Origin of the sequence: Anoxybacillus sp. FSL W8-0382, assembly GCF_038003845.1 — a bacterium.
GTDB lineage: Bacteria > Bacillota > Bacilli > Bacillales > Anoxybacillaceae > Anoxybacillus > Anoxybacillus flavithermus_G.
In genome coordinates this window covers 2,235,703-2,293,373 of record NZ_JBBOPX010000001.1, presented here as the reverse complement: position 1 = coordinate 2,293,373, position 57,671 = coordinate 2,235,703, and the positions used below count along the sequence as shown (strand labels likewise).

Here is a 57,671-nt window from a genome sequence, read left to right as displayed (position 1 = left end):
GGCGAGAAAATGCTCGCCGCCTCATTTTACTTCATGTGGTGGTTGTTCCGTTTGTACATCACGCGCTTCTTCAATATTCGTGGCGCGATGGCATGAATATACATAGCCTCCCGCCATGCCTTCATTGATCATACGATCGATGTCCCATTCATAATTATCGCGTTCTTTCATCATACATGCCCCCTTATTCATTATTTTGTATGAACGGAAAAAAAGTATACATCATTCACGTTGTGCGCACATATATTCATAACGAGAGGTGAAAATGATGATTGTTCAGCTTTTACATGCATTGACGAATTACGATTTAGATGAAGAGGAAGAAGCGCTTATTCGTTATTTATATGTACTGCACATCGGAAAAGAATGGGATAGAGAAAAGAAAGAGAAAAAAGATGATTGGCGACAACAATTTGAGAAAATGAACATATATAAAGAAGCATGGTGTGCATCAGAACATGCGACAGAACGAGAAGTATTCCGGTTGTTGTTATGTAAATGTTTGAAACAGTTGCATAAGCAGTTATCGCACATTTGCGCTCATAGCGGACAAGCCCTATAATGAATGGTTAGAATAGCTTATTGGCAGAAGGGAGATCGTTATGGGGCTTTTTCTTTATTTATTATTTATGATCGTGGTTGGAGCATTTATTGGGGGAATGACAAATTCCCTTGCGATTAAAATGCTTTTTCGACCGTATCGTCCGATATATATTGCAGGAAAAAGACTACCATTCACACCTGGACTTATTCCGAAACGGAGAGAGGAATTAGCGGAACAACTTGGACGTATGGTTGTGGAACATTTATTAACAGCGGAAGGGTTGCGTCGAAAATTAAACGACCCATCGTTCGTTCAAGATATGACGAACTACGTGCAAGAAGAAGTAGAAAAATGGCTACAATCAGATCGAACTGTTGAACAATGGCTGAAGCAATTCGGGATGCCAGATCCGAAACAAACGGCAGAAACATGGATAGAAACGAAATATAAAACGTTCATGTCGCAATATCGTCAACGTTCGCTTCATGAAATCATTCCAATTGAGGTATTACAAAAAATAGATCATGCTATTCCTTCGATTGTCGATCGCTTATTGCTCCGTTTGCGCACGTATGTTGAGAGTGAGCAAGGAGAACGTCAAATTGAGCATATGATCAATGAATTTTTACAAAGCCGAGGCATGTTTGGCAATATGCTTCAAATGTTTCTTGGCAACGTTAGTTTGGCGGAAAAAATTCGCCCGGAAATCGTGAAATTTTTACAAAGTGAAGGAGCAAAACAGCTGCTTGTGCAACTATTCATAAACGAATGGGAAAAAGTGAAGGAGATGCGTATACATGAGGTGGAGCAAATAATCGATCAAGAAAAAATCGTCGTATGGGTGAAACGTCTCACCGCATTCATTGTACAAGAGCCGCTCCAAAAACCGCTTGGTGCACTCGTTGCACCTTATGTGCGGCATTCATTACCGACGCTCGTTCGCTTCCTTTTACAATTTGCTTCCGAACGCATCGAACGATGGATGAAACAGCTTCATTTGCAAGATATCGTTCGTGAAGAAGTCGCATCGTTTTCTGTTGAACGGCTAGAAGAAATGATTTTAACAATTTCGCGCCGTGAATTTAAAATGATTACGTATTTAGGGGCTTTGCTAGGTGGGATCATCGGGCTCATTCAAGGTTGTATCACGTTTTTCGTTCAAATGTAGACATACAGCGGCCGCTTCGATCATAGGGTAAAAAGAAAAGGAAAATGAGAGGAGTGTGCCGCATGGACGTCCTTCAAGCCATTCACGAGCTTTCAATAGCGATTCGTACAAGTGAGCCATTTGCCGAGCTTCGCCGCGCCTACGAGCAAGTGCAGCGCGATCCGACAGCGCATCAGTTATTCACGAAATTTCGTGCGCTACAAAAACAGCTCCAACAAAAACAAATGAGCGGATTCCCGGTCAGCGATGCAGATGTCGAATTGTTGCAACAACATTTACATATTATTGAAATGAATGAAAACATTGCGCGGCTCATTCATGCCGAAGAACGTTTAAACGAGTTGTTTGCCAAAGCGATGAATGCGATGATTCAGCCAATTGACGAACTATATGACGGACACTCATAAAAATGGGTGTTCTTTTTTTTCCCCCCTTGTCATACGTATGAATGAAGCCAAGACATCGAGGGGGGACGTTCATGTATAAATTACTTGCGCTAAATATTGACGGAACATTATTAAAATCGAATGGCAAGTTGGAGAAAAAAACGAAAGAAGCGATCGATTTTGTGAAGAAAAAAGATGTGTATGTGACTTTGATGACGTCAAGAAACTTTTTATCAGCGAAAAAAGTAGCGAAGGCGTTGAAGCTAGATTCGTATTTAGTGACGTTTCGAGGGGCGCTTGTTGCAAAGTCGTTAGAAGAAAGGCTACACGCCTCTGTCATTCCAGCGCAAAAAACGTTCGATATTGTACACGTGCTTGAGCATTTCAATTGCAACGTACGCTTGCTTCACGAACGGTATTCGATCGGAAATCGAAAAAAAATAAAAAACAACATGATTGCGAAGACAATTTTAGGAGATCCATTTTTTTATCCGGCACAATTTGTTGACTCGTTAAGTGACGTGTTGCGCGACGATCCGATTGATGTAATGAAAATCGATGTGTTTTACTCGAAAGAAGATGAATGTGATGAAATTGTTGAAACGATCACACATGCATTTCCAGACGTTTCTCTCAGCGTGAGCGATGGAAAAATTGAATTGTTGCCAACAAACGTTTCAAAACTAAATGGGTTAATTCGGCTTGGAAACGAGCTCGGCATTTCGTTAAAAGAAATGGTCGTCATCGGTGACCATTTGGACGATATGCCAGCCATTGAAGCGGCCGGTCTTGGCGTTGCGATGGGAAATGCTTCAAAAGAAGTCAAAGCTGTTGCTGACTGGGTGACGCGTTCAAACGACCAACTTGGTGTCGCATATATGATTAAAGAACATTTTCGGAAACAACATCGTCCTCAGTTTTTACGTCAAATTCGCACAATCGAGAAAAAATAATTTCCGTTTCTTGACGAGCTTTTCGCTTCTTCTGTACACTTAAATGAGTTTAATACTTCGAAGCGAAAGGTGATTTCATTGCGTATTCATATTTGCGGACTTGAGCCGGTGGATCGTTTTCAACGTTCCCTTGAGGTCATTACCGGTTTATTTTTTGAAGAGGCAACGCTCTCTTTTATGGCGACAGAAGAAGCGGAAGTACGTGTGACGATGGATATACAACAAGGAGACCGCCTTGTTGTTAGTGGTACGTTGCAACATGAACACGGTCGCACGTATGAGGCTTATCACGCACGATCGTGGAAGACAGAAGAAGAAAAAGGACGCATGAAACAAGTGAAACATGCGGTTTCCTATATATATTTATCTCTTATGCAGCAATATACAGACTTTGTGCAACAATGGGGTATTTTAACAGGTGTTCGTCCAGTGAAATTATTGCATCAAAAATTGCGCTCTGGCTTAACGAGAGAAGAAGCACATCGCGAGTTGCGCGAAGATTATTTAGTGACGGATGAAAAAATTCAGCTTATGCAACAAATTGTTGATCGTCAGTTGACAGTTGTTCCAGATCTTTAAGATTTATCGAACGAAGTAAGCATTTATATTGGCATTCCGTTTTGTCCGACGAAATGCGCGTATTGTACATTCCCAGCCTACGCGATTCAAGGAAAACAAGGATCTGTTGATTCCTTTTTATTCGGATTGCATTACGAAATGGAACAAATCGGGAAATTTTTAAAAGAGCGCAACATTCCGATTACGACTATTTATTACGGTGGCGGCACGCCAACAAGCATTACGGCAGAGGAAATGGATGCACTATATGCGCACATGTATCGTGTGTTTCCAAACGTTGAACGCGTACGTGAAATTACAGTTGAAGCTGGAAGACCAGATACAATTACACCGGAGAAGCTTGCGGTGTTAAAAAAATGGAACATCGACCGCATTAGCATTAATCCGCAATCATATATTCAAGAAACGTTGCGAGCAATTGGGCGTCATCATACGGTGGAAGAGACGATTGAGAAATTTCATCTTGCCCGCGAGGCAGGGATGAACAATATTAATATGGATTTAATTATCGGCTTGCCAGGAGAAGGTGTTGAACAGTTTTGTTATACGCTTGAGCAAACGGAAAAGCTCATGCCGGAGTCGTTGACGGTGCATACGTTGTCGTTTAAGCGTGCGTCGGAAATGACGAAAAATAAGGAAAAGTATAAAGTAGCGGATCGTGATGAAATTAATGAAATGATGAAACGTGCGGAACGATGGACGAAAGAAAAAGGGTATGTGCCGTATTATTTATATCGCCAAAAAAATATTCTCGGCAATTTAGAAAACGTCGGTTACGCTTTACCGGGTCAAGAAAGCATTTATAACATTATGATTATGGAAGAGCAACAGTCGATCATCGGGCTGGGATGTGGAGCGTCAAGCAAATTCGTGCATCCAAAAACAAAAGCGATTACGCATTTTGCCAATCCGAAAGAGCCGAAAGCGTATAATGAAAATTACGAACATTACACAAACGAAAAATTAAAAATGATGGCACAATTATTTTAGCCCCGAGATGATCGGGGCTTTATCGATGAAATAAAATCAATTTGCCGCTCGATGTTGTACAGCGATGCGTTTTATGTTCAAATTGTTTTTCTTTTAATTTTTGCTCGCCGATTCGTTTTGCTTCTTCATCATTTGCGGCAGTAAATGTTTCATCAAGCAGTTTTTCTCCTGTTTTTTCAAAGACAGTAAGCGTATATGTCTTCATCTTCCCCACCCCTTTCCTTTGCATGTATTCGCTCATTCACGCTTATTTCCTTCTTTATACGTCTATTTTTCTAGTTGTTTGCATATGTGTAAAGTAAGACAAGCTTAAAGGAGGATGCACATGCTTATTACATTGCTTCTTGCAGGCATTATCATTAGCGGATATATGGCGATTCGCACAGCAAGAGAAGAAAGGAAAATAGATGAAAAGCTGTTAGAAAAAGAAGGAGAAGTGTATATGGAGCGCATTCGGCAAGCGCGCGAGCAACGTCAGAAGGCCTTGGAATAAACAAGGTCTTTTATTTTTTTAAAAAATTCACAAAAATTTTTCTTCATTTTTTTATGTTTCATGTTAGGATATATATTATTACATATATGAGGGGGAGAAAGTCGTGAAGCGAGCGTACAATTTTAACGCAGGACCATCTGCTTTGCCGCTTGCTGTGTTAGAGCGAGCGCAAAAAGAATTGCTCAACTTTCAACAAACAGGTATGTCTATTATGGAGTTAAGCCATCGAAGCAAAGAATATGATGCGGTGCATGAGCGCGCAGAAACGTTGTTGCGCAAACTGATGAACATTCCTGATACGCATGATGTGCTTTTTTTACAAGGAGGAGCTAGTTTGCAATTTTCGATGGTGCCGATGAACTTGTTAAAAGAAGGGGAAGTCGGTAACTATGTGTTAACAGACTCATGGTCGGATAAAGCGATGAAAGAAGCGAAAAAAGTAGGGGCAACGCACGTGGCAGCTTCGTCGAAAGAAGAACAATATACATATATTCCGACGAATATCGAATTGTCTGAACGCGCTGCGTATTTGCACATTACATCAAACAACACGATTGCAGGGACACAATGGCGTGAATTTCCTAATGTAGCTGTCGATTTAATTGCAGATATGTCGAGCGATATTTTAAGCCGCAATATTGATGTAAGCCGTTTTGCTCTTATTTATGCGGGGGCGCAGAAAAATTTAGGCCCTTCAGGCGTGACGGTTGTCATCATTCGGAAAGATTTGCTCGCAAAAGGAGACGATCATTTGCCGACAATGTTAAACTATCGCACATATAGCGAAAGCCGTTCGTTATATAACACGCCACCAACGTTTGCGATTTATATGTTATCGCTCGTTCTTGAATGGGTAGAGGAACAAGGTGGTGTTCAAGCGATTGAAAAGAAAAATGCGGAAAAAGCTGCGATATTGTACCGTTGTATTGATGAAAGTGAAGGTTTTTACAAAGGGCATGCAAAAAAAGAAAGCCGCTCGCATATGAACGTAACGTTTACGTTGCCGAATGAGGAGCTTACAAAGAAGTTTTTAGCGGAAGCGAAAGAAAAAGGATTGATTGGATTAGCTGGTCATCGATCTGTCGGTGGATGCCGGGCATCTATTTATAACGCAGTAGATATGGAAGCGTGTGAAGTACTTGTACAGTTTATGGAAACGTTCCGAAAAAATATTTTTTGAAAATTTTTATTTTACCTTGGCACTTTAAAGTGCTTTAATGTTATTAAACTTGTTTACAAGCTGAGAAGAGAAAAGAATGAGATGAGGAGAGATGAGAAATGAATACGAGAACGTTAGTATTGTTGTCGCTTTTTGTAGGCATTGGCGCAGTGTTGCATACGGTTATTCCGGGGTTTTTCTTCGGGATGAAGCCAGATATGATGTTGACGATGATGTTTTTAGGCATTATGCTTTTTCCGAACAAAACAGCCGTTAGTTTATTAGCTATTGCCACAGGCATTATTTCTGGAGTGACAACGAGTTTCCCAGGAGGGTTTATCCCGAACATCGTTGATAAAGTTGTGACGGCTGCGATCTTTTTCGGCTTGTTTACGTTACTAAAGGCGAAAGCGACGCCAATAAAGGCGGCATTGCTTACGGCTGTGGGCACGTTCATTTCCGGTGCGACGTTTTTAGCTGTTGCGCTAATCATTGTTGGGTTGCCGGGAGGAGCAACGTTTGGCGGGCTGTTTATCGCTGTTGTCATTCCGACAGCGTTTGTCAATACGATTGCAATGATCGTCATTTATCCGATCGTACAGTCGCTCATGAGACGAACATATACAGTTCCGCAACAATAATAAAAAGAACCCGATCGTTTCTGGTCGGGTTTTCCTTATATCGTTCTTACTGTATACGCATGAGCAAAAGAGTGACAGCGATAAAAAAAATAGCAAGACTTCCGAACACGCTTATGCGTTGCTTTAACACTTTTTTTGGGGGATACATGCGTGCTCTATTCAACATAGAAAACGTGGCAATCGTCAAATATAAAAAAATGAACCCAATCGTCGCCATCGCGATGATCATGTTTGTTCCTCCTAATTTGAAAAGTTATATATTTCAATTTATTAAAAAATTTTAATATTTAACACTTTATTATTTATTGTTTTACTGGCATAATAAAAGATAAAAAGAAGGAAATACGAAAAAGGTAACTATTCACTCCGATAGTAGTATGTAAAGAAGCGCAACACAAATAGGGCATCCCCGTAATAGAAAATGCCCTAAGTGGTAGAAAGAACGCGATCAAGCGTGTCACCCGTCAACAGAAGACATAACGAATCCCACACGTTTTTTTCGTGTTTCGTCAGTGTGGAAACGATGCTTCTTGTGATACAAAAAGACTGGGCGAATGTTTCTACGCGAAACGTACCCGAAATGTTCTCTTTGACTTTAACCATGCGAAGATCGCGTTCGGCTTGGTTGTTGTCAAAGGGAACATGTACTTCACGTAAGAAACGCAACGCTTCTTCCTTTCGTTTCTGAAGCCGTCGAACAAAAGCGAGTGCTTTTTTCGGAAGAGGTGTCATCGTTTCCAATCGATGTTGTGCTCTTTCTAGGATGCGATCATACACTCGTTCCCACCGTCTCGCTTCTTCTTCGGAAAGTGCACCGTGATGGGCTTCGACGGCTTGCTTGGCGGCTAACAGAAACGTGGTCATGCGCATCGCCCACGTATGCCCTTGTTCGATGAATCCTTTTAACTCACGCAAATGGTGGGCATGACAAAGGGCATGGGTGGCATGTGTGTATTTCGGATACGTACCGAACCCATCGTGCATCATCGTCCCTTTGTATTGTGGAAGAATCCCGATCTCATCCGTTGCTTTCTTTCCACGAGAAGCGTGAGAAGCCAAGTATGTATATCTCGATGTACACGCGACATGCACCCATGCGAGTTTCCCATTGATGCGCAAACTCGTTTCATCGACATGCAGGATGTTGGATTCAAGTAAGGCGTCTTCGATGATGTCCATATTTGATTCCAGCGCTTCGCGTCCTCGTTTCACCATATTGGCAAGGGTTCCTGTACTAATCGAGTGTTGATATAACGCTTCGATTGTATCACTTAAACGCTTGTACGGGATCAATTGGATATGATGTAAATAAACAACGAGCGCAGTAAGGCGTGGACCGTATTGCACATGATTCGTGACATGGGATGGGAATTCGGCTTGTTGCACGCATCGACAATGCGGACACGATTTCACTTCACGTTCATGTTGTGTCACCTCGATCGCCACAGGAGGGACATCAAACACTTGACGGATATCGACTTTGAACGGTTTGACGTCACGCAAAGAAACCCCACATCCTTGACACGTATGCACACGGTGGACGACACGATGATGTGGATGTTCCACTTGACGGAGCGTCGTTCCTTGATGTCCTTCTTGTCCGCCTGGCTTGTTGCCAGATGGTTGACGAGAAGAACGTGTGTTGGCAAAACGGTCAGAAGATGGGGGCAAATGGCTATTGGAGCTGTTTTTTTTCGTGCGTGCTTCCAGCTCTTGAACACGGTACTTCAGTTGTTCATTTTCTTTGCGTAGCTGTTTGTTTTCTTTCAACAGTTGCTCAATGACTTGTTGTTGGTGAGTAATGAGCTGCTTTTGTTGTTGGACTTTGCTGATTAAGCTTTCAACTGTAAATACAGCTTGTTGTACCGTCAACATGCGATTCACCTCCTTGTCTATCAATATTCACATCATAGACAGGAAAAGCAAAAAATATTCAGCTCACTTTATGATGTGGCTGAATAGTTACCGAAAAAGTGGGTGGAGAGATGAAAAGCACGGGACGACATTATTCTGTTAAAGAGGCGATGTTATTTAGTCAAAGGGTTGCCCAGTTAAGTAAAGCGTTATGGAAATCAATCGAAAAAGATTGGCAACAATGGATTAAACCGTTTGATTTAAACATTAACGAGCATCATATTTTGTGGATTGCCTACCATTTGAAAGGGGCTTCCATTTCTGAAATCGCCAAGTTTGGTGTCATGCACGTATCGACGGCATTTAACTTTTCAAAAAAATTAGAGGAACGTGGCTTGTTGTCGTTTTCGAAAAAAGAAGACGATAAACGAAATACGTACATTGAACTGACGGAAAAAGGAGAAGAAGTTTTATTAAAATTAACTGTAGATGAGCAAAATCACTAACATAAATTTACATCGAAACAAAAAAGGAGACATGAACCCGATTCCTTGATTAGAATAGATGTGCTACCAAACCATTCACAAGGAGGTTCATGTCTCATGAATAGATTAGCACATCATCAAGGAATTCACAAGTTTTTCACGATGTTGGGGTTGGCCCTTTATTTTTCAAAACCCGTTATGAAGCATCTCGTTCATATCGTGGATGCGATGATCACGAAGGGATTTTCGGGAACATTGACCGATCTTCATCATGGGAGCTTTCATCCGAACCACCGCACGACACTCAGCCATTTTTTCACGAAAAGCCCATGGGAGGAAGAGGCGCTGCTTCATAAACTCCAGCAGTGGATCCTTCGTCGTGTCGAACGCATCGCCAAACAGGAGAATCAACCCTTGTTTGTTTCGATCGATGATACGATTTGCCAAAAAACCAAGCCTTCGTCACGGGCAACACACGCGATTCAGGGATGTGATTGGCACTACTCTCACTCAGAGAAAAAATCGATTTGGGGCCATTCTCTTGTTTGGTTCATGGTTCATACTGCAACCCAGGCGTTTCCCTTTGCCTTCCGCCTCTACGACAAGACGGCGGGAAAAAGCAAAGGGGAACTCGCAATCGAGATGCTTTCTTCGTTGGATGTACGCCGTCCCGTTTATGTGCTGATGGATTCGTGGTATCCATCGAAAGCGCTCGTGGAAGCTTGTCTGAAAAAAGGATTCCACGTCATCGCGATGCTCAAGACGAACCGGATTCTCTATCCGAACGGCGTTGCCGTCCAAGCGAAGCAGTTGGCCCGCTCCATCGAACCGAATGACACTCACCTCGTCACGGTGGGAGAAGAGCATTATCGCGTCTATCGTTACGAAGGAGCGCTCAACGGTCTCGACCATGCGGTGGTGCTGCTCGCTTGGAAAGCCAATCAGCCGATGACATCGGAACATCTTCACTGCGTCTTGAGCACCGACCGGGAGCTAAGCGATGAAGACATCTTGCGCCACTATGCCCAACGCTGGTCGATCGAATGCTTTTTTCGACAAGCGAAAGACCAGCTGAAGCTCGATGGGTACCGTGTTCGTCAGGTTCGAGCGGTGAAACGCTACTGGATCTTGGTGCAGCTTGCTTACGTGTACAGCCTATTCGAGTCGAACAGCGATTTTTCTGATGGGCTCGATCTCTTGCGCAAGAGAAAAGGACATAGCCTCGTGGAGTTCATTTACTGTGCAGCGAAACAAAATATTCCCATTGATACCGTGAAAAAACAGCTCCATGTGGCATAAGGGTTACCCTGTTTGTTTCTTTTTACATGGTAATTATTGTTATGAAAATTGCTCATCTACAGTAAAATTAATGGAGTCGTACGATCCAAAACGGACGTCTGTGCTCCAAGGCATTCAACCTTTATATGAATTGTATGGTAAATTTCCAGAAATGTTAGAAGTGATGTGTATGATCCGAAATGTGTACGGGGACGATTTTATGGAAATTTTCGAACGTTCTTTTCAAAACATCGAGCAAGAGTTTGTTGAAGAAAGCGGGAAGTTAAAAAAGAAAGATGAGCAGCAAAAAGAAGTAGCTTCATTCGTTGAGCGTATGTAATAAACGTTGAAACTCTGTCATAAGCGGAACGAATAGCTGTTGTTGTTTTAACGCATCAATCGTCTCAGCAAGGGGAAGGTTCGGATGAAGCGCATTCGCAAACTGTGTAAAAAGCGAGGTGAAGATGACGAAACCTTCCTCTTTTTGTTGTTTATATTGCTCGCTTAGTTGTTCGCACAGGCGCAATATGCTTTCCACTTCTTCTTTTGTTAAGCCATAACGGATGACGAGCGCGTAAAACGGCTTTTTTTCCGGTGCGATCATGTCTAACATGAGCGAACAGTAATACTCCAGCTTTTCAATACGTTGTTCAATGCTCATCTTTCGAAACTCCTTTAGCGTACTTATGTGTATTATTTTACAGGAATTGTTGCATAAATGAAATGTCCATTATTGATTTATCGAAAAAATCGTTGTAAAGTAGGGGAGTAAATACATAAAAACAGGAGGGGACTCGTTTGGCGCTTTATTTTATACCCCTTGCGACAGTTATTCTTTTTATCATTAATCAGCTAACAAATACGCTTTGTATTCAAAAAGAAATTCCAGAAGAGAAACAGCCAAAAGTATTTCGTACCATTAATGTCCTTATTACCATTTTACTTATTTCTTCCTACGTCGAAGTGTTGTTTGCGTAAAGAAGCTGACAGTGTCCCTGTCAGCTTCTTTCATTTAGTATAACCAAGCGGCACCAACGATAATTAATAAAATAAACAACACAACGATTAACGCAAACCCGTTTGCATAACCTGCTCCTGCACCCATAGACGACACCTCCTTTCGTATATGAAGGCGTTGCGACGCTTTGACAATGTATTGTATGTCAAAAGGAGCAAAAAGGTATGGGCGCAGCTTGCTTTATTTTAGCTTTCGGAAAAAATATGGTATAGTATGTTTTGTGTATATTTAAAGATAGGAGTTGTGAGAACATGAAAAAATGGACAGTTGCCATGTCGACGGCAGCGATGCTTGCGCTTTCGGCTTGCAATAACGGATCAGAAGTTGTTGTTGAAACGAAGGAAGGCAACATTACAAAGGAAGAATTGTACAACGAAATGAAAGAACGTTACGGCAAAGACGTGTTACGCGATCTCGTACATGAGAAAGTGTTAAGTAAAAAGTTTAAAGTAACGGATGAAGAGCTAAATAACGAGATCGAAAATTTAAAAGAAATGTACGGTACGCAATATGATTTAGCGGTGCAGCAAAATGGCGAAGAAGCGATTCGCGATATGGTAAAGCTTGATTTGTTGCGCCAGAAAGCAGCGATGGAAGACATGAAAGTAACCGATGAAGAATTGAAAAAATACTACAATGAATATAAGCCGAAAGTGAAAGCAAGCCACATTTTAGTCGACGATGAAAAAACAGCAAAAGAAATTAAAGCAAAGTTAGAAAAAGGTGAAGACTTTGCGAAATTAGCAAAAGAATATTCAAAAGATACAGGTTCAGCACAAAATGGCGGCGATTTAGGCTGGTTTGGTCCTGGAAAAATGGTGGAAGAGTTTGAAAAGGCAGCGTATGCGTTAAAAGTCGGTGAAATTAGTGATCCAGTGAAAACACAATTTGGCTACCATATCATTAAAGTAACGGATAAAGAAGAGAAAAAGTCATTTGACGAAATGAAAGAAGAAATTGAATTCGAAGTGAAAAAAAGCAAACTCGATACATCGAAAGTACAATCGAAGCTTGATGAGCTGATGAAAGAAGCAAATGTCGACATTAAAGACAAATCGTTAAAAGACGCATTAAAAAGCGAGTAATAATGACGAAAGAAGGTGTCCGCGCGGGACACCTTCTTTTCATAAAGCTTGTTTGATTTGTGCAGCGATGTGTTGTAACTCATCAAACGTATAGTTGCTTTGATTGGATTTCCACACAGCTCCAAATCCGTCTCCTTTACTGTACCGCGGAATGATATGCATATGATAATGGAAAACGGTTTGGCCTGCAATTTCTCCGTTGTTGTTTAAAATATTGATGCCTTCTGGGGAAAACTGTTCACGAATCGCGTTGGCGATTGTAGGAACAACTTCAAATACACGTTGCGCAAGTTCAGGTGTTAGCTCGTAAATGTTTTCTTTATGTATTTTCGGTACAACGAGCGTATGCCCCTTTGTCACTTGACTAATGTCTAAAAAGGCGATGACATGTTCATTTTCAAATACTTTTGCACAAGGAATGTCGCCGTTTATAATTTTACAAAAAATACAGTCGCTCATGTTGATGCCACCTTTCTTTCCATTTTGTCTTTATTTTACCACACGATCGTCGTTTCGAAAAACGGAAAGAGCAGGATGCGTATCGCATCCTGCCCATTGAAGAGGGATCTTTATGATTACGTGTCTTTTGGGAACACCTCATTTACGAGTAGAATCAGTTACGCGTTTGTGAGTGCGACATTGTTCAAGATGACCATCCCCTTTTCAAGGGAGTGCTTTCGTTGTTACAGGCTAGCTAATGTGCGGCCCGTAGACACCTCATTTCATCATGTTCTTGAACTTGCTTTGTTGCTCACTGCGACTTGCTACTTGTTTGTCCCTCTTCGCTACTTATCATAACCCGTTTTTCTTTTTATTATTCATTTGTTAAAATAAAAAATAATGACGGAAGAAAGGAAAGCGATGATGGCACTATTACAAGTTCAGCATATATTCGGGGGCTATACGAACAAAGATATTTTAGATGACGTATCGTTTACCGTGCAAAAAGGGGAAGTTGTCGCGCTGATCGGGTTAAATGGAGCAGGAAAAAGTACGACAATTAAACATATTATCGGATTGATGCAACCGCGTAAAGGAACAATTACAATAAACGGTATGACGTTTCAAGATGATCCACAAGCATATCGCACACAATTTACATACATTCCGGAAATGCCTGCGCTATACGAAGAATTGACGCTTGAAGAACATTTACGTCTCACCGCCATGGCGTATGGTGTGACGGATCGAGCATACGAACAGCGCGTGCCACAGTTGTTGAAGGCGTTTCGGCTTGAGAAAAAGTTAAGTTCGTTTCCTGCATTTTTTTCAAAAGGAATGAAACAAAAAGTAATGATTATGTGCGCTTTTTTAGTCGATGTACCGCTTTATATTATTGATGAACCATTTGTTGGATTAGATCCGCTCGCCATTCAAGCGCTACTTCAGCTTATTGAGGAAAGAAAAAAGGAGGGAGCGGGTGTGCTGTTGTCGACGCACATTTTAGCGACAGCCGAGCGGTATTGTGATTCGTTTATCATTTTACATGATGGGCAAGTGAAAGCAAGCGGATCATTGCCAATGCTTCAAGAGCAGTTACATATGCCTCATGCTACGCTTGATGATATATATATCGAATTAACGAAGGAAGAGACGAACGATGATTGATGGACAGCAGTTATGGAAAAAGCGGATGATTGCTCATCTCGCCGAGGTGAGACGGTACGGTCGTTATATGTTCAACGATCATTTGTTGCTTGTCTTATTTATCGGAATCGGGGCAAGTGCGGTATTTTATAAGCGAGCAGTTGATGAACTGGTGTCTTTTCCTTATGCTGTTGTTGCTTCGCTTCTGCTCGCTTTTGCGGTGACGCAAGGTGGAGTGCGGACGTTTGTTAAAGAAGCAGATGCGGTATTTTTTCTTCCGATCGAGCGACGGCTTCGTCCGTATTTTTGGCGTGCTGCGGTGTACAGCTTCTTTCTGCATTTGTACGTTTCGTTTATTGTATTTGTCGTCCTTTTGCCTTTGCATTTTCAATTTTCATCGCAGCCGTTGTTTATCGTCTTGTTGACGATTGTGTTTTTAACAGGATGGAATATGTTCGTTCAATGGCAAGAGGAGGCACGAATTGGGCGAGATCATTTTCATACGTTTGTTCGCTTTTTAACGAATGCAGCGTTTTTTTATTTTTTATTTCTCCAACAATATGTGTGGATGTTTGTCCCTTTGCTGTTTATGGTTATCCTTGCGCGATACGTGGAGCGAAAAGGACGCAAAAATGGGCTTCAATGGGAGCAATTGCTTGCTGATGAACGGCGACGAATGCAAGCGTTTTATCGGCTCGCCCACGCGTTTGTTGATGTTCCTCACATGAAACATACGGTGAAAAAACGAACGTCACTTCGTTTCCTTTTCCGTTTGTTCGATCGTTGGCATATGCGACCGTATACGTATTTGTATGTACGTACATTTTTCCGTGCGGGCGATTATTTCGGTTTGTTCGTTCGCTTGACTGTGATCGGTAGCGTCTTTATTTTTACATTGCCTCGCGGTGTGGAGTGGTTTGCTCTTTTATGTTCGTATGCAACAGCGGTACAATTGCTTTCGCTTCGCTTGCACCATCGCGGGCATCCGCTTCTCTCCCTTTATCCGATCTCGTCTGTTGAGGCGCACCGATCGTTTATGAGTGTGTTATTGACTATTGGGGTGAATCAAGCGTTTATTTTTGGTATGGTTGCATATATCGCTCATGGCGTTTTCACTATGTTATCGACGTTTTTCATTGTTTTCATATGCTACGGTGTGGTTATGTTCTATGTCGGAAAAAAAGGAGCGGCTTGAACCGCTTCTTTTACTTTTCCGTATATTGAATGGCTGCAAGACCGAGTGTTTTCGCTGCAATAAGCATCGCACGTTCATCAAAGTCAAATTTCGGATGATGATGCGGATAAGCGATTGTTGTTGTTTCGGCTTTTGCCCCTGTAAAGAAAAACGTTCCTTTTACACGTTGTAAATAATAGGCGAAATCTTCTCCGCCCATATGCGGAGGAATTTCGACGACGTCGGTGACTTCATCTATTTCATGGGCGATAGAGGCGAGAAATTTCGTTTCTTCTTCATGGTTCACAACAGGCGGATAACCGCGGGTGTACGTGTATTCATACGTACAACCGTTGGCGATGCATGTACCTTTAACAATTTGCTCAATTTCTTGTTCAATATCGTCACGTACTTGCTCAGAAAATGTTCGCACTGTTCCGATTAATGTGGCGCGATCGGCGATGACGTTAAATGCGTTGTCGGAAACGAAAGAGCCGATAGAGACGACAGCAGGTTCAAGCGGATTGACGCGACGGCTAACGATTTGCTGCAAATGTAGTACGAGTTGCGAGGCGGTAACGATTGCATCTTTTGTTTTGTGCGGCTCTGCTCCGTGACCGCCAGAACCTCGGATGACGACTTGGAATCGGTCTGCCGCTGCCATAATCGGTCCTGTCCGATATTGAATGACACCTGTTGGCGCTGTCGCCCATATATGTGTGCCGAAAATGGCATCTACTCCTTCTAAACAGCCGTCTTCAATCATCGCCTTTGCCCCGCCTGGCGCGTATTCTTCTGCATGTTGATGGATGCAAACAATCGTACCTCTCCAATGTTCACGTAATTCATATAGCGCTTTGGCAAGAACGAGAAGCGTGGCCGTATGCCCATCGTGTCCACATGCGTGCATGACACCTGGGACGGTTGATTTATATGGTACATCTTTTTCATCTTGAATCGGAAGGGCGTCAAAATCCGCCCGAAGCGCTACTGTTTTTCCGCCTTGTTGGCCATGAATAGTTGCGACGATCCCGTTTCCTCCAACATTTGTTCGCACAGGAATGCCAAGTTGTTTATAGTAATTGGCAATATATGCGGCTGTTTTATACTCTTGAAACGATAGTTCGGGATGTTGATGCAAATAACGGCGAATCGTAACCATTTCGTCGTAATATTCACGAAGCTTAGCAAATAGTAATGTTTTCACGTGAACCGCTCCTTCTGTTTTTGTAACTATTCACCCCGATAGTAGTATGTAAAGGAGCGCAACACAAATAAGGCATCCCCGTAATAGAAAATGCCCTAAGTGGTAGAAAGAACACGATCGAGCGTTTCGCCTGTCAACAGAAGACATAACGAATCCCACACGTTTTTTTCGTGTTTCGTCAGTGTGGAAATGATGCTTCTTGTGATGCAAAAAGACTGGGCGAATGTTTCTTCGCGAAATGTACCCGAAATGTTCTCTTTCACTTTGACCATGCGAAGATCGCGTTCGGCTTGGTTGTTGTCAAAGGGAACATGCACTTCACGTAAGAAACGCAACACTTCTTCCTTTCGTTTCTGAAGCCGTCGAACAAAAGCGAGTGCTTTTTTCGGAAGAGGCGTCTTCGCTTCCAATCGGTGTTGTGCTCTTTCTAGGATGCGATCATACACTCGTTCCCACCGTCTCGCTTCTTCTTCGGAAAGTGCACCGTGATGGGCTTCGACGGCTTGCTTGGCGGCTAACAGAAACGTGGTCATGCGCATCGCCCACGTATGCCCTTGTTCGATGAAGCCCTTCAATTCACGCAAATGATGGGCGTGACAAAGGGCATGAGTGGCTTGTGTGTATTTCGGATACGTACCGAACCCATCGTGCATCATCGTCCCTTGATACCGCGGAAGAATCCCGATGTCATCGGTCGCTTTCTTTCCACGAGAAGCGTGAGGAGCCAAGTACGTATATTTCGATGTGCACGCGACATGCACCCATGCGAGTTTCCCCTTGATGCGCAAACTCGTTTCATCGACATGCAGGATGTTGGATTCAAGTAAGGCGTCTTCGATGATGTCCATATTTGATTCCAGCGCTTCACGTCCTCGTTTCACCATATTGGCAAGGGTTCCTGTACTGATTGAGTGTTGATATAATGCTTCGATTGTATCACTCAAACGTTTGTAAGGGATCAATTGGATATGATGCAAATATACAGCGAGCGCTGTGAGCCGTGGACCGTATTGCACATGATTCGTGACGTGGGATGGGAATTCGGCTTGTTGCACGCATCGACAATGCGGACACGATTTCACTTCACGTTCATGTTGTGTCACCTCGATCGTCACAGGAGGGAGATCAAACACTTGACGGATATCGACTTTGAACGGTTTGACTTCACGCAAAGAAGCCCCACATCCTTGACACGTATGCACACGGTGGACGACACGATGATGTGGATGTTCCACTTGACGGAGCGTCGTTCCTTGATGTCCTTCTTGTCCGCCTGGCTTGTTGCCAGATGGTTGACGAGAAGAACGTGTGTTGGCAAAACGGTCAGAAGATGGGGGCAAATGGCTATTGGAGCTGTTTTTTTTCGTGCGTGCTTCCAGCTCTTGAACACGGTACTTCAGTTGTTCATTTTCTTTGCGTAGTTGTTTGTTTTCGTGACGCAAATGTTCATTTTCTTGAACGAGTTGATGAATGAGCTGTTTTTGTTGTTGAACTTTGCCGATTAAGCTCTCAACTGTAAATACAGCTTGTTGTACCGTCAACATGCGATTCACCTCCTTGTCTATCAGTATTCACATCATAGACAAGGAAAGAAGAAAATATTCAGCTCACTTTATGATGTGGCTGAATAGTTACCTGTTTTTTTCCATTATACCATCGTTGACAAATGATCGAAAACGGGTTAATATACCCATATACGTATTTAGGAGGAGCATATATGGGTACATGGATTAATGTCGTTCTCATCATTTTGCTTATTTATTTTGTTGCGGCAAAAATATTAGCGAAAAATGGATTTGAGCGCGTCGTGAACGTGCGCGGCGGCATGAACGCTTGGAATGGATAAGGCTGACGATGTGTCAGCCTTCTTTTACAACTGCATATGTTGTCACATAGGATGGACGCGGAAAAATGGACCGTTGTTGATCGATTGCTTTTTCTGTGCCACGTTTTTCATGCGCTTTTTCGTAAGCTTTAGACTGTTGCCAACGACGAAAGGCACTTTCATTTTCCCACATCGTCATAATGACGTATGTATCGCTTTTTAACGGACGTAACACGCGAATGGCGACAAATCCAGGCTCTTTTTCAATTAAGCGCGCCCGTTGTTGAAAACGATGTTCAAATAACGGTCTTCCTTCATCAGTAACAGGAATATTATTGCAAACAACAAATGATCCACCTAATGGGCCAACCGCATCAAGTACTTCGTATGGACGCGGCTCGTGAAAGACGCTTGTTCCTTCTGTTTCGTGAATAAGCATACCATTGTCTTCATCGTATACAAGCAACATACGCTCATTTGCATATTGGCTACGCAATCGTTGCAAATAGTCGATTGTGCCATTTGTCATAAATACGTACACCGATATCATCCCCTTCCTTTTCTTGTTCATATTTTACCACTTTCTTTTCTTCTTGGCGATTTCATGAACGTTGCGTAATATTACTACCCAGACGGTGAAAAAATCGGTATAGTTGTGTTAGTGGAAACAAATCAGCCGTTTCGTTATATAAGCGATTACATAACATGAAAGGATGGACATGATGATTAAAAACGATACATTTTTACGTGCCTGTCGCGGAGAAGCGACGGAATACGTTCCTGTTTGGTATATGAGACAAGCAGGGCGTTCGCAACCGGAATACCGCGCGTTGAAAGAAAAATATTCGCTTTTTGAAATTACACACCAACCAGAGCTATGCGCCTATGTGACGCGTTTGCCTGTTGAACAATATAACGTCGATGCGGCCATTTTATATAAAGATATTATGTCACCGCTCCCAGCGATCGGTGTCGATGTCGATATTAAAGCGGGTATCGGACCAGTCATCGACAACCCGATTCGTTCGCTTGCGGATGTGGAGCGCCTTGGAGAAATTGATCCAGAGAGCGATGTGCCGTATGTGCTTGAAACGATTCGTCTATTGACGAAAGAGCAACTGACTGTTCCGCTCATTGGTTTTGCTGGTGCACCGTTTACTTTAGCAAGCTATATGATTGAAGGTGGGCCTTCGAAAAACTATAATAAAACGAAAGCGTTTATGTATGCGGAACCGAAAGCATGGTTTGCCCTTATGGATAAGCTAGCGGATATGACAATTCGTTACGTGAAAGCGCAAATTCGTGCCGGCGCAAGCGCTATTCAAATTTTTGATTCTTGGGTTGGTGCAGTCAATGTTTCTGATTATCGTCAATTTATTAAACCGACGATGGAGCGTATTTTTGCAGCGCTTCGTGACGAAAACGTTCCGCTTATTATGTTCGGTGTCGGAGCAAGCCATTTAGCGAAAGAGTGGCATGACTTACCGCTTGATGTCGTCGGTTTAGATTGGCGCTTATCGATTCGTGAAGCGCGCGAGATGGGACTGACAAAAGCACTGCAAGGCAATTTAGATCCAGCCGTATTGCTTGCCCCATGGGAAGTTATCGAAGCGCGCGTCAAACAAATTTTAGACGAAGGCATGGCGCATGAAGGTGGGTACGTATTTAACCTAGGGCACGGCATTTTCCCACAAATCAAGCCAGAAACGTTAAAACGACTTACAGCGTTTATCCACGATTATTCAGCAAAAAGAAAAGGATGAATAAACGATGTCAAAAAAAGTAATGGGATTGCTTGTCATGGCGTATGGCACGCCGTATAAAGAGGAAGATTTAGAGCGATATTACACGCACATTCGTCATGGTCGCAAACCGTCAGAAGAGATGCTAGCCGATCTTCGCGAGCGTTACGAAGCGATCGGGGGCATCTCACCGCTTGCAGCTATTACAAAACAACAGGCGGAAAAACTTGCCGAGCGACTTAATGAAGTACAAGATGAGATTGAATTTCGCATGTATTTAGGATTAAAGCATATTGAGCCGTTCGTTGAAGATGCCGTTCAGCAAATGCATGAAGATGGGATAAAAGAAGCGGTTTCGATCGTATTAGCGCCGCATTTTTCGACATTTAGTGTCAAATCATATAACGGACGAGCAAAAGAAGAGGCGGCCCGTTTAGGTGGACCGAAGTTGACGTGTGTGGAAAGTTGGTATACTGAACCGAAATTTATTCAATATTGGGCAGAACGGGTAAAAGAAACGTATGCTTCGATGTCTGAACGAGAGCGGGAAAAAGCGGTGTTGATCGTTTCCGCCCACAGCTTGCCTGAAAAAATTATCGCAATGGGAGATCCGTATCCAAAACAACTACAAGAAACAGCCGATTTCATTGCGAAAGAAGCAAGTGTTTCGGAATACGTCATTGGTTGGCAAAGTGCAGGCAATACGCCAGAGCCTTGGCTAGGTCCTGATGTGCAAGATTTAACGCGACAACTATATGAAGAAAAAGGGTACGAGGCATTCGTATACGTTCCAGCAGGATTTGTGTCCGATCATTTAGAAGTGTTGTACGATAACGACATTGAATGTAAACAAGTAACAGATGAACTTGGCGTCAGTTACTATCGCCCGCCGATGCCAAACGCCCATCCACAGTTTATTGACGCCCTTGCAACTGTTGTTTTAAATCATTTACGTAAAGAAGGCGAGTCATTATGAAAAAGAAAGTCGTCATTATTGGCGGTGGGATGACGGGACTTGCGGCAGCGTATTACTTGCAAAAAGAAGCGCGCGAAAAACAGCTGCCCATTTCGTGTGAATTAATTGAAGCGAGTCATCGACTTGGCGGAAAAGTACAAACGGTGTATCGCGATGGTTTTGTCATTGAGCGCGGACCGGATTCTTTTTTGGCACGAAAAATGAGCGCCTCACGCCTTATTCACGAAGTCGGGCTTGAGAAAGAGCTCGTGCATAATACGGCAGGTCAATCGTACATTCTCGTTAATCGAACGCTTCACCCAATTCCAGGCGGAGCGGTGATGGGCATTCCGACGAAGCTTGCACCGTTTGTTGTAACGCGGCTGTTTTCGCCATTTGGAAAGTTGCGAGCTGCAGCTGACTTTGTTTTGCCACCGTTAAAAACGAAGGGGGACGTATCGCTCGGGCAATTTTTCCGCCGTCGTCTCGGAAATGAAGTGGTGGATCGCCTCATTGAACCTTTATTATCAGGCATTTATGCAGGCGATATTGACCAGCTTAGCTTAATGGCAACGTTCCCTCAATATTTCCACTTAGAGCAAAAACACGGAAGTCTCGTGCTCGGCATGAAGCGGTCGATGCCGAAACAAAAAACGAAACAAAAAAGCGACAAAGGCATTTTTCAAACGTTAAAAACGGGGTTGGCTTCGCTTGTCGATGCGATTGAGCAAAAGTTAGAAAAAGGAACGGTGCATAAAGGGGTGCGAGTCGAGCATATCGAAAAGGTCGATGACAAATACGTTTTAACGTTAAGCAACGGAGAGAAAAAAGAAGCGGATAGCGTCGTTATTGCTGTTCCGCATCAATCATTAACATCGCTCTTTCCAAATGAAACATTGTTTTCCTCTTTTAAAACGATGCCATCGACGTCTGTTGCAACGGTCGCATTAGCGTTTCCGAAAGAAGCGGTCGCGAAGGATATGAATGGAACGGGATTTGTTGTTTCGCGTGATAGCGATTATACGATTACCGCATGTACGTGGACGCATAAAAAATGGCCACATACGACACCAGAAGGTTATGTTTTGTTGCGTTGTTATGTCGGACGTCCTGGGGATGAGGCGATTGTTGATCAAACAGACGAAGATATCGTTCAAGTCGTGATGGACGATTTAAATAAAGTGATGAATATTACGATGAATCCGATGTTTTCGATTGTGACACGTTGGAAACAATCGATGCCGCAATATACGGTCGGTCATCGTGAACGGATGGAACGGGTGAAACAACATATGCAACAACATCTTCCAGGCATCTTTTTGGCAGGAAGTTCGTATGAAGGGCTTGGGCTCCCGGATTGCATCGATCAAGGGGAAGAGGCAGTTAAAAAAGTATTGCATTATTTAGCTTATACGAAAGAAAAGGTGTCGCTATAAAAGGCACCTTTTTTCTTGCAACTACAGATCATATGTGTTACGATATAAAACGAAATGACCAAAATGTTCATTTAGTCAAAATAAAGGATGAACGCCTATGTCAGATAAAAGAAAACAAATTATTGAAGCGGCAGCAAAGTCATTTTCGTTATTCGGTTATAAGGCAACAACGATCGATCAAGTGGCAAAAATGGCGAATGTCGGAAAAGGGACGATTTACACGTTTTTCAAAAGCAAAGAAGAGCTGCTAGAAGACATCGTTTCTTCTATCATTTCTGAAATTAAGCGTGAGGCAGATGCCGCGATTGATCATCGCTTATCGTTTAATGAAAATGTGCAACGTGCTTTGCAACGCATTTTTACGTTTCGCAAAGAACATGAATTGACGATTAAGCTGTTACAAGAAGTGCGCGATATCGGCACACCAGCTGTACGTGATGTGATGAAGCGACTTGATCGCGAAATGATCGCTTACGTTCGTGAAAAAATTGAAGAAGCGATGGCAAAAGGTGAAATTCGTTCGTGCGATGCGGAATTAACGGCATTTTTAATGTTTAAAATGTATATTGCTTTAAACGTCGATTGGGAAAAAGAACACGAACCGTTGCCACAACAAAAAATTGCTGAACTGTTTGATTTGTATTTATTGAAAGGATTATTTCCACGATGATCCTTCTCTTTTTTGCACGAAATGACTAAATGAACAAATTGGTCAATATTTTAAAAAGGGGGTTGAGTATGTGCATACATTTCGATTATTGATGCAAGAAATAAAAGCAGTCACGTCCAATCGGAAAGTGCTTATTCCGATTATCGCTGTTTTATTTATTCCGCTTTTATATAGCGGTATGTTTTTATGGGCGTTTTGGGATCCGTATGATCATTTAGACGATTTGCCTGTCGCTGTTGTTAATAATGACAAAGGCGCGACATTTGAAGGAGAAGAGCTCCATATTGGTGATGATCTCGTCGACAAGCTAAAAGAAAAGAAACAGTTTGATTGGCATTTTGTAAGCCAAAGTGAAGGGGAAAAAGGATTAAAAGAGCAACGGTATTATATGCTGATTGAAATTCCTGAAGATTTTTCTAAAAACGCAACGACGTTACAAGATGATCACCCGAAAAAGCTTCAACTTATTTACAAGCCAAATGAAGGGTTTAACTTTTTATCTGCCCAAATCGGTGGAACAGCAGTAGAAAGAATTAAAACAGAGGTAGCAAAAACATTAACCGAAACGTACGCCGAAAACATGTTTGAAAACGTAAAAACGTTGGCGGACGGATTAACAAAAGCGAGCGACGGAGCAAAGCAATTGCATGACGGATTGATAGATGCAAAAGACGGAACGAACAGGCTATATGATGGGATGAACAAAGCGCAAGATGGCTCCAATGAATTGTATCGCCATTTAGCGACGCTTGCTGAAAAATCAATTACATTTACGGACGGTTTGCATCAAGCAGCTGACGGTTCAATGCAAGTTCAAACCGGTGTTCAAACGCTTCATGATGGAATGAAGCGCATGGTAGATGGGCAAGGACAATTGCTTGCAGGAGCACAGCAAGCAAAAGAAGGAACAGTAAAACTGGCTTTAGGTACAAATCGTGTACTTGAAGGAATGAAAGCTCTCGATGCTCGCATGCCACAACTTTTACAAGGCTCAGAACAATTGAGCGGCGGAACAGAAAAGCTAGTTACATCGCTTGCCGAGTGGCAACAAGGAGCTACGCAAGTTCAAACGGGTGCCACGCAAGTGACAAGCGGGTTAGAGCAACTCGCTGCACAGCTTAATACGCTTATTGCGCAAACGTCAGATCCGGCCCAAAAAGCGGTGTATGAGCAATTAAAACAAAACGTTGTGCAACTATCACTTGGAAGCAAGCGAGTACAGGGTGGAGTTGCGCAGTTAAACGATGGAGCAAAAGCGTTACAAGAGGGAGCGGCATCGTTAAGCGCAGGGGCAAAGCAACTACATGAAGGGCATGCGGCTCTCGATAGCGGCGTAAACGAACTGCTTGCTGGACAACAGCAACTCGCCGATGGCGCAAATGCATTAGTGAACGGACAAGAACAGCTTGTTTCGGGCATGCATACGTTACATGAAAAAATGCAAGAAGCGAAACAAGGGACAGAGAAGCTCGCAAGTGGTGGTCAAACACTTGCTTCTGGTTTGCAAGCTCTTGCGAATGGGGGCGACCAACTGCAAGATGGTGCGCATCGGTTAGCGGATGGTGCACAACAATTAGCGAACGGAATGAATGAACTAACAAACGGAACCGAAGCATTACAAGCTGGAATGAATCAGCTTGCAGACGGTTCAGGAGAACTAGCAGATAAATTGAAAGAAGGTGCTGAAAAAGCAAGCAACGTTAAAGCAAACGAAGACGTATATAACATGTTTGCCGAACCGGTGAAAGTAAAAGATAAAAAAATCAATGAAGTGCCAAACTACGGAACAGGGTTTACACCATATTTCTTGTCGTTAGGATTGTTTGTCGGTGCGCTTTTACTTTCGATCGTCTTTCCACTTCGCGAACCGGCTGGAGTGCCACGCTCACCATTTCAATGGTTTTTTGCGAAGTTTGGTGTACTCATTGGTGTGGGTGTGTTACAAGCGCTTCTTGCGGACAGCGTATTGCTTTTCGGGCTTGATTTACAGGTGAAAAGCGTTCCGTTATTTATCGTATTTAGCATCGTGACAAGCATTACCTTTTTATCAGTCATTCAATTTCTCGTGACCGTTTTTGGTGATCCGGGACGATTTATCGGGATTGTCGTCTTAATTTTACAATTGACAACGAGTGCCGGAACGTTCCCGCTTGAGTTAATTCCACGTTCGTTGCAACATTTTAACGCATGGCTTCCAATGACGTATTCTGTTTTCGGATTAAAAGCTGTCATTTCAAGCGGTGATTTCTCGTTTATGTGGGAAAACGTCGGCAAATTGCTTATGTTTATCGTCGTTATGATGGCAGGAACGATGACGTATTTTACGATTCAACATCGTCGCCAATTCACAACAATTGTGGAACAAGCTTCTGAAGCGTAATAGGCTTCAGAAGCTTTTTTTGATGAAAAAATTTTTAAAAAATTAATTTGCATATACAAGGTGATGTGCGTATAATACAAGTATGAGAACGATTTCATTCGTTTCTTTTCGATTGGAATGAGGGGGGGCTGGGAGGATGGCGACGATTGAAGATGTCGCCAAGCTAACAGGGCTTTCACGGACGACGGTTTCGCGCGTCATTAACAATCACCCGTACGTGTCAGAAGAGAAACGAAAGCTCGTGCTTGAAGCGATGGAAAGGCTAGGGTATGTACCGAATTCATCGGCTAGAAGTTTGCGGAATCAAAAAACGAGCATTTTAGCGTTATTTATTCCGCGCATTACAAATCCGTTTTTCAGCGAACTTGTAGAAGCGACAGAAATTGCGGCAGCCGAATATGGCTACCAGCTCATTATTTGTCAGACGCGCTATTCGCCAGAAAAAGAATTAAACTACATGAATTTATTAAAAACAAAACAAGTTGACGGGGTTATTTTAGCCTCCATTCAAAACGAGTGGAAAAAGCTGAAACCTTTTTTGCAATACGGGCCGATTGTCCTTTGTAATGAGTTTGATGATCGTGCAAACGTTCCAACCGTTCGGCTCGATCAAGTATACGGGGGATACATAGCGACAAAACATTTGCTCGAACAAGGTCATACGAAAATCGCATACTGTTCCGGCGGTTATCGAAGCAATGTGGCAAAGTCGCGTGAAATCGGCTTTAAAAAGGCGCTGGCGGAGTATAAAGTTTCATTTCATGAGCAGTATGCTTTTCGCGATGCATTTCATATCGCAGACGGGAAGCGTGTATTCCAAAAAATGATAGCGCTTTCAGATCGACCGACGGCTGTATTCACCGGAAGCGATGAAGTGGCGGCCGGCATTATATCGGAAGCGGTGAAATGCGGCTATCGTATCCCTGAAGACTTAGCAGTCGTCGGTTTCGATAATCAAGCTATTACAGAGTTAACGAATCCGACAATTACGACGGTGCATCAACCGGTGAAACAAATGGCGCAAAAAGCAGTGGATGTGATCGTTGAAAAAATTCAAACAAAAAAATATGAAACAAAGGAAATTTACGAGTTTCCACTTCAGCTTATTGTGCGCGCATCAACGATTGGTAGCGAGCTTCGTAAAGGCTAACTCTTTATGAAGCGACAGTGATTGTGACGATTCCGCTCGTCATTATGGTATTATTATTCCAACGCCACATCGTATCGGGCTTAACGTCCGGTTCAGTAAAAGAATAATGGAGAGGGGAGAAGAAGATGGAATCGATTCCAAAAACGAAACAATGGTGGAAAGAAGCAGTTGTATACCAAATTTATCCGCGCAGTTTTAAAGATTCAAATGGGGACGGAATTGGCGATTTGCGCGGCATTATTGAAAAATTAGATTATCTGCAAGAGCTTGGCGTCGATGTCGTTTGGCTGTCGCCTGTTTATAAGTCGCCAAACGACGATAACGGCTATGATATTAGCGATTACCAAGACATTATGGACGAGTTTGGTACGCTCGCTGACTGGGACGAACTGCTTCACGAAATGCATGCCCGCGGGATGAAATTAGTGATGGATTTAGTCGTCAACCATACGTCTGATGAACATCATTGGTTTATTGAATCGCGCAAATCAAAAGACAATCCGTACCGCGACTATTACATTTGGCGTCCAGGAAAAGACGGAAAAGAGCCGAACAATTGGCAATCGTTTTTTAGCGGTTCAGCTTGGCAATATGATGAAGCGACAGGGGAATATTACTTACATTTATTTTCGAAAAAACAACCAGATTTAAACTGGGAAAACGAAAAGGTGCGCGAAGAAATTTTCAACATGATGACATGGTGGTTAGATCGTGGCATTGACGGATTTCGGATGGATGTTATCAACTTATTATCGAAAGTAGAAGGTTTGCCAGATGCGCCGGTGACAAATCCAAACGATCGTTATCAATGGGGCGGACAATATTTTGTGAACGGACCGAAGTTAATGGACTATTTGCGTGAAATGAAAGAGAAAGTGTTAAGTAAATATGACATTATGACGGTCGGAGAAACGCCGATGGTCACAACAGACGATGCGATTCGATTTACGAACGAGCAAGATGGCGTTATGAATATGTTGTTTCAATTTGAGCATATGGATGTTGATTCGAAGCCAGGAAGTCCGCTTGGGAAATGGGACATTCAACCGTGGAAATTGACCGACTTGAAAAAAATTATGAGCAAATGGCAAGTTGAACTGCACGGGAAAGGTTGGAACTCTCTTTATTTAGAAAATCACGATCAACCGCGTTCTGTTTCGCGTTTTGGTGACGACAAAACGTATCATGTAGAAAGCGCAAAAATGTTAGCGACATGGCTACATATGATGCAAGGAACGCCATACATTTATCAAGGACAAGAAATCGGTATGACGAACGTTTCTTTCCCGTCCATTGAATATTATCGTGACGTGGAAACGATTAACTTATGGAACGATGTTGTAGTAAACAAAGGGTATGATCCAGACAAAATATTAAAGGCGATTCATTACCGCGGTCGCGATAATGCGCGCACACCGATGCAATGGGATGCGACAGAACATGCAGGCTTTACGACAGGCACGCCGTGGATTAATGTAAATCCGAATTATCGCGACATTAACGTCGAACAAGCGTTGAAAGATGAAAACTCGGTGTTTCATTATTACAAAAAGCTCATTCGTCTCCGAAAAGAGCATCCGATTATTGTGTACGGTTCATACGAGTTACTTCTTGAAGATGATGAACAAATTTATGCATACGTGCGCAAGTTCAACGATGAGCAGCTGCTTGTCATCACAAACTTTAGCAGCGAGCAGCCAACGTTTACATTGCCGTCACATATCACGTTTACCGAAAAGCAATTGCTTATTAGCAACTATACGGTCGATGAAAATGAATCGATTGACACGATTGTGCTAAAACCGTATGAAGCACGTGTATATAAGTTAAAGTAAAAAGCAGCCGCGCAGGCTGCTTTTTTACTTTAACAAGAAACGTTTAAACATTGCGCACAAACGTTTCCGTAACATTCGTGTTGTTCTTCCATTTCTTCGCCGCACTCGCAACATGTTTTCGGTGGTAACTTTTTATAAAATTCAGACATTTTTTCTAACATAACTCCCCATCCCCTTTGCTTTTGTTGATTTCATTGTATTATAACAGATATATATTTGTCAATAGTTGTTTTATAACATTTGTATATGTGAAATTTGTTCAGAAATTTGGTATTGTGTAGTTGTACACATTTTTGTAAGGAAGGTGAATACATATGAAAGTGACAGTGATCGGCTATTGGGGGGCGTTTCCGAAAAAAAATGAAGCAACGTCATGTTATTTGTTTGAACACGACGGTTTTCGCCTGTTAGTCGACTGCGGAAGCGGGGCGTTAGCGCAACTTCAAAACGTCATTGACATTGAGCAAATTGATGCGGTTATCATATCGCATTATCATCACGACCATGTCGCAGATATTGGACCGCTTCAATACGCGCGACTCATTAAGAAAAATTTAGGCGCACATTTGCCTGAGCTTCCTATTTATGGACATTCGTTTGATCGGGATGGATTCGCACGCCTTGCTCATAAAGGAGTGACGAAAGCGGTGGCGTACGATCCGAACGATGAGCTTCATATCGGTCCATTTACGATTACGTTTATGCCGACAGAACATCCAGCTGTTTGTTATGCGATGCGCATTCATGCGGGAGAAAAAACGGTCGTATACACAGCAGATTCTAGTTATTTGCCTGAGTTTGTTCTTTTTGCAAAACATGCGGACGTACTGATTTGCGAATGCAACTTTTATGCCGGGCAACATGCGAAACAAGCCGGGCATATGACGAGCGAGGAAGCGGCAACGATCGCGCGCGACGCTGGCGTTAAAACATTGCTACTAACGCACTTACCTCATTTCGGTAACGTTGAACAACTTGTCGACGAAGCAAAAACGATTTTCCATGGCGATGTGCAATTAGCAAAAACAAGATGGACATGGGAAGGGTAGCGATCAGCTACCTTGTTTTTATAATTAAAATTCAGAAAATTTTTAATATAAACTTGACGATGAATCGGAAAGGAGGGAAAATGTAAGTGATAACGCTTACAAAATAATCGGAAATTAACCGTCTGAGATAAAACAGCGTCTGTGCAAACAGATGCTGTTTTTATAAGGGAGGGGAATGAATGCATCCGTTATTTAGCGGTGTTTCAAAACAAGAGATGGAAAAACTTCTTGCTGAGTGCGAACAAAAAACGTTTGAAAAAGATGAAATGATTTTAGGAAAAAATGAGCGACGTAAAGGTCTTGTCTTGTTGCTTGACGGGGTAGCGGAAGTGTACGTCGAGCATGAAGGATATGATGAAGTGCTTGAAGTTGTGCAAAAAGGGGGATTGATCGGATTTTCAAGCTTAGCCCATTTTTTAGGTGTATCGAAAAGCGATGGAAAAGAAGAGCTCGTTGCGGTACGGGCGGCGGAACGATGTGAAGTGCTTGTCATGCCGTTTTCCGTGTTAACACGGTTATGGGATGATCCGAATGTACACGATTACTTGCTTACACAGGCGTGCGTCCGTTTAAAAGATGTATACGTTTCGCTTGCAGAACAAATAAAGCAGGCGCGTAAATTTGGCGATTCAACATCATTTGTCGTTCCCGTACAAGATTTAATGGTTCGCGATGTCGTCACTTTACCGCCCACCGCAACGGTACAAGAGGCGGCGAAAAAAATGGCGGCGACTCATATTAGTTCGATCGTCGTGACAGACGAACAAACGTTATGTGGAATTTTAACGGAAACGGATCTTGTCGAACGAGTGCTCGGACAGTCTCTTCCGTACGATACGGTTGTTGAACAGGTGATGACAAAAGATGTGGCGACGATTTCGCGCTTTGCGTATTATTACGATGCGCTTGCGATGATGATTGAGCGTGGAGTAAAGCATTTACCTGTTGTTGATGACGGAAAAGTAGAAGGAATTGTGACATTTTCCGATTTAATGCGAAAGAAAAACGAAAGCATCATGCGTACCATTCAACAAATTGATTATGCAGATGAACGGACGTTACCAAAAATGAAAACTGCCATTTACGAGTTATTAGCGACGATGCTACGCGATCAAGTACCAATTGCACAATGTTTAAATATGATTACGAAATTATACGATCGGCTCGTATGGCGTTGTATGGCGTTAGCGCTAAACGAAGTAGGGGAGCCGCCGTGTCGCTTTGCTTTTTATTTAATGGGTTCAGGTGGACGGAGAGAGCAATTTTTATTGACCGATCAGGACCATTTTCTCGTCTATGAAAGCGACGAATATGCTTCGTATTTTGCTCAGCTTGGTGAGGCGATGGTGCGCTTTATGGAGAAGGCTGGATATGAGCGATGCAAAGGAAAAATGATGGCGAGTGAAGAAGCGTGGCGCGGTTCTCTTGAAGTGTGGAGAGACAGGCTGCGCGAGTGGATGATTCATGCGACAAATGACAATTTGTTATTGGCGCAAAACTTTTTTTCATATCGGTTTGTATATGGGGAAATAGAGTTGCATCGCGCGTTTGAACAGATGATTCGCGAACAGTTGAACCGTGCGAAAATGTTTTTCTTCCGCCTTGTCGAAGTGGAAAGGCAGCATGAAATTCCAACGCTTGATCGCCCGATTCGCTCGCTCTTTGGGCTCGAACGGAAAACGATTGATATGAAAAAAGAAGTGCTGTTTCCATATCACCATAGCGTGCAAATTTTAGGACTCATTTACGGGGTTGTGTCTGGCACACCGTTCGAACGGATTGAGAAGCTAAAAGACAAACATGCGTTGTCTCCGTCGTTTGCGAAAGACGTACAAAAAGCTGCCGAAAACGTATTAGCCATTTACGTTCGTTATAAATGGAATCAATATAAAGCAAATCAACAAGCATCATCGGTTTTATCGTTTACGACAATGACAACGCGAGAGAAAGATGAATTGATTTTAAGTTTAAAAACGTTAAAACAACTACAAACGCAGCTATTGTCTCGTTTTTAAGGGGGATGAACATGTTTTTTTTTACGAAAGGCGATTGACTGCAAGTTGAACGACAACATCCCGTTATCGACACCGATCGATGATATTATTTTTACCGTATTTGATACAGAAACGACGGGATTTGATGTCGCAACGACCGATCGATTAATTGAAATTGGTGCGGTGCAAGTGAAAGGAACGACGGTGCTTGAAAATGAGACGTTTCATACGTATGTGAATCCAAACCGCGACATTCCGCCTGTCATTGTAGAGTTAACAGGCATTACGGAAGAAAAAGTGCGACATGCCCCCATCGCAATCGAGGTGTTGCAACAATTTTTCCAGTTTGTTGAACAAAAACAAAGCGCCTGTTTTGTCGGCCATTACATTCCATTCGATTTATTGGTCATCAAACATGAATTGCGCCGCGAAAAAATGAAATTTCACAAGCCGACGTTTATTGATACGCTCGATTTAATTGGCTTTATTGCGCCATCATATGATATGCGCGATTTAGAGCGCTATGCACAAGCGTTCGGTACGCGCATGTACGAGCGACATTCCGCCCTTGGCGATGCGCTTACGACCGCGTATTTATTCGTTGAGCTATTAGAACAATTTCGCATGCACGGTTATCGAACATGGGGAGAACTGTTGCGAGCAACAGATAGCCAAATGCGGTCGTTGTCATTTTAACGGGGAGAGCCCCCGCTTTCTTTTTTTACCCACCTAGGAGAGGCAAGACGTGATCGTTTGCACGACAATGTCCTACTTGCTTGTTTTTTTATTTTAAAATATAATACATTTAGAATTTTTTTAATTTTAAAATGAATGACTATTCATTCATTAAGAGGGGTGGGGAGAAAATGAATTTAGTTTCACGGTTAGAACAAATCGCATCACAAAAGCCGGACAAGCGAGCATACGTGTTTGAAACAACTGAGGCGACGTATGGCGAGTTGAACGGAGCAGTTATGAAGTTTGCGAGCGGTCTAGCAAAGCTCGGGGTAAACAAAGGAGACCATGTGGCGTTGTTATTAGGCAATTCACCGTATTTTATCGTCAGTTTGTACGGTGCGATGCGCGCCGGGGCGACAGTCATTCCAATTAATCCAATTTATACAGCTGATGAAATTCATTACATTTTAACGAACGGCGATGTAAAAGTTGTCATTGCGCTTGATCTAGTCATTCCGACGCTGATGAAGCTTGACGGACGCTTACCGAGCGTCGAGCATATCATTATTTGCGAAACGCCGCAAGGAAAAGAACATGGAATCGTTTTGCCCGAAAAAATGAAATCGTTTATAACGGTGTTAGCGACAGGTGAAGTTCCGTTTTTCGGGCCAGAGCTTCACGATGACGATGTAGCAGTTATTTTATATACATCAGGGACGACTGGAAAGCCGAAAGGAGCGATGTTGACGCATAAAAATCTTTACAGCAACGCTCAAGATGTAGCTGATTACCTAAAAATAAACGAAGATGACCGCGTCATTGCGACGTTGCCGATGTTTCATGTGTTTTGTTTAACGGTTGCGCTTAATGCACCGCTTACGAATGGCGGAACGGTGCTGATTCTTCCGAAATTTAGCCCAGCGGAAGTGTTTAAAGTAGCGCGTGAACAAAAAGCGACGGTGTTTGCAGGCGTACCGACGATGTATAACTTTTTATATCAGTATCCAGACGGAAAAGCGGAAGACTTTGCACATATGCGTCTATGCATTTCAGGCGGTGCGTCAATGCCTGTTGCATTATTGAAAAACTTTGAGAAAAAGTTTCAGGTGATCGTTTCCGAAGGGTATGGACTTTCAGAAGCTTCGCCAGTTACATGTTTTAATCCGCTCGATCGTCCGCGCAAACCAGGCTCGATCGGAACGAGCATTATGAATGTCGAAAATAAAATTGTCAATGAATTAGGAGAAGAAGTACCTGTTGGGGAAGTGGGGGAACTCATCGTACGCGGTCCGAATGTGATGAAAGGATATTATAAAATGCCGGAAGAAACGGCGCATACGATTCGCGACGGTTGGCTATATACAGGCGACTTAGCAAAAATGGATGAGGAAGGATATTTTTATATTGTCGATCGGAAAAAAGATATGATTATCGTCGGTGGGTACAACGTATATCCACGTGAAGTGGAAGAAGTATTGTACAGCCATCCAGATGTTGTTGAAGCGGCTGTCATTGGCGTCCCTGATCCGAATTTTGGTGAAGCGGTGAAATGTTACGTTGTGAGTAAAAATAAACAGTTGACTGAACAACAGCTCATCGCGTATTGCAGCGAGCATTTAGCGAAATATAAAGTACCGAGTTCAATTGAATTTTTAGATGAATTGCCAAAAAATACGACAGGAAAAATTTTAAGACGCGCATTAAAAGAACAAGTCGTCTCCCAAAGCGGTGCACAATAAGCACCGTTTTATTTTTTATGAAAATTTCAAGAATTTACTTGATATTTAGAAAATATATTTGTATAATTTAACGCATAAAAGCGAAACAGCGAAAAAGTAAGGGGGATACAAATGAAGTGGTTGAAAACGTGTGGGGCGTTGTTGCTTGCCGGCAGCGTGCTTGCTGGATGTTCCGGAGAGAAAACGACGAAAGAAACGAGTGGGGAAAAAGAAAAAACGTATAAAGTCGGCGTGACGCAAATTGTTGAACATCCATCGCTTGATGCGGCGTTTAACGGATTTAAAAAGGCGCTTGAAGATAAAGGATTAAAAGTGGAATACGATGTGCAAATTGCGCAAGGAGATATGAACAATAACCAAACGATCGCAAACAACTTTGTGGCAGATGGCGTCGATTTAATCTTCGCGAACTCAACACCGAGTGCGCTTGGTGCATTAAATGCAACGAAAGATATTCCGATCGTCTTTACGTCTGTGACGGATCCGGTTGGCGCGAAGCTTGTACAGTCGATGGAACAGCCGGGCGGAAACGTGACAGGGACGACAGATACACATCCAGACGCCATTCCGAAAACGGTGCAATTTATTGATCAATTTGTTGATGGAAATCGCGTCGGGATGATTTATAACGCTGGTGAACAAAACTCCGTCGCGCAAGTGGATGCGGTGAAAAAAGCGATGGAGGGAACCGATTTAACGATCGTACCTGTGTCGGTGTCGACATCGGCGGAAGTGAAACAAGCAGCGGAATCGTTAGTCGGCAAAGTGGATTGTTTTTATGTTATTACAGACAATACTGTTGTTTCTGCACTTGAATCCGTCATTCAAGTTGCAAACGATCAAGACATCCCGCTTTTTGTTGGGGAGTTAGACTCGGTAAAACGCGGTGGTTTTGCGGCATACGGCTTTGACTACTACGATATCGGTTATGAAGCAGGAGTGATGGCAGCTGACATTTTAGAAGGAAAGAAAAAACCGTCCGAACTTCCAGTGCAATATCCGCAAAAGTTAAAGCTTGTCATTAATAAAAAAGCAGCGCAAGAGATGGGTGTGGAATGGAGAAGCGAATGGGATAGCATGGCGGAATTCATTGAATAACGTAAAGGATGGATCGTATGATTACAGCATTGTTTAGTTCTGTAGAAGCAGGATTGTTATATGCGCTTATGGCGCTTGGTGTGTATATATCGTTTCGTATTTTAGATTTTCCCGATTTGACGGTGGACGGAAGCTTTGTGACGGGAGCGGCTGTTGCTTCCGTCCTTATCGTCGCTGGTGTCAATCCGTTTATTGCTTCGCTTGCAGCGCTTGGGGCGGGCTTTCTTGCAGGATGTATGACAGGTCTTTTGCATACGAAAGGAAAAATTAATCCGTTGTTGTCCGGCATTTTAATGATGATCGCTTTATATTCAATCAACTTGCGCATTATGGGGAAACCGAACGTTCCGCTTTTGCAGCAAGAAACTGTGATGACGATGGTGACAGCTCAATTTCAACGAGTGGATGCAGCGCTAGCGATGATCGTTCCGTTCGCTCCGAAAACATGGGCGGTTATCGTTTTTGGAACGTTGTTAGTAGTGATCGCTAAAGTCGTTATTGATTTATTTTTAAAAACGGAAGTCGGGTTAGCATTACGAGCAGTTGGTGACAATAAAAAAATGATTGCTAGTTTTTCAGGCAATACAGACCGTTTAACTATCATCGGGCTTGGCTTGTCAAACGCACTTGTCGCATTCTCAGGGGCGTTGATTGCGCAATATAGCGGATTTAGCGACATTGGCATGGGCATTGGAATGATCGTCATCGGTTTAGCGTCAGTTATTATCGGGGAAGCGCTGTTTGGGGCGAAAACGATTGTACGGGCGACGCTTGCTGTCATTTTAGGGGCGATCGTATATCGCATAGTCATTACGCTGGCGTTACGTGTCCAATTTTTAGAAACAGGTGATGTAAAGCTCATTACCGCCTTCATCGTCATTTTAGCGCTCGTTGTTCCGCAAATGGTCGCAGCGCGTGCGGAAAAACAGCGAAAAGCGAGAAAGCGAGGTGCAGCCGTTGCTTCAACTCAAGCAGATTACGAAAGTATTTAACGAAGGAATGCTTGATGAAAAAATCGCGTTAAAACATATCGAGCTGTCGCTTCAGCCGGGTGATTTTGTTACAATTATCGGCAGCAACGGAGCGGGGAAATCGACGTTGATGAACATTATTTCAGGGCGACTGGCGCCAGATACAGGGGAAGTAGTGATTGATGGAAAAGATGTGACAATGATGAGTGAACATGAGCGAGCGCGCTATATTGGGCGTGTCTTCCAAGATCCGATGGCAGGAACCGCGCCAAATATGACGATCGAGGAAAACTTAGCGATCGCTTATAACCGAACAGAAAAGCGGACACTTCGTTTCGGTGTGACGAAAAAGCGACGCGAATTTTTTAAAGAAACGCTTGCTACGCTTCAGCTTGGATTAGAAAATCGTCTGCACGCCAAAGTCGGTTTGTTATCTGGTGGGGAGCGGCAGGCGTTGTCGCTACTTATGGCGACGTTTACGAAGCCGCATGTGTTGTTGCTTGATGAACATACGGCAGCGCTAGACCCAGCGCGCGCCCAACTCATTACTGATTTAACGAAACAAATTGTTGAACAACATCGCCTTACGACGTTAATGGTGACGCATAATATGGAGCAAGCCGTCCAATTAGGAAATCGGCTTATTATGATGGATGGTGGACAAATTATTTTTGAAGCAAGTGGAGAAGAAAAGAAAAAACTGACGGTTGAAAAGCTTTTACAAGAGTTTCAACGCATTCGCGGCAGTCAGTTCGCGAGCGATCGCGCCGTGCTCGTATAAAAAATCCCCGAGTTACATCGGGGATTTTAATTAACTAAATTGGCTACAATTTTAGTTGCACAACCCATTCGATACTGTGCTGGTAAATAGCCAATGCTTCTTGTATAGGGATATTTAATGTGTTTGTCAAGTCGCTTATTTTTTTTGTATCGTTTGTTTCTAATGCGATAACAAGGTCGTATAAAAGTGAATAAATACAAGGATAGCCATTTAGTCCTTGTTGAATTGCCTCGTCAACGTGTAGTTCTTGTAATATTTCATGTAATGGGCGATGAAGTAATAAATGTAAAGACGAACAAATACCCATAAAAAATAAAACATCTTTTTCATCACACAAATGAATAAGTTCAGCTAGTTGCTCCAATGTTTTTGCACGTACAAGACAATTAATAATTACTTCATTTCTAAATGGCTCGTTTGGCTCTTGTAACGTTAAAACGGTAAGCCAGCTTTTTAAGTGGTTTGTTCCTAATAAAATCGCTGCATGTCGAATTGATTTGATTTTTGGAGTAGAAGATAAAAAAAACGAATTAACGGTTTTTAATAGCCGATATGTTAAAGAAGGATCGCTTTCGATTGTTGCAACGATTTCTTCAAAGTTTAGTTCGTTTTTATTTAATTGAGTAATTAAAGATAAACGAGATGTGTATGCGATTTTTGGCAACGACTTTTCTTTTACTATAATCGGTTTGCTGAAAAAATAACCTTGAAAACAAGAGAAACCGTTACGAACTGCTTCTTCTAGTTGATCACTTGTTTCAATTTTTTCTGCGAGCAAGTGAATATGGTACATATCAATGTATGGTTTAAATCGTTTATAATCATTTTGCTTTGAGAAATCAATTTTTATTATATCAATGTATGGAAAAAGAGGGATATATTGATCAAAAAAAATAAAATCATCAAGAGCAATCGTATATCCTTCGGTTTTTAGTTTCCTGCAAATGTCTAGCAATCCTTCTGAATATGGGATGTTTTCTAAAATTTCGACGACGACTAAATTTTTCGGAAAATGAAAGGGCAATTGTTTTTTTAATAAAGTTTCTGTAAAGTTAATAAAACAACGAGCCCCATTCGTTAATTTTTCAATACCGATGTTCATAAAACTGTTGATCAATACATCAATGGTAGCTTTGTCTCCATCGATCGCATCATAAAAATTTTTGTCTCCACTTCGATATAGCAATTCGTATCCGATGACTTCATAATTTTTATTAAAAATCGGTTGTCTACCTACGTAAATGTCCATATTTTATCCCCCAATTTATAAAAAAGGCTAAATTTTGCGATCAACTGCGAACGACGTCTTACCTCAAGCTTTTGAAAGACGCTGTTAATATGATTTTTAATTTAGGAAAAACATTCCATTTTGTAGTACCATACTGTAATAATGTAGGCGTTGATATACGAAGTGAATCTTCTTTTATTGTCGATTCATTTTTGTAAAAAAATATTTCACAAGGTAGATCAGCCGATGGCTGATCTACAAGGTGAAGCGTTGAATGAGTTGTTGTAGTTTCGTCGAAATATGCGCAAGTTGTTTTGCGGATTCATCTAGTTGTTTTGAAATGTTTGCTTGTTCGTCAATTGAATTTGTCGCTTCTTGAATTTCTTGTTGAACACCTGTTGCTGTTTCTACAATGTTTTCAATAGATGCGGTGACTTGTTCCACTCCAGCTGACATTTGTTCTGTTGCCGCAGATATTTCTTGAATTTCTTCTGAAACAATGTCTGTTTTTTGGACAATTCGTTCAAAGGTTTGAGCGGTGTTTGTAATCACTATGCTTCCTTCTTTAATATCATCAGCTCCTTGCTTCGTTACTTCCTTCACTTCTTGTACTTGGTGCTGGACATGGCTAATCAAGTCGCTCACTTGTTTCGCTGCTTCATCTGCTTGTTCAGCTAGTTTTCGAACTTCCTCTGCAACGACGGCAAATCCTCGCCCAGCTTCTCCAGCACGGGCTGCTTCAATGGCGGCATTTAGAGCAAGTAAATTTGTTTGCGATGAGATGGCGCTAATCGCTGCAACGATATGTCCAATTTGTTCAGAATATGACGTGAGATTATTCACTTGTTTGTTAATAAGAGCGAAAGATTGTTCGATTTGCTTCATTTGTTTTACGGTTTGTTCAAGTTGCTCTTTTCCTTGTTTTGCCTCATCGGACATTTCTTTCGCTGAATCAGCTACTTCCGATGTCGACTCGGCTAGTTTTTGAACTCCAGTCGCCATCTCCTCCATCGCCCTCATACTTTCAAGCAATGCTTCAGTTTGTGACGCCGTTCGTTCTGTAATTTCACTCATTACCTCATGCACATATGTGCTTGCTTCACTATTTTGTTTTGCGTTTGTCGCGATATGGCTGGCTTCGTTTGATAATTGGTTGCTTTCATCAGACAATGTTCTAATTTGCTCGCGAAGTTGATTTACCATTGTTTTCATCGCTTTTGTTAATGTGCCGATTTCATCGTTATTCGGTAATGCTTCGATTTGAATATTTAACCGACCTTGAGCGATTTGTTCCGCCATATGTGCAGCATGACGTACAGGAAGCAAAATACGACGTAGTGTGAAAATGATAAAGAGCGCGAGTAGTAAAATTAAAGCTGAAATTCCAATTGCTCCGTCCACGAATAGTTTTTCAATACGTTGAAATGCAGTGCTAGATGGAACGGATAAAACGAGCGCCCAATCCTTTTCAAACAAAGATAATTCGATAGGTGCAAAAGCGCGCAACATATCGTCTTGAAGAAGTTGTGAGTAAATTTCATCAGTAAAATGCTCCCCACTTGCGATGCGCTTCAGCACAGTTTTTCCTTTATCAAGTGTAATGGTTTTTCCGATGAACTTTTCTCCTGCGCCACTTGCAATAATCGTGCCATCACCAGTGATAAAGTTTAAAAACCCGCCGAGTGGTTTTTCTTTGCTTACGAGTTGTTGTAAAAACGACACTTCAAAGTCGACCCCGACAATACCTAAAAACTGATTTGTTTCAGGGTCAATGAGAGGGAGAACGAGCGATGTGAGCAACACGCTTTTTCCGTTCACTTCATATGTGTACGGTTCAAGCAATAACGGTTTTTTAGTATTTTTTGGCGTTAAATAATAATTCCCTGGCGCCTCTTTATCATAATCACGGCTTGCTTCTACAATGATTGCTCCATCGCTACGGACAACATACGGTACAAAGCGGCCTGTTGCATCATGTCCTTCTTTATTAACGTACATCGCATCTTTTCCATCAAATGCATTTGGCTCCCACAACGTATAAATGCCGAGTAATTGCTCATTACGCTCAAGTAAATGGTGCATATGTTCCAATATTTGTTCGCGGTTGAGACCATGTCTTTTTGCAAAAAGCATATACTCCCCAAACGATTGTACAACTTTTTGCGCTCCATTAAATATTCCTTCAACTTTATGAGCGTATGAAGCCGTTTTTTCTACGGCAACCGCTTTTGTAAGCTCTTTTTCCTCTTTTAAAACTTGGTATAGCATTGTGCCTGTAGCGGTAATAGATATAATTGCAACAATTATTGAAAGTAAAAAAGCTGTTCGAAAAATAAGACTGCGGTCTTTCCATCTTTTCATATGATATACCCCCCCATATAGATCCAAAGTTCTATTCTTTCACATAGTAATATAGTATTATACAGCAAGTCATCGTACAAGAGTAAAAGAGGCTATTTCGCCTCTTTTACAATTTCTTTATACACTTTCTCTTTATCAAACCCTTTTTCGCCCATGCCGAATGTGTCGATGACGCGGTTGTTTTCGTCTAAAAAGTATGTGAGTGTTGTATGAATAAGCATGCCGTTTCCGGGATCGCGATATAAGAAGTTAAAAGCATCCGCTACTTTTTTTGTGTCTTCTTCACTACCTCGTAAAAAAATCCATCCTTCGTTATCGCTTTCTACTCCGAACATGTTCGCGTACGTTTGCATCACTTGTTGTGTGTCGCGTTTTGGATCGATCGTAATTGTAATAAATTCGACTTTCTTTTTAAACAAACCGTCTTTTTCAAGCTGTTCTTTTAACTGTTTCATTTGAAATGACGTACTTGGACAAATGTCCGGACAGTTTGTGTACACAAACTCAAGTAGACGTACTTTTGGCTCCATGTCGTTTAATGAATACGGTTTTCCCCATGCTGTTTCCATTGTCACGTTTTTTGGAAACTCCATTTTTTCTTGCCGATAAAAAGAAAAATAAAATATACCAATGCCAATACAAATCGCAAGTAAACTAAAAAAGCCGATATATAGTTTTTTCAACGTATATCCCTCCCACTTTCATCATACATAATCAACGTGTTAATGAGGAGAACGGGACGTGACAATTATTTGAATTTTTTTTCGTTGTTCTAAATGGTGAATGAAAAACTAAACTAATAGTAACGATGGACAAGGGGGGAAGGGCAATGAGAAAAATCGCTTTTTGGACGTTATTCCTTTATGCGATGTACGCACTATTTTTTGCGTTTTATTTATTTCAATGGACAGACTCATCCATTCCAGCACAATATAAAGGCACAAGTGCAGATCCTGCGACGTTTTTAACGAAAAAAGAACTGATGCTTGCTGAACAGTTTTCAGGAGTAAAAAACTTTTTATTTTTTTTATCTGTTCCATATGAGTGGGTCATTTATATATTTGTGTTGTTGTTTGGTTTGTCAGCGCGTTTTCAACAATGGGCGGAGGCAACGACAAAACGGCGGTTTATGCAAACGGCGATTTACGTCTTTTGGTTATCGCTTCTTGTACAAGTTGTGACGTTTCCGCTTAGCTATGCAAGTTACTACATGGCGAAAATGTACCATATTTCAACCCAAACCTTTTCGAGTTGGATGCGTGATGAACTGATTGATTTTTGGGTGAATTATGCGATCATGGTTGTCATTGTGTATGTATTATATGCGCTTATGCAAAAATTCGAAAAACGATGGTGGATATACGCGTGGCTTTGTTCCATTCCGTTTACGCTTTTTTTAACGTTTATTCAACCTGTGTTTATTGATCCGCTTTATAACGATTTTTATCCGCTGAAAAATAAACAGCTAGAAGCAAAAATTTTAGCGCTAGCGGAGAAAGCAAACATTCCAGCAGAACACGTATTTGAAGTAAATATGTCAGAAAAGACGAACGCGTTAAATGCGTATGTGACAGGTATCGGAGGCAACTCGCGTATTGTGTTATGGGACACGACGCTTGAGCGGTTAAGCGAAGATGAAATTTTATTTATTATGGCGCATGAGATGGCGCATTACGTCATGAAACATATTTATTGGGGAATTGGATTATATATTGTTGTTACATTTATCGGATTGCTGTTGACGAATCGATGGATGAAACGAATGATTGGACGTTTTGGCGCGCTTTGTCGCATTGAAAAATGGAACGAACTTGCTTCTTTACCGATGTTTTTACTATTGATTTCGCTATTAAGTTTTGCGGCAAGCCCTGCGATGAATGCTATTTCCCGTTATGAAGAGCATGCGGCGGACAAGTATGCGATTGAACTGACGAAAAATAAAGAAGCAGCGATCTCGACGTTTCAACAGTTGACTCGCTCTAGTTTAAGCCAAGTGCATCCACCTTATCTTGTCAAACTGTTTCGTTACAGTCATCCGACCATTTTAGAGCGCATTATTTCTTTAGAACAAAAGTAGGAAAGGCAAATTTTTTTTGAAAAAAATTCATAAAAATACTTTCTTTTCTGAAAATTGTGTTATATAATAAAAACGTCAAAAGGAAAAAGTGTATTATAACAAGAAGGGTGGGAGATGTATCAAAGCTCGTACATAGAGAAAAGAGCGTCATAACTTTTTGGGGGGCATGTGCACGGTTTGAACAACGGGTTTTTATTCAATACAAGGGGGAGAATATATATGGGGAAATTTGAAGAACGTGTAAAACAATTAGAAGAAAGTTGGCAATTGGATGAACGGTGGAAGGGCATTACGCGCCCGTATAGCGCAGAGGATGTCATTAAATTGCGTGGTTCGCTTGACATCGAGTATACGCTAGCGCGTCGCGGAGCGGAAAAGCTTTGGAACTTATTAAATACGGAAGACTACGTTCATGCGCTTGGGGCGTTAACAGGAAATCAAGCGGTGCAACAAGCAAAAGCTGGTTTAAAAGCGATTTATTTAAGCGGTTGGCAAGTCGCAGCCGATGCGAACTTAGCAGGTCATATGTATCCTGACCAAAGCTTATATCCAGCAAACAGCGTGCCGCACGTTGTGAAACGCATTAATCAAGCGCTTCAACGGGCTGACCAAATTCAATATGTGGAAGGAAAAGAAGATATCGACTATTTCTTGCCGATCGTTGCCGATGCAGAAGCAGGATTTGGGGGTCAATTGAACGTCTTCGAACTGATGAAAGCGATGATTGAAGCAGGAGCAGCAGGCGTCCACTTTGAAGACCAATTGTCTTCTGAGAAAAAGTGCGGCCATTTAGGTGGAAAAGTGTTGCTTCCGACACAAACAGCGATTCGCAACTTAATTGCGGCGCGACTTGCGGCAGATGTCATGGGCGTCCCAACCGTATTAATTGCGCGCACAGATGCAAACGCAGCGGATTTAATTACAAGCGACATCGATCCGCGCGATCAAGAATTTATTACAGGTGAGCGTACGCCAGAAGGCTTCTTCCGTACGCGTGCCGGATTAGACCAAGCGATTGCGCGCGGATTGGCATATGCACCGTATGCTGATTTAATTTGGTGCGAAACGAGCGAACCGAACTTAGAAGAAGCGCGTCGTTTTGCGGAAGCGATTCATGAAAAATTCCCAGGCAAATTGCTTGCGTACAACTGCTCGCCTTCCTTCAACTGGAAGAAAAAGTTGGACGACGAAACGATCGCCAACTTCCAAGTGGAGCTCGGAAAAATGGGCTACAAATTCCAATTCGTTACGTTGGCTGGTTTCCACGCCCTCAACTACAGCATGTTTATGTTAGCACATGGCTATCGCGATCGCGGCATGGCTGCTTACTCCGAATTGCAACAAGCGGAGTTTGAGGCAGAAAAATATGGCTACACAGCTACACGCCATCAACGTGAAGTCGGAACAGGTTACTTTGACGAAGTATCGCTTGTCATTACGGGCGGTCAAGCATCAACTGTGGCGCTAAAAGGCTCGACAGAAGAAGAACAATTTACAGGTGCATAAAATAACATCCCCTCGAAAAAAACGAGGGGATTTTTCATGAAAATTTCGTATATTTATGGTATAATATTGTCGAAATATGTATATAAGGGAGGGAGCGGTATGCTCATCGTCGAGTATCTGTATTTGACGCGCTATACGATGGGGCTTTTTCCGTTTTTTCACGATAAGCAAATGTGGACGAAAGTGTTAGAGGAAGATGGAGAAATTATCGTCAAACAAAAGCCAATGGAAATTATTGAGCAAAGTTGTTTGTATTATGGCGCAAGTTTAAGAGGAAGAAAAGATGGAGCGAGACATATTATCGGTACTTCGCATAAAGCACCGATTGCAATCGAACCAACGAACGAAATTTTCTTTTTTCCAACGATCTCCCCAATGAATCCTCAATGTGTATGGCTGTCGCATTTACATATTCGTCATCATGAGCATGTTCAAGGTGGAAAAACGCGCATTACGTTTTCAAATGGTAAAAGCTTAGAGGTATGTATTTCGCATCATTCATTCGTGAACCAACTACATCGCACCGCTCAGTTGCGAACAAAAATGAACGAACGAATCGAAGCACGCGAAAGGAAAATGATGTATTTATTATATTTACGGGAAAAGGAATTGTCGTAGTAGTTTTCTCTTTTCCTCTAAACTTGTACAATATAAACATCAGCATGTGGCAAAGGGGTTACAGTATGAGTTTAGAGGAATTAAAGCAATGGCTCACAGTAAAACATATGCTCGACATGTTAGTACAATATCGTTCGCTCGGCGTTATTCCAGGTATCGTGCTACCAATGTCAGAGGCGTTTTTGCCGTTTTTGCCGCTCTTTGTTTTTGTGATGGCGAACGCAGCGGCATTTGGGCTTTGGAAAGGATTTTTCATTTCATGGCTTGGAACGAGCGCAGGTTCGCTTCTCGTCTTTTTCCTTGTTCGAAAAATCGGGAGGCAACGATTTTTCTCCTTTTTACATCGCCATCCGACGATTCGTCGCATGATGCATTGGATTGAGCGACGTGGCTTCGGTCCGCTCTTTTTACTGCTTTGTTTTCCGTTTACGCCATCTGCGGCGGTCAATGTTGTTGCAGGGCTATCGGGCATTGCGGTACAACAATATGTGCTTGCCGTGTTGCTTGGAAAAATGGTGATGGTCTTTATGATTAGTTTTATCGGCTATGACGTGGAGGCATTAATTCGCCAACCGCTCCGCGCCATTTTTGCAGCAATCGCCATTTTTCTTCTTTGGTACATCGGAAAAAAAGTCGAGCAACGTTTTGCGGTGCACGATGGAAAATAAAGAAAGGATGAACGATATGGCTGTACGCTTCATGATCGGGCGCTCTGGAAGCGGAAAAACGACAATGTGTTTAAAAGAAATGATCGATCAACTCGCACAAAAACCAGATGGCGATCCGATTATTTATCTCGTTCCTGAACAAATGACGTTTCAATCGGAGTACGCGTTAATAAACGGTAGCCTCAAAGGAATGATTCGAGCACAAGTATTTAGTTTCACGCGCCTTGCTTGGCGTATTTTTCAAGAGACAGGCGGCATGAGCCGCCATCATTTAACGCAAACAGGCGTACATATGTTGCTAAGGAAAATTGTTGAACAGCAAAAAGAGCAGTTAACGTTGTTTCGGAAAGCGGCGGATAAACGCGGCTTTATTGAACAACTTGAACAAATGTTGACAGAATATAAACGGTATTGTGTGACGCCAGCGACGTTAAAACAAACGGAAGAGCAGCTGCGCCGCCATGCGACCGCAAATGAAACCGTGCTTGCCGATAAATTAAAAGATACAGCGATGATTTTTGAGCAATTTGAACAACAGATGGCGCATCATTACGTCGATTCGGAAGATTATTTACGGTTGCTTGCCGAAAAAATTCGCCATTCTTCTTATATGAAACGCGCGCACATTTACATGGACGGTTTTTATGAATTTACGCCGCAAGAATATATGGTCATCGAACAATTATTTATTCATTGCCCGCATGTGACCGTTGCACTCACGTTAGATGCCCCGTATGAGCAACTGCCGGATGATTTGCATGTCTTTCGCAGTACGTGGCGGACGTATGCGCAATTGCGCGATATCGCATTGCAAAATGGGGTACCGATTGAAAAAGTAGAACAACTTCGTCACAACGTCCGCCATAAACATGAAGAACTCTGTCATCTTGAAGCACATTACGATGATCGACCTGTCTGTAAGTGGGAAAAACAAACGGAAACGATCGTCATTGGAGAAGCGACTACACGCCGAGCGGAAATGGAAGGCATTGCACGTGAAATCATTCGACTTGTACGAGATGAAAAGTATCGCTATCGTGACATCGCTTTATTGATTCGTAACGTAGGAGATTATCGCAACGTGTTAAAAACAGTGTTTGCCGACTATCGCATTCCGTATTTTATTGACGAAAAAGAACCGATGCTCGATCATCCGTTTATTGAATGGTTGCGCGCAAGTATGGAAGCGGTGCGGACAAATTTTCGTTATGAAGCGGTGTTTCGTGCTGTGAAAACAGATTTCTTTTTTCACCTCGATCAGTCTGTACATGATATGCGCATGGCGATGGATCAACTTGAAAACTATGTGCTTGCTTCTGGCATCCAAGGGGATAAGTGGACGGAGCATTGGACGTATCGTAAATATAAAGGGCTAGAAGGTGTGCATGCACCTCAAACTGATGAAGAAAAACGATATGAACAACAATTAAACGAATGGCGGAAACTTGTCATTTCACCATTATTGGTTTTACAACAGCGGTTAAAACAAGCAAAAACGGGGCGTGAGCAATGTGAAGCGCTATATGCATATGCAGAACACCTTCAAATTCCGCAAAAATTAGAACGGTTGCGCGATGAAGCGGAAGAAAGAGGTGATCTGTCCGCAGCTCGCCACCATGAACAAGTGTGGCAAGCGTTTATTGACTTGCTCGATCAATACGTTGAAATATTAGGGGATGAAACGCTTTCGCTTGAAACATTTTTAACGATTATCGAAACGGGATTTGAAAGTTTGCAGTTTTCTCTCGTGCCACCGGCAACGGATCAAGTATTAATTGCGCATTTCGATCGTTCGCGCCTTTCGAATATTCGTTGTACGTTTCTTGTAGGGGTAAATGAAGGCGTCATTCCGATGCGTAAAAATGATGACGGCATGTTGTCGGAAACGGATCGTGAATTGTTGCATCATTATTCTTTACATGTTGCTCCGGCAAGCCGTGAGCGGTTGCTTGATGAGCCGTTTTTGCTTTATTTAGCGCTTGTTAGTCCGTCTGAACGTTTATATGTGACGTATGCGCTTTCTGACGAGCAAGAAAAAACGTTGTTGCCATCGATGTTCATAAAACGGCTGACCGATATGTTCCCGAACGTGACAAAAATGCAATGGGGGACGGATCCGTTTTTACTCCCACTACAACAACAGCTGACGTATGTGACAAACGATGTGGCAACGCTCGGTCCGCTCGTGCAACAACTTGAAGCGTGGAAGCGACAATATGCCATTGAGCCGATATGGTGGGATGTATACAATGCCTATGTACAACATGAACAATGGAAAGAACGAATGGCGGTCGTTGTACGTGCGTTATTTTATGAAAATCGCGCGAAACGTTTAAATAAGCAGCTTGCGAAAGCGTTATATGGAAAAAAAGTGAAAGCGAGCATTTCACGTATGGAGACGTTTAACCGTTGTCCGTTCGCTCATTTTGCGGCGCACGGCTTAAAGTTAAAAGAACGGACGGTTTTTCAATTGAAGGCGCCAGACATGGGACAGTTGTTTCATCAGGCGTTAAAAGTGATCGCCGATCGTTTGCGTCAAGAGCAACTTCCGTGGAGTCAATTATCAAAACAGCAATGTGAACAGTTGTCGTACGAGGCGGTGGAGCAAATTGCCCCGTACATTCAACAAGAAGTGTTGTTAAGCACACACCGCTACCGATATATGAAGAAAAAGTTACAGACGATTATGACGAAAGCGACGACCGTATTAAGCGAGCACGCCAAGCGAAGCGGCTTTGTGCCGATTGGTGTAGAATTAGGGTTTGGTGATGGAGAACCGCTCCCACCGCTTACATTTACATTGTCGGACGGAACCGTATTGCAGTTTGTCGGTCGCATTGATCGCGTCGACCAAGCAACGAGCGAACAAGGGGTGCTTCTCCGCATTATTGACTATAAATCAAGGCAAAAGACGCTCGATTTAACGGAAGTGTATTACGGTTTAGCGTTGCAAATGTTGGCCTATTTAGATATTGTGCTTGAGTATGCGGAAAAGCTCGTTGGTACATCGGCGTTTCCAGCTGGAGTGTTATACTTCCCGATTCATAATCCGACGATAAAAGTGAATGAATGGCTCGATGAACATGAGTTAGAGAAAAAGTTTTTAGAACAGTTTAAAATGGGCGGATATGTATTAGCAGATGAAAAAACGGTTCGCTTAATGGATGAGCATGTAGAGCCGGGGACAAGCTCTCTTATCGTTCCTGTCCGTTTAAATAAAAATGGAACGTTTGCGCAACATTCAAAAGTGTTAACAGAGCAACAATTTACGATGTTACGGCAACATGTACGTCGCTTTATTGTTGATGTTGGCGAACAAATGATCGAAGGTGTGACGCATATTGCACCGTACAAACAAAAAAATAAAACCGCATGTCAATATTGTGAGTTTCGCGATGTATGCCAATTTGACGAAGGGATTGATGCGGAACAATATCGCGTATTAACACCGAAACAGATTGATGAATGGTTAAAGGAGTGATTGTGTGATTCCGCCAAAACCACGAGAAAGTCAATGGACGGATGAACAATGGCAAGCGATTTACGCCACAGGCCAGCATACGCTCGTTGCCGCGGCAGCAGGATCAGGAAAAACCGCGGTGCTCGTTGAACGCATCATTCAAAAAATATTGCATACGACACAGCCGATCGATGTCGATCGATTGCTTGTCGTCACGTTTACAAATGCAGCGGCGGCGGAAATGCGCCAACGCATCGGGGAAGCGTTAGAGCGAGCGCTTGAAAAAGAACCACATTCGCTTCATTTACGGAGACAACTCAGCCTTTTGCAAAAGGCGTCCATTTCCACGATTCACTCGTTTTGTTTAGATGTCATTCGCAAATATTATTACGTCATTGGCATCGACCCGGTGTTTCGCATCGCGGATGAGGGAGAGATGGCGTTATTAAAAGAAGAAGTGTTAGAAGCGTTATTTGAACAATATTACGCAGAAAACGACGAAGCATTTTTAGCTGTTGTTGATCGCTATACCAGCGATCGCACAGATGTGGATTTACAGACGCTTATTTTGCGATTATACGAGTTTTCACGTTCGCATCCAAACCCAAGTGGATGGTTGCAACAAATCGTTCATATGTATGACGTGGAAGAAGGTGCGCGCATCGATGACTTACCGTATGCCCATTACCTTTTTCAAGCGGTTGATTTGGCGCTTGAAGCAGCAGAATATCGCTTAGCGCAGGCGTTGCAAAAAACGAAAGAGCCGGGCGGTCCCGCTTATTTATACGATACGCTCGCAAGCGACGAACAAGTCATTGCAAAGCTAAAAGAAGCGCGCCATGAGTCGTGGCAAAAGCTACATGAAGCAATGAAAAACGTGTCGTTTACAACGGCAAAAAGAAAGCCGAAAGACGGCGCATATGATGAACAGCTTGTGGAAGATGTAAAAAAATTGCGCGATCAAGTGAAAAAAGAAATAAGCAGCTTAACAGAGGAATTGTTTTCGTTTCAACCTGCGACATACGTGCGTCATTTGCGTGAAATGAAGCCGATTGTGGCAACGATCGTACAAATGGTGCAACGGTTTGCTGATTTGCTGCAAGCGAAAAAAGATGAAAAAGGCATCGTCGATTTTTCTGACTTAGAACATTACTGTTTACGCATTTTACGCGCTCCGTCTCTCGGGCATGAGCTAAAGCCGTCGGAAGCGGCTCTTTATTATCGAGCACAATTTGCGGAAGTGCTCGTTGACGAATATCAAGATACAAATATGGTGCAAGAGTCGATTTTACGGCTCGTATCGAACGATGATGAAGCAACGGGCAACATGTTTATGGTGGGAGACGTAAAACAATCGATTTACGGTTTTCGTCTTGCGGAACCGTCGCTTTTTTTACAAAAATATAATCGGTTTACGAAAGATGGCGACGGTGGACTTCGCATCGATTTAGCGAAAAACTTTCGCAGCCGAAAAGAAATATTGGACGGCACAAATTTTATTTTTCGACAACTGATGACCGAAACGGTCGGCGATATGCGTTATGATGACGATGCTGCGCTTCGCTTTGGTGCGCAGGATTATCCTGACAAACAAGTACCGGTTGAATGCGTATGGATAAATGAAGCAAAAGAAGAAAGCGATGAAGAAGAACAAGAGGACGTGACGGCCATTCAGCTTGAAGCTCGCTGGATCGCTAAAAAAATTAAGCAGTTGCTTGCTGAGCCGTTTTTCGTTTACGATCGTCGTTTAAAAGGAGAACGGCGCTTAATGTATCGCGACATCGTTATTTTATGCCGTTCGATGTCATCAGCTTCAGCGATGTTAGAAGAATTTCGTAAGCAAAACGTCCCTGTATACGCCGAGTTATCGAGCGGTTACTTTTCTGCGACGGAAGTGTCGGTCATGTTGTCGCTTTTAAAAGTCATTGACAATCCGTATCAAGACATTCCGCTTGCGGCGGTACTTCGCTCTCCGATTGTTGGCTTAGACGAAGAAGCGTTGGCGCGCATTCGTTTGGCGAAAAAAGACGGGGCTTTTTATGAGGCGTTGCGTGCTTTTGTCGAGCATCCTCAAGATGATGAAGCGCTCGGTGAAAAAATGAAACGGTGGTTGACAAAGTTATCCGAATGGCGCACAGCGGCGAGACAAAAACCGCTTGCGGATTTGATTTGGCAATTGTATCGAGAAACGAATTTTTACGATTACGTCGGTGGGATGCCTGGCGGAAAACAGCGACAAGCCAATTTGCGCGCGTTATACGATCGGGCCAAACAATATGAACAAACGTCGTTTCGCGGCATTTTCCGCTTTTTACGGTTTATTGAGCGGCTAAAAGAGCGAGAAGACGATTTCGGTGCTGCACGATCGTTGACAGAACAAGAAGACGTTGTACGCATGATGACGATTCATAAAAGTAAAGGGCTTGAGTTTCCGGTCGTCTTTTTAGCAGGTGCAGCAAAATCGTTTAATATGCAAGATTTGCGCAGCGACTATATATTAGATAAAGATTTCGGACTAGGGATGCGCTTCGTTCATCCGACGTGGCGAGCAAGCTACCCGACGGTTGCACAATTGGCGATAAAGAAAAAAATGAAATGGCAACTGCTAGCGGAAGAAATGCGTATTTTATATGTTGCGTTAACGCGAGCAAAAGAAAAATTGTACATCGTCTGTACCGCAAAAGATATGGAAGCGAAAAAGAAAAAATGGCAAGAAGTTGCTTATATACAAACGTGGGAATTGCCAGCTTATGTGATTGAAAAGGCGAAAAGCTATGCGGATTGGATCGGTTATGCATTAGCCCGTCACCCACAAGGAATATGTTCGTCTTCAACGGTGCTTCATGATCCATCATTGTGGGATATTCACATCGTGCCAGCGCATGCGCTTGAGCAAGAAGATGAGCAAGCGAATGAACATCGAGACATTGTCGAGGCGATTCAACAACTGCAACCTGTACCAATGAAAAGCGAATATGAACAAGAAGTAAAGCGTCGTCTTTTTTGGACGTATACGTATGCCGATGCAACGGTGTTAAGGGCAAAACAAAGCGTATCGGAGTTAAAGCGGCAGCGCGACATATACGGTGGGCATGCAGAACAGCCGTTTCGAAAAGAGCTTGTTGACCGTCCGCGCTTTTTGCAAGCGAAAATGATGACGCCAGCGGAGCGAGGAACGATGATGCACCTTGTGATGCAACATGTTGATGTCACAAAAGAAGTGACGGTTGATACGGTGCGGGAGCAAATCGCGCGCATGGTGAACGGTGAATGGCTAACGGAAGAACAGGCAACGGTTATTGATGTAGAAAGCATCGTTGCTTTTTTCCACACTCCGATTGGTAAACGAATGCAACGGGCGACTCGGCTTGAACGGGAAGTGCCGTTTTATTTGGCGCACGAAATGGAAGGCGAGACAGTTGTCGTTCAAGGGGTTATTGATTGCGTGTTTGAAGATGAACATGGGCTCGTTTTAATTGACTATAAAACCGATCGCGTGTCATGGATGAGCGATCCGAAAGAACAATTAAAGCGACGATATAAAGGGCAATTGGCGTTATATCAGGAAGCGATTGAAGCGATTTGGGGAAAGAAAGTAACAGAAACGTATGTGTACGCTTTTGATGGTGCGCTACTTGTAGCGATGGGGGGAAATTAATTTGCGTATTTTACATACAGCTGATTGGCATTTAGGAAAAACACTTGAAGGACGGAGCCGCTTACTCGAGCAAGAAGCGGTCATCGATGAAATGGTCGAAATCGTACAAAAAGAAAACATTGATGTCGTATTGCTTGCAGGCGATGCGTTCGATACAGTCAATCCGCCTGCTGATGCGGAAAAGCTTTTTTACGAAGCGCTTTCGCGGTTAAGCGATTACGGTAAGCGCCACGTTGTCGTCATTGCAGGAAATCACGATCATCCGGGGCGTTTAAGCGCTGCCGCTCCGATTGCAAATATGCACGCTATTACGTTGCTAGGTTTTCCGACCGATCGTGTGCAACAAATTTACGTTCCATCAAGCGACGAGACGTTAATGGTCGGAGCGCTTCCCTATCCGTCAGAGGCGCGACTGAATGAATTGTTGGCGGAGGAGTGCGACGAGGCGTTGTTGCGCGCACGATATGATGAACGCATTCGAGCCATTTTTGCGAAAATGAACGAATCGTTTCGAGAGGATGCGGTGAATATTGCGATGAGCCATTTATATGTTGCAGGCGGGGCAACGTGCGACTCCGAGCGTCCGATTGAGCTCGGTGGGGCGTATACGGTGTCGCCGGCAAGCTTTCCTGCGCAGGCGCAATATGTCGCGCTCGGTCATTTGCATCGTCCGCAAGATGTAAAACATGCGGTCATGCCGGCGCGCTATTCCGGTTCACCGCTTGCTTACAGTTTTTCTGAAGCAGGATACAGCAAGTCTGTCACGATCATTGATGTACAGCCACGTTGCACACCGATCATTTCAGAATATTTATTGTCAAAAGGACGTCCGCTTGTCAGATGGAAAGCGACAGAAGGGCTTGCGCAAGTGTATCGTTGGATTGAGGAAGGGCGCGATCGCGGCGCGTGGATTGATTTAGAAATTGATGTCGAGCAATCGTTAACGTTAGAAGAAACACATCGACTACGCAAATTGTATGATGGATTTGTTCATATTCGCCCGAACTACTTAAAGAAAGAAGAAGTTACTCGTGAAGTGCATACCGATGTGCCAATTGAAACGTTATTTACGCGTTTTTATGAACGACAAACAGGTGGAGGGAAACCGTCCGAAGAGATCGTTCAACTATTTTTACAGCTCGTTGCCGAGGAGGACGAACAATGAAGCCGATTCGTTTAACGATCGCAGGATTGCATAGTTTTCGTCAAAAAGAAACGATTGATTTTGAAAAACTATGCGAAGGCGGATTATTTGGCATTTTCGGACCGACAGGAAGCGGGAAGTCATCGATTTTAGATGCAATGACGCTCGCTTTATACGGAAATGTAGAGCGTGCGTCCAATCAAACGAACGGAATTATGAATCATGCCGAAAATGAGTTATTCGTTTCGTTTACGTTTGAATTGCAAAATGCAAGTGGGGCTAAACGATATACCGTTGAGCGCTCGTTTAAGCGTGCGGATGCGTTGCGTATTCGTTCCGTCGTCAGCCGCCTAATTGAAGAAGGAGCGGAACGAGTCGTCATTGCAGATAAAACACGGCTTGTCGATGAGCAAGTAAAACAATTGCTCGGTTTAGAAATGAAAGACTTTACACGAGCCGTTGTGTTACCACAAGGAAAATTTGCGGAATTTTTATCGCTTAAAGGGTCAGAGCGCCGCCAAATGTTGCAGCGGTTGTTTCATCTCGAACGGTATGGAGACGAATTAAATAAAAAATTAAAAAATAAATTAGCCGAGGCGTCAGCAAAACTCGAAGCGATTAAAGGGGAACAGGCAGGGCTTGGCGATGCGTCAAAAGAACAAGTCGAGAAACAAAAGCAAGCATTAGCAGAAAAAAAAGAGGAGTTAGAGAGAGCGAAAAGCAAGTTGCGTCACATCCATGAACAATACGAAAAAGAAAAGCAATTATGGCAATGGCAATGTGAAAAAGAAAAAGTTGAACATGAACTAAACAAATGGCGCGAACAAGAAGAACAGATGAAACAGCTTGCGCAAACGTATGAGCGAAGCAAAGAGGCGGAGCGACTTGTGCCGTATATGGAACAAGCGGAACGAAGCGCACAAGAAGTTGTAAGTTGGCAAAAAAAAGCAAGTGAACTAGCTTCCCAATTACAACAAACAAGCGTGATGTATGAACAAGCAAGTAAACAATATGAACAATGTCGTGTGAAAAAGAACGAAGAAGAACCGAAAGCGTTGCAAAAACAAGAGCAGTTGAAACAAGCGTTGCAAACGTTGGCGCTTATGCGATCGCTCGAACAACAACAAGCCAAGCTACGCGCGAGCTTGCGAGAGATCGAGCAAAAAGAACAACAAGCGCTCCAAATGGTTGAAGCGTGCACGAAAGAATATACGACATGGAGTGCGAAACAAGCAGAGTTAAAAAAACAATGGGAAGAAAAAAGAGTAGACGTACATGTCAAAGAGCGATTGGAACAAGCGTACGAGATAAAAAAGCGAATTCAATTGCAGCAACAACAGCTTGAAGAGTTAGAAAGGGAAAAAGAAAACAAACAAAAAGTGTACGAAACGTTGAAACAAACGTACGACGAAGTAATGAAACAAATGAAAGAAAACGAAGCGCGATTCGTTGCAACGTTTCGTTATGTCGAATCGTTGTATCATCGTGTATGTGAGCGCGAAAGGCAAGTCGCGGTACTCGTTTATCAAAAGAAAGAAGAAAGAAAGCAAATGGAAGCGGCGCGGTTACATGATTTAGCGGCAACGTTAGCCGAACGTTTGCGTGATGGCGAGGCTTGTCCTGTTTGTGGTTCGACGCATCATCCGAATCGAGCAAAAAGAAAAGAAACGGCGCTCGAGGAAGAAGCGATGAAACGAATGGAGCATTCCATTCAACATGGGGAACAGCTCATGATCGCTATGCAACAAATCAAAGTGCAAGTGGAGCAATTGGCCGAACTGATGGCGCGTCAACCGTTGCCGCAGCATGTTGATGTCGAAAAAGTGAAACGAGAAGTTGAAGAAACACCGCTTTGTTCGTTACAAGAGGCGGAAGTCGAACAAAAGGCGCTGTATCAAGATTACGTGGAATGTCGGGAACGTGTGCGTCACTACATGGAACAATGGAACGAACAAAAACAAAAACAACAGCAATATGCATACCAAATGGAAACGATCGGCCAACAAATTCGTGAATGGGAAGAAAAATGTTTAGAAAAACGTGCGCGAGTTGAAGAAGAAAAAAAGATGTGGCATGAGGCGTATCCAGATGTATCGTTCGAACAAGTAGATGCGATGCTTTCTGAGCTTCGCGAACGGGAACGCGAAGCTCAACAGCTACAACAGCGTATTGAAAAAAGCGTCATCGTGCTAGATGATAAACGAGCTGAATTGGAGCGATGGAAAGAAACATATCAAGACATGACGAAACAAAAAGCACAATGTATGACCGAATGGAATATGCACAAGCAGCAATACGAACAATATAAACGAACGCTACCTGAAGAGATAGACGAGGAGCGTGTGCAACAACAGATCGTTTTTATGGAACAAGCGCTACAACGTATGAAAAGAGAAGAAGAAGAAGCGTATGCGCGCTGGATGAACTTACAACAACAATTGCGAACGTTACAAGCCGATAAACAAGCAGCAGATGTCGCTTTACAAGAAGCAGAAAAAAGAAAAAAAGAAGCAGAATATGCTTTGGCTGAACAATTGCAGACTAGCTCTTTTACAGCGGTCGATGACGTACGCGCTTCTCGTTTAGATGAACAAACGAAACAACAAATCGCTCAACGCATTCAACAATATAACGATGTGCTCACGAAGTTGCAAAACGAATGGCAAAGATTACGTGAAGCGATGAATGGGGCGGTTATAACGAAACAGCAATGGGAAGAGACGGTGTACGCATACGAACAAGTGAAGCAACAAGTAGACGAACATATGCGTCAACTCGGTTCGCTCGAAGCAATCGTCGCCGATTTGGAAACGAAACATGTGCGCTTTGTGCAATTGCAACAAGAGCGAACGCAACTAGAGAAGGTCGTTGGTCAGTATGAAGAATTGCAAAAAGTGTTGCGCGGCAACAGCTTCGTTGAATTTATTGCCGAGGAACAGCTCGTTCATGTGGCGCGCTATGCTTCCGAGCGACTTGGCGAATTAACGAGACAGCGCTATGCGATTGAATTAGACTCCGAAGGCGGTTTTGTTATTCGTGATGACGCAAACGGTGGTGTACGTCGTCCGGTGACAACGCTGTCTGGCGGAGAGACGTTTTTAACATCTTTATCGTTAGCGTTAGCGTTATCGGCGCAAATTCAGTTGCGCGGAGAATATCCGCTTCAATTTTTCTTTTTAGATGAAGGATTCGGTACGCTTGACCAAGAGTTGTTAGATGTCGTTATGACGGCGCTCGAACGTTTACGGGCAGAAAAGATGGCGATTGGCGTCATTAGCCACGTGCAAGAGTTGCATGCACGCATGCCGAAACGGCTCATTGTGAAGCCAGCAGAACCGTCTGGAAAAGGAACGACCGTTTATCTTGAAGTGATGTAAAAGGGGATTTGCAATGAAAGGGATGTGCGAACTTTGCGGAAGAGAAGGTGTTGTATTAACTGCTCACCATTTAACCCCAAAAGAGTACGGTGGCACAGAAACAGCAAGGTTATGCATCCCGTGCCATAAACAAATTCACGCCCTATATACAAACGAGGAGCTAGCCAGTCGACTATACACAATGGAACAGATGCAACATGATGAACAAATTGCGTCATTTGTTCGCTGGATTCGCAAACAACCCGCTGAGCGGATACCGAAAATAAAAAAAGCAAAGCGGCAAAAGCGTTAAGCATTGCCGACAACGTTTTGATCGGATGCATCAAAGTCGAGCGTGTTCGTTAAGCTAATGCCATTGTTTGCCATAATAAAGTTTCCTGTGTTAAACGCACCGGCACCAGCGAACGTTCTAGAGGTGATTTTCGGTGATACATATAACGTATCCCCGACTTGCATGACGGCGCCGCTAGCGACGAGATTAATTTTAATCGGACCGACGAGTGCTGGCATACGGCTTCCCCCCTTATAGTTGACGAATATGTTTGACACGTGAATTTGCCTCTACTGTTTTTGTTGAACCGATATGCACGACGGATGTAGAAGAAACCCCGATAATGCGCATAGAATGAACAGCGATGAGCGGACAATCGTGCAACGTATGGCGACAAAG

At 42.8% G+C, this 57,671-nt stretch carries 52 protein-coding genes and 4 pseudogenes (1 of these 56 running past the window's edge); 40 read left to right on the top strand and 16 right to left on the bottom strand.

What is annotated here, in order from left to right; genetic code table 11:
- Positions 1-21 precede the first annotated feature (21 nt).
- The gene (locus NSS60_RS12090) at positions 22-171 is read right to left on the bottom strand and encodes a hypothetical protein (RefSeq protein ID WP_162471116.1); all 150 of its coding nucleotides are present in this window, start codon (positions 169-171) and stop codon (positions 22-24) included.
- Positions 172-268: 97 nt separating this feature from the next.
- Here NSS60_RS12090 and NSS60_RS12085 point away from each other — a divergent pair, with 97 nt between their 5' ends.
- The 5 genes and pseudogenes from NSS60_RS12085 to NSS60_RS12065 all read left to right on the top strand — a co-directional run bounded on the left by NSS60_RS12085 (position 269) and on the right by NSS60_RS12065 (position 4,620).
- Entirely contained in the window at positions 269-562 is a 294-nt protein-coding gene (locus NSS60_RS12085) for a hypothetical protein (RefSeq protein ID WP_194947784.1), read from the top strand.
- Positions 563-602: 40 nt separating this feature from the next.
- A complete protein-coding gene (locus NSS60_RS12080) occupies positions 603-1,712 on the top strand; it encodes a DUF445 domain-containing protein (protein ID WP_035018870.1) in 1,110 nt (369 codons plus the stop codon).
- Positions 1,713-1,774: 62 nt separating this feature from the next.
- Positions 1,775-2,119, top strand: a complete 345-nt coding sequence (locus tag NSS60_RS12075) for a YlbF family regulator (RefSeq protein WP_004892149.1) — start codon at positions 1,775-1,777, stop codon at positions 2,117-2,119.
- A gap of 71 nt (positions 2,120-2,190) precedes the next feature.
- A complete protein-coding gene (locus NSS60_RS12070) occupies positions 2,191-3,051 on the top strand; it encodes a Cof-type HAD-IIB family hydrolase (RefSeq protein ID WP_004892147.1) in 861 nt (286 codons plus the stop codon).
- A 78-nt stretch (positions 3,052-3,129) separates the two neighbouring features.
- Positions 3,130-4,620, top strand: a pseudogene (locus NSS60_RS12065) (coproporphyrinogen III oxidase).
- Between the two features lie 19 nt (positions 4,621-4,639).
- Here NSS60_RS12065 and NSS60_RS12060 read toward each other — a convergent pair.
- Entirely contained in the window at positions 4,640-4,825 is a 186-nt protein-coding gene (locus NSS60_RS12060; protein ID WP_035018868.1) for a YhzD family protein, read from the bottom strand.
- A 120-nt stretch (positions 4,826-4,945) separates the two neighbouring features.
- On the opposite strand from NSS60_RS12060, the gene NSS60_RS12055 reads away from it, so the two are divergent.
- The 3 genes from NSS60_RS12055 to NSS60_RS12045 all read left to right on the top strand — a co-directional run bounded on the left by NSS60_RS12055 (position 4,946) and on the right by NSS60_RS12045 (position 6,913).
- Positions 4,946-5,113: a sporulation YhaL family protein gene (locus NSS60_RS12055; RefSeq protein ID WP_004892137.1), complete on the top strand. Its 168-nt coding sequence runs from the start codon at positions 4,946-4,948 to the stop codon at positions 5,111-5,113.
- Positions 5,114-5,216: 103 nt separating this feature from the next.
- Positions 5,217-6,293: a 3-phosphoserine/phosphohydroxythreonine transaminase gene (gene serC / locus NSS60_RS12050; RefSeq protein ID WP_004892134.1), complete on the top strand. Its 1,077-nt coding sequence runs from the start codon at positions 5,217-5,219 to the stop codon at positions 6,291-6,293.
- Between the two features lie 98 nt (positions 6,294-6,391).
- Positions 6,392-6,913 carry a tryptophan transporter gene (locus tag NSS60_RS12045; RefSeq protein ID WP_004892132.1) on the top strand — a complete coding sequence of 174 codons (522 nt, stop codon included), beginning with the start codon at positions 6,392-6,394 and terminating at the stop codon, positions 6,911-6,913.
- A 46-nt stretch (positions 6,914-6,959) separates the two neighbouring features.
- Here NSS60_RS12045 and NSS60_RS12040 read toward each other — a convergent pair whose 3' ends face one another.
- Together NSS60_RS12040 and tnpC (NSS60_RS12035) are read right to left on the bottom strand one after the other, a co-directional pair.
- Positions 6,960-7,142 (bottom strand): hypothetical protein, encoded by a 183-nt coding sequence (locus tag NSS60_RS12040; protein ID WP_064214227.1) that lies wholly within the window; start codon positions 7,140-7,142, stop codon positions 6,960-6,962.
- A 197-nt stretch (positions 7,143-7,339) separates the two neighbouring features.
- Complete coding sequence (tnpC, locus tag NSS60_RS12035) at positions 7,340-8,788, bottom strand: IS66 family transposase (protein ID WP_088223283.1); 1,449 nt, start codon at positions 8,786-8,788, stop codon at positions 7,340-7,342.
- Between the two features lie 110 nt (positions 8,789-8,898).
- On the opposite strand from tnpC (NSS60_RS12035), the pseudogene NSS60_RS12030 reads away from it, so the two are divergent.
- From NSS60_RS12030 to NSS60_RS12020, 3 genes and pseudogenes are all read left to right on the top strand, one after another.
- A pseudogene (locus NSS60_RS12030) lies at positions 8,899-9,249 on the top strand (HTH-type transcriptional regulator Hpr); the annotation flags it as partial.
- A 120-nt stretch (positions 9,250-9,369) separates the two neighbouring features.
- Entirely contained in the window at positions 9,370-10,551 is a 1,182-nt protein-coding gene (locus NSS60_RS12025; RefSeq protein ID WP_088223322.1) for an IS701-like element ISBsm1 family transposase, read from the top strand.
- Between the two features lie 61 nt (positions 10,552-10,612).
- Positions 10,613-10,870: pseudogene (locus tag NSS60_RS12020) on the top strand (HTH-type transcriptional regulator Hpr); the annotation flags it as partial.
- On the opposite strand, the gene NSS60_RS12015 reads toward NSS60_RS12020, so the two are convergent.
- Positions 10,850-11,191 (bottom strand): YhaI family protein, encoded by a 342-nt coding sequence (locus tag NSS60_RS12015; protein WP_004892128.1) that lies wholly within the window; start codon positions 11,189-11,191, stop codon positions 10,850-10,852. The pseudogene NSS60_RS12020 and the gene NSS60_RS12015 overlap by 21 nt on opposite strands.
- A 137-nt stretch (positions 11,192-11,328) precedes the next feature.
- Here NSS60_RS12015 and NSS60_RS12010 point away from each other — a divergent pair, with 137 nt between their 5' ends.
- The gene (locus tag NSS60_RS12010) at positions 11,329-11,508 is read left to right on the top strand and encodes a hypothetical protein (protein ID WP_004892125.1); all 180 of its coding nucleotides are present in this window, start codon (positions 11,329-11,331) and stop codon (positions 11,506-11,508) included.
- A 34-nt stretch (positions 11,509-11,542) separates the two neighbouring features.
- Here NSS60_RS12010 and NSS60_RS12005 read toward each other — a convergent pair whose 3' ends face one another.
- On the bottom strand, positions 11,543-11,635 hold the full coding sequence (locus tag NSS60_RS12005) for a YjcZ family sporulation protein (protein ID WP_019417055.1): 93 nt from the start codon (positions 11,633-11,635) through the stop codon (positions 11,543-11,545).
- A gap of 164 nt (positions 11,636-11,799) precedes the next feature.
- Here NSS60_RS12005 and NSS60_RS12000 point away from each other — a divergent pair, with 164 nt between their 5' ends.
- Entirely contained in the window at positions 11,800-12,633 is an 834-nt protein-coding gene (locus NSS60_RS12000) for a peptidylprolyl isomerase (protein ID WP_004892124.1), read from the top strand.
- A 39-nt stretch (positions 12,634-12,672) separates the two neighbouring features.
- On the opposite strand, the gene NSS60_RS11995 is transcribed toward NSS60_RS12000, so the two are convergent.
- Positions 12,673-13,092: an HIT family protein gene (locus NSS60_RS11995; RefSeq protein ID WP_004892121.1), complete on the bottom strand. Its 420-nt coding sequence runs from the start codon at positions 13,090-13,092 to the stop codon at positions 12,673-12,675.
- Between the two features lie 402 nt (positions 13,093-13,494).
- On the opposite strand from NSS60_RS11995, the gene NSS60_RS11990 reads away from it, so the two are divergent.
- Both NSS60_RS11990 and NSS60_RS11985 read left to right on the top strand, forming a co-directional pair.
- Positions 13,495-14,241, top strand: a complete 747-nt coding sequence (locus tag NSS60_RS11990; RefSeq protein ID WP_192948501.1) for an ABC transporter ATP-binding protein — start codon at positions 13,495-13,497, stop codon at positions 14,239-14,241.
- On the top strand, positions 14,234-15,415 hold the full coding sequence (locus NSS60_RS11985) for an ABC transporter permease (protein WP_004892116.1): 1,182 nt from the start codon (positions 14,234-14,236) through the stop codon (positions 15,413-15,415). Before NSS60_RS11990 ends, NSS60_RS11985 begins: the two co-directional genes overlap by 8 nt.
- Before the next feature lie 10 nt (positions 15,416-15,425).
- Here NSS60_RS11985 and NSS60_RS11980 read toward each other — a convergent pair whose 3' ends face one another.
- Together NSS60_RS11980 and tnpC (NSS60_RS11975) are read right to left on the bottom strand one after the other, a co-directional pair.
- Complete coding sequence (locus NSS60_RS11980; RefSeq protein ID WP_004892114.1) at positions 15,426-16,601, bottom strand: M20 family metallopeptidase; 1,176 nt, start codon at positions 16,599-16,601, stop codon at positions 15,426-15,428.
- Between the two features lie 95 nt (positions 16,602-16,696).
- Positions 16,697-18,145, bottom strand: coding sequence for an IS66 family transposase (tnpC, locus tag NSS60_RS11975; protein WP_088223648.1), 1,449 nt, complete (start codon positions 18,143-18,145; stop codon positions 16,697-16,699).
- A gap of 173 nt (positions 18,146-18,318) precedes the next feature.
- Between tnpC (NSS60_RS11975) and NSS60_RS11970 the strand changes: the two genes are divergently transcribed.
- Positions 18,319-18,447 carry a rhodanese-like domain-containing protein gene (locus NSS60_RS11970; RefSeq protein WP_128356769.1) on the top strand — a complete coding sequence of 43 codons (129 nt, stop codon included), beginning with the start codon at positions 18,319-18,321 and terminating at the stop codon, positions 18,445-18,447.
- 13 nt (positions 18,448-18,460) lie between these two features.
- Here the strand turns inward: NSS60_RS11970 and NSS60_RS11965 are convergent, their stop codons facing one another.
- Complete coding sequence (locus NSS60_RS11965; protein ID WP_080601167.1) at positions 18,461-18,967, bottom strand: antibiotic biosynthesis monooxygenase family protein; 507 nt, start codon at positions 18,965-18,967, stop codon at positions 18,461-18,463.
- A gap of 172 nt (positions 18,968-19,139) precedes the next feature.
- Between NSS60_RS11965 and hemE the strand changes: the two genes are divergently transcribed.
- The 8 genes and pseudogenes from hemE (at position 19,140) to NSS60_RS11925 (ending at position 28,594) form a co-directional block, all read left to right on the top strand.
- Entirely contained in the window at positions 19,140-20,189 is a 1,050-nt protein-coding gene (gene hemE / locus NSS60_RS11960) for a uroporphyrinogen decarboxylase (protein ID WP_004892111.1), read from the top strand.
- A gap of 7 nt (positions 20,190-20,196) precedes the next feature.
- Positions 20,197-21,144 (top strand): ferrochelatase, encoded by a 948-nt coding sequence (gene hemH / locus NSS60_RS11955; RefSeq protein WP_004892110.1) that lies wholly within the window; start codon positions 20,197-20,199, stop codon positions 21,142-21,144.
- Positions 21,141-22,559, top strand: a complete 1,419-nt coding sequence (hemY, locus tag NSS60_RS11950; protein WP_004892107.1) for a protoporphyrinogen oxidase — start codon at positions 21,141-21,143, stop codon at positions 22,557-22,559. The genes hemH and hemY overlap by 4 nt, the downstream gene beginning before the upstream one ends.
- A gap of 97 nt (positions 22,560-22,656) precedes the next feature.
- A complete protein-coding gene (locus NSS60_RS11945; protein ID WP_004892104.1) occupies positions 22,657-23,229 on the top strand; it encodes a TetR/AcrR family transcriptional regulator in 573 nt (190 codons plus the stop codon).
- 91 nt (positions 23,230-23,320) lie between these two features.
- Entirely contained in the window at positions 23,321-25,609 is a 2,289-nt protein-coding gene (locus NSS60_RS11940) for a YhgE/Pip family protein (protein WP_035019265.1), read from the top strand.
- A gap of 136 nt (positions 25,610-25,745) precedes the next feature.
- A complete protein-coding gene (locus tag NSS60_RS11935; RefSeq protein ID WP_004892098.1) occupies positions 25,746-26,759 on the top strand; it encodes a LacI family DNA-binding transcriptional regulator in 1,014 nt (337 codons plus the stop codon).
- Between the two features lie 11 nt (positions 26,760-26,770).
- Positions 26,771-26,866: pseudogene (locus tag NSS60_RS11930) on the top strand (carbohydrate ABC transporter permease); the annotation flags it as partial.
- Positions 26,867-26,884: 18 nt separating this feature from the next.
- Positions 26,885-28,594 (top strand): glycoside hydrolase family 13 protein, encoded by a 1,710-nt coding sequence (locus NSS60_RS11925; RefSeq protein WP_004892095.1) that lies wholly within the window; start codon positions 26,885-26,887, stop codon positions 28,592-28,594.
- A gap of 29 nt (positions 28,595-28,623) precedes the next feature.
- On the opposite strand, the gene yhfH is transcribed toward NSS60_RS11925, so the two are convergent.
- Positions 28,624-28,755: a protein YhfH gene (gene yhfH, locus NSS60_RS11920; protein WP_064498958.1), complete on the bottom strand. Its 132-nt coding sequence runs from the start codon at positions 28,753-28,755 to the stop codon at positions 28,624-28,626.
- A gap of 153 nt (positions 28,756-28,908) precedes the next feature.
- On the opposite strand from yhfH, the gene NSS60_RS11915 reads away from it, so the two are divergent.
- The 7 genes from NSS60_RS11915 to NSS60_RS11885 all read left to right on the top strand — a co-directional run bounded on the left by NSS60_RS11915 (position 28,909) and on the right by NSS60_RS11885 (position 36,904).
- On the top strand, positions 28,909-29,643 hold the full coding sequence (locus tag NSS60_RS11915) for an MBL fold metallo-hydrolase (RefSeq protein ID WP_004892092.1): 735 nt from the start codon (positions 28,909-28,911) through the stop codon (positions 29,641-29,643).
- Between the two features lie 179 nt (positions 29,644-29,822).
- Positions 29,823-31,658, top strand: a complete 1,836-nt coding sequence (locus NSS60_RS11910; protein ID WP_004892089.1) for a DUF294 nucleotidyltransferase-like domain-containing protein — start codon at positions 29,823-29,825, stop codon at positions 31,656-31,658.
- 45 nt (positions 31,659-31,703) lie between these two features.
- Entirely contained in the window at positions 31,704-32,333 is a 630-nt protein-coding gene (locus tag NSS60_RS11905) for a 3'-5' exonuclease (protein ID WP_232467153.1), read from the top strand.
- Between the two features lie 170 nt (positions 32,334-32,503).
- Positions 32,504-34,054, top strand: coding sequence for a fatty acid--CoA ligase family protein (locus NSS60_RS11900; RefSeq protein WP_340720878.1), 1,551 nt, complete (start codon positions 32,504-32,506; stop codon positions 34,052-34,054).
- Positions 34,055-34,165: 111 nt separating this feature from the next.
- Positions 34,166-35,152 carry an ABC transporter substrate-binding protein gene (locus tag NSS60_RS11895; RefSeq protein WP_004892083.1) on the top strand — a complete coding sequence of 329 codons (987 nt, stop codon included), beginning with the start codon at positions 34,166-34,168 and terminating at the stop codon, positions 35,150-35,152.
- Between the two features lie 17 nt (positions 35,153-35,169).
- On the top strand, positions 35,170-36,144 hold the full coding sequence (locus NSS60_RS11890) for an ABC transporter permease (protein WP_004892080.1): 975 nt from the start codon (positions 35,170-35,172) through the stop codon (positions 36,142-36,144).
- On the top strand, positions 36,110-36,904 hold the full coding sequence (locus NSS60_RS11885; protein ID WP_004892077.1) for an ABC transporter ATP-binding protein: 795 nt from the start codon (positions 36,110-36,112) through the stop codon (positions 36,902-36,904). Before NSS60_RS11890 ends, NSS60_RS11885 begins: the two co-directional genes overlap by 35 nt.
- Before the next feature lie 43 nt (positions 36,905-36,947).
- Here the strand turns inward: NSS60_RS11885 and NSS60_RS11880 are convergent, their stop codons facing one another.
- The 3 genes from NSS60_RS11880 to NSS60_RS11870 form a co-directional block, all read right to left on the bottom strand.
- Positions 36,948-38,153 carry an EAL and HDOD domain-containing protein gene (locus NSS60_RS11880; protein WP_004892074.1) on the bottom strand — a complete coding sequence of 402 codons (1,206 nt, stop codon included), beginning with the start codon at positions 38,151-38,153 and terminating at the stop codon, positions 36,948-36,950.
- Between the two features lie 234 nt (positions 38,154-38,387).
- Positions 38,388-40,493, bottom strand: coding sequence for a methyl-accepting chemotaxis protein (locus NSS60_RS11875; RefSeq protein WP_035018857.1), 2,106 nt, complete (start codon positions 40,491-40,493; stop codon positions 38,388-38,390).
- A 92-nt stretch (positions 40,494-40,585) separates the two neighbouring features.
- Entirely contained in the window at positions 40,586-41,176 is a 591-nt protein-coding gene (locus NSS60_RS11870; RefSeq protein WP_004892068.1) for an SCO family protein, read from the bottom strand.
- A 146-nt stretch (positions 41,177-41,322) separates the two neighbouring features.
- On the opposite strand from NSS60_RS11870, the gene NSS60_RS11865 reads away from it, so the two are divergent.
- The 9 genes from NSS60_RS11865 to NSS60_RS11825 all read left to right on the top strand — a co-directional run bounded on the left by NSS60_RS11865 (position 41,323) and on the right by NSS60_RS11825 (position 57,293).
- Positions 41,323-42,570, top strand: coding sequence for a M48 family metallopeptidase (locus NSS60_RS11865; protein ID WP_004892067.1), 1,248 nt, complete (start codon positions 41,323-41,325; stop codon positions 42,568-42,570).
- A 219-nt stretch (positions 42,571-42,789) separates the two neighbouring features.
- On the top strand, positions 42,790-44,076 hold the full coding sequence (aceA, locus tag NSS60_RS11860) for an isocitrate lyase (RefSeq protein ID WP_004892062.1): 1,287 nt from the start codon (positions 42,790-42,792) through the stop codon (positions 44,074-44,076).
- 99 nt (positions 44,077-44,175) lie between these two features.
- The gene (locus tag NSS60_RS11855; protein ID WP_004892059.1) at positions 44,176-44,694 is read left to right on the top strand and encodes a competence protein ComK; all 519 of its coding nucleotides are present in this window, start codon (positions 44,176-44,178) and stop codon (positions 44,692-44,694) included.
- A gap of 65 nt (positions 44,695-44,759) precedes the next feature.
- Positions 44,760-45,362: a TVP38/TMEM64 family protein gene (locus NSS60_RS11850; RefSeq protein ID WP_004892054.1), complete on the top strand. Its 603-nt coding sequence runs from the start codon at positions 44,760-44,762 to the stop codon at positions 45,360-45,362.
- A gap of 16 nt (positions 45,363-45,378) precedes the next feature.
- Complete coding sequence (gene addB, locus NSS60_RS11845) at positions 45,379-48,843, top strand: helicase-exonuclease AddAB subunit AddB (protein WP_080601166.1); 3,465 nt, start codon at positions 45,379-45,381, stop codon at positions 48,841-48,843.
- A 4-nt stretch (positions 48,844-48,847) separates the two neighbouring features.
- Complete coding sequence (addA, locus tag NSS60_RS11840; protein ID WP_004892050.1) at positions 48,848-52,480, top strand: helicase-exonuclease AddAB subunit AddA; 3,633 nt, start codon at positions 48,848-48,850, stop codon at positions 52,478-52,480.
- A gap of 1 nt (position 52,481) precedes the next feature.
- Positions 52,482-53,645 (top strand): exonuclease SbcCD subunit D, encoded by a 1,164-nt coding sequence (locus tag NSS60_RS11835; RefSeq protein WP_004892047.1) that lies wholly within the window; start codon positions 52,482-52,484, stop codon positions 53,643-53,645.
- Positions 53,642-57,001 carry an SMC family ATPase gene (locus tag NSS60_RS11830; RefSeq protein ID WP_340720877.1) on the top strand — a complete coding sequence of 1,120 codons (3,360 nt, stop codon included), beginning with the start codon at positions 53,642-53,644 and terminating at the stop codon, positions 56,999-57,001. Before NSS60_RS11835 ends, NSS60_RS11830 begins: the two co-directional genes overlap by 4 nt.
- A gap of 13 nt (positions 57,002-57,014) precedes the next feature.
- Positions 57,015-57,293, top strand: coding sequence for a hypothetical protein (locus tag NSS60_RS11825; RefSeq protein ID WP_004892041.1), 279 nt, complete (start codon positions 57,015-57,017; stop codon positions 57,291-57,293).
- Here NSS60_RS11825 and NSS60_RS11820 read toward each other — a convergent pair.
- Together NSS60_RS11820 and NSS60_RS11815 are read right to left on the bottom strand one after the other, a co-directional pair.
- Entirely contained in the window at positions 57,290-57,511 is a 222-nt protein-coding gene (locus NSS60_RS11820) for a spore germination protein (protein ID WP_004892038.1), read from the bottom strand. The two genes, NSS60_RS11825 and NSS60_RS11820, sit on opposite strands and share 4 nt — an antisense overlap.
- A 13-nt stretch (positions 57,512-57,524) precedes the next feature.
- Positions 57,525-57,671, bottom strand: partial view of a spore germination protein GerPE gene (locus NSS60_RS11815; RefSeq protein ID WP_004892035.1) — the 3' portion only. 210 nt of this gene lie beyond the right edge of the window; the window shows 147 of its 357 coding nt (coding positions 211-357); the start codon falls outside the window, past its right edge; the stop codon is at positions 57,525-57,527.

What these genes read in the sequence shown, in the direction of transcription:
- NSS60_RS12040 (WP_064214227.1), bottom strand. Translation starts at nt 7,142, where the DNA reads ATGATCATCGCGATGGCGACGATTGGGTTCATTTTTTTATATTTGACG.
- yhfH (WP_064498958.1), bottom strand. Translation starts at nt 28,755, where the DNA reads ATGTTAGAAAAAATGTCTGAATTTTATAAAAAGTTACCACCGAAAACA.
- tnpC (WP_088223283.1), bottom strand. Translation starts at nt 8,788, where the DNA reads ATGTTGACGGTACAACAAGCTGTATTTACAGTTGAAAGCTTAATCAGC.
- hemE (WP_004892111.1), top strand. Translation starts at nt 19,140, where the DNA reads ATGGACATGATGATTAAAAACGATACATTTTTACGTGCCTGTCGCGGA.
- NSS60_RS11915 (WP_004892092.1), top strand. Translation starts at nt 28,909, where the DNA reads ATGAAAGTGACAGTGATCGGCTATTGGGGGGCGTTTCCGAAAAAAAAT.
- NSS60_RS11875 (WP_035018857.1), bottom strand. Translation starts at nt 40,493, where the DNA reads ATGAAAAGATGGAAAGACCGCAGTCTTATTTTTCGAACAGCTTTTTTA.
- NSS60_RS12080 (WP_035018870.1), top strand. Translation starts at nt 603, where the DNA reads ATGGGGCTTTTTCTTTATTTATTATTTATGATCGTGGTTGGAGCATTT.
- NSS60_RS11925 (WP_004892095.1), top strand. Translation starts at nt 26,885, where the DNA reads ATGGAATCGATTCCAAAAACGAAACAATGGTGGAAAGAAGCAGTTGTA.
- NSS60_RS12000 (WP_004892124.1), top strand. Translation starts at nt 11,800, where the DNA reads ATGAAAAAATGGACAGTTGCCATGTCGACGGCAGCGATGCTTGCGCTT.
- NSS60_RS11910 (WP_004892089.1), top strand. Translation starts at nt 29,823, where the DNA reads ATGCATCCGTTATTTAGCGGTGTTTCAAAACAAGAGATGGAAAAACTT.
- NSS60_RS11940 (WP_035019265.1), top strand. Translation starts at nt 23,321, where the DNA reads ATGCAAGAAATAAAAGCAGTCACGTCCAATCGGAAAGTGCTTATTCCG.
- NSS60_RS12045 (WP_004892132.1), top strand. Translation starts at nt 6,392, where the DNA reads ATGAATACGAGAACGTTAGTATTGTTGTCGCTTTTTGTAGGCATTGGC.
- hemH (WP_004892110.1), top strand. Translation starts at nt 20,197, where the DNA reads ATGTCAAAAAAAGTAATGGGATTGCTTGTCATGGCGTATGGCACGCCG.
- NSS60_RS12060 (WP_035018868.1), bottom strand. Translation starts at nt 4,825, where the DNA reads ATGAAGACATATACGCTTACTGTCTTTGAAAAAACAGGAGAAAAACTG.
- NSS60_RS11825 (WP_004892041.1), top strand. Translation starts at nt 57,015, where the DNA reads ATGAAAGGGATGTGCGAACTTTGCGGAAGAGAAGGTGTTGTATTAACT.
- NSS60_RS11900 (WP_340720878.1), top strand. Translation starts at nt 32,504, where the DNA reads ATGAATTTAGTTTCACGGTTAGAACAAATCGCATCACAAAAGCCGGAC.
- NSS60_RS12090 (WP_162471116.1), bottom strand. Translation starts at nt 171, where the DNA reads ATGAAAGAACGCGATAATTATGAATGGGACATCGATCGTATGATCAAT.
- NSS60_RS11970 (WP_128356769.1), top strand. Translation starts at nt 18,319, where the DNA reads ATGGGTACATGGATTAATGTCGTTCTCATCATTTTGCTTATTTATTTT.
- NSS60_RS12055 (WP_004892137.1), top strand. Translation starts at nt 4,946, where the DNA reads ATGCTTATTACATTGCTTCTTGCAGGCATTATCATTAGCGGATATATG.
- NSS60_RS12070 (WP_004892147.1), top strand. Translation starts at nt 2,191, where the DNA reads ATGTATAAATTACTTGCGCTAAATATTGACGGAACATTATTAAAATCG.
- NSS60_RS11820 (WP_004892038.1), bottom strand. Translation starts at nt 57,511, where the DNA reads ATGCCAGCACTCGTCGGTCCGATTAAAATTAATCTCGTCGCTAGCGGC.
- NSS60_RS11880 (WP_004892074.1), bottom strand. Translation starts at nt 38,153, where the DNA reads ATGGACATTTACGTAGGTAGACAACCGATTTTTAATAAAAATTATGAA.
- NSS60_RS11990 (WP_192948501.1), top strand. Translation starts at nt 13,495, where the DNA reads ATGATGGCACTATTACAAGTTCAGCATATATTCGGGGGCTATACGAAC.
- NSS60_RS12075 (WP_004892149.1), top strand. Translation starts at nt 1,775, where the DNA reads ATGGACGTCCTTCAAGCCATTCACGAGCTTTCAATAGCGATTCGTACA.
- NSS60_RS11855 (WP_004892059.1), top strand. Translation starts at nt 44,176, where the DNA reads ATGCTCATCGTCGAGTATCTGTATTTGACGCGCTATACGATGGGGCTT.
- NSS60_RS12085 (WP_194947784.1), top strand. Translation starts at nt 269, where the DNA reads ATGATTGTTCAGCTTTTACATGCATTGACGAATTACGATTTAGATGAA.
- NSS60_RS11890 (WP_004892080.1), top strand. Translation starts at nt 35,170, where the DNA reads ATGATTACAGCATTGTTTAGTTCTGTAGAAGCAGGATTGTTATATGCG.
- NSS60_RS11895 (WP_004892083.1), top strand. Translation starts at nt 34,166, where the DNA reads ATGAAGTGGTTGAAAACGTGTGGGGCGTTGTTGCTTGCCGGCAGCGTG.
- NSS60_RS12005 (WP_019417055.1), bottom strand. Translation starts at nt 11,635, where the DNA reads ATGGGTGCAGGAGCAGGTTATGCAAACGGGTTTGCGTTAATCGTTGTG.
- NSS60_RS11945 (WP_004892104.1), top strand. Translation starts at nt 22,657, where the DNA reads ATGTCAGATAAAAGAAAACAAATTATTGAAGCGGCAGCAAAGTCATTT.
- NSS60_RS11830 (WP_340720877.1), top strand. Translation starts at nt 53,642, where the DNA reads ATGAAGCCGATTCGTTTAACGATCGCAGGATTGCATAGTTTTCGTCAA.
- NSS60_RS11865 (WP_004892067.1), top strand. Translation starts at nt 41,323, where the DNA reads ATGAGAAAAATCGCTTTTTGGACGTTATTCCTTTATGCGATGTACGCA.
- NSS60_RS11995 (WP_004892121.1), bottom strand. Translation starts at nt 13,092, where the DNA reads ATGAGCGACTGTATTTTTTGTAAAATTATAAACGGCGACATTCCTTGT.
- hemY (WP_004892107.1), top strand. Translation starts at nt 21,141, where the DNA reads ATGAAAAAGAAAGTCGTCATTATTGGCGGTGGGATGACGGGACTTGCG.
- NSS60_RS12025 (WP_088223322.1), top strand. Translation starts at nt 9,370, where the DNA reads ATGAATAGATTAGCACATCATCAAGGAATTCACAAGTTTTTCACGATG.
- aceA (WP_004892062.1), top strand. Translation starts at nt 42,790, where the DNA reads ATGGGGAAATTTGAAGAACGTGTAAAACAATTAGAAGAAAGTTGGCAA.
- NSS60_RS11850 (WP_004892054.1), top strand. Translation starts at nt 44,760, where the DNA reads ATGAGTTTAGAGGAATTAAAGCAATGGCTCACAGTAAAACATATGCTC.
- NSS60_RS12015 (WP_004892128.1), bottom strand. Translation starts at nt 11,191, where the DNA reads ATGAGCATTGAACAACGTATTGAAAAGCTGGAGTATTACTGTTCGCTC.
- NSS60_RS11935 (WP_004892098.1), top strand. Translation starts at nt 25,746, where the DNA reads ATGGCGACGATTGAAGATGTCGCCAAGCTAACAGGGCTTTCACGGACG.
- tnpC (WP_088223648.1), bottom strand. Translation starts at nt 18,145, where the DNA reads ATGTTGACGGTACAACAAGCTGTATTTACAGTTGAGAGCTTAATCGGC.
- addB (WP_080601166.1), top strand. Translation starts at nt 45,379, where the DNA reads ATGGCTGTACGCTTCATGATCGGGCGCTCTGGAAGCGGAAAAACGACA.
- NSS60_RS11985 (WP_004892116.1), top strand. Translation starts at nt 14,234, where the DNA reads ATGATTGATGGACAGCAGTTATGGAAAAAGCGGATGATTGCTCATCTC.